General features: G+C 73.6%; 36 protein-coding genes, 2 tRNA genes and 1 riboswitch. Of the genes, 19 read left to right on the top strand and 19 right to left on the bottom strand.

Annotated features, from left to right (window positions below; all coding sequences use genetic code 11):
• Positions 1–656: 656 nt before the first annotated feature.
• Entirely contained in the window at positions 657–2,726 is a 2,070-nt protein-coding gene (locus J5X07_RS11250; protein WP_208479862.1) for an OPT family oligopeptide transporter, read from the bottom strand.
• Positions 2,727–3,065: 339 nt separating this feature from the next.
• Here J5X07_RS11250 and J5X07_RS11245 point away from each other — a divergent pair, with 339 nt between their 5' ends.
• Complete coding sequence (locus J5X07_RS11245; protein WP_280527805.1) at positions 3,066–3,407, top strand: winged helix-turn-helix transcriptional regulator; 342 nt, start codon at positions 3,066–3,068, stop codon at positions 3,405–3,407.
• A gap of 315 nt (positions 3,408–3,722) precedes the next feature.
• Here the strand turns inward: J5X07_RS11245 and J5X07_RS11240 are convergent.
• The 4 genes from J5X07_RS11240 to J5X07_RS11225 all read right to left on the bottom strand — a co-directional run bounded on the left by J5X07_RS11240 (position 3,723) and on the right by J5X07_RS11225 (position 7,782).
• Positions 3,723–3,795, bottom strand: a tRNA-Ala gene (locus J5X07_RS11240).
• A gap of 151 nt (positions 3,796–3,946) precedes the next feature.
• Complete coding sequence (locus tag J5X07_RS11235; RefSeq protein ID WP_208479861.1) at positions 3,947–5,710, bottom strand: hypothetical protein; 1,764 nt, start codon at positions 5,708–5,710, stop codon at positions 3,947–3,949.
• A gap of 146 nt (positions 5,711–5,856) precedes the next feature.
• Positions 5,857–6,561 carry a GNAT family N-acetyltransferase gene (locus J5X07_RS11230; protein WP_341769462.1) on the bottom strand — a complete coding sequence of 235 codons (705 nt, stop codon included), beginning with the start codon at positions 6,559–6,561 and terminating at the stop codon, positions 5,857–5,859.
• Positions 6,562–6,570: 9 nt separating this feature from the next.
• On the bottom strand, positions 6,571–7,782 hold the full coding sequence (locus tag J5X07_RS11225) for a molybdopterin molybdotransferase MoeA (protein ID WP_208479860.1): 1,212 nt from the start codon (positions 7,780–7,782) through the stop codon (positions 6,571–6,573).
• Between the two features lie 169 nt (positions 7,783–7,951).
• Between J5X07_RS11225 and J5X07_RS11220 the strand changes: the two genes are divergently transcribed.
• The 3 genes from J5X07_RS11220 to mscL all read left to right on the top strand — a co-directional run bounded on the left by J5X07_RS11220 (position 7,952) and on the right by mscL (position 10,141).
• The gene (locus tag J5X07_RS11220; RefSeq protein WP_124933886.1) at positions 7,952–8,602 is read left to right on the top strand and encodes a 5-formyltetrahydrofolate cyclo-ligase; all 651 of its coding nucleotides are present in this window, start codon (positions 7,952–7,954) and stop codon (positions 8,600–8,602) included.
• Between the two features lie 304 nt (positions 8,603–8,906).
• Positions 8,907–9,653: an SAF domain-containing protein gene (locus J5X07_RS11215; RefSeq protein WP_243896775.1), complete on the top strand. Its 747-nt coding sequence runs from the start codon at positions 8,907–8,909 to the stop codon at positions 9,651–9,653.
• A gap of 98 nt (positions 9,654–9,751) precedes the next feature.
• Positions 9,752–10,141: a large conductance mechanosensitive channel protein MscL gene (mscL, locus tag J5X07_RS11210; protein ID WP_124933885.1), complete on the top strand. Its 390-nt coding sequence runs from the start codon at positions 9,752–9,754 to the stop codon at positions 10,139–10,141.
• 115 nt (positions 10,142–10,256) lie between these two features.
• Here the strand turns inward: mscL and J5X07_RS11205 are convergent, their stop codons facing one another.
• From J5X07_RS11205 to J5X07_RS13315, 10 genes are all read right to left on the bottom strand, one after another.
• Entirely contained in the window at positions 10,257–10,499 is a 243-nt protein-coding gene (locus J5X07_RS11205) for a hypothetical protein (protein ID WP_208479859.1), read from the bottom strand.
• Positions 10,496–14,851: a DNA helicase gene (locus J5X07_RS11200; RefSeq protein ID WP_208479858.1), complete on the bottom strand. Its 4,356-nt coding sequence runs from the start codon at positions 14,849–14,851 to the stop codon at positions 10,496–10,498. Before J5X07_RS11200 ends, J5X07_RS11205 begins: the two co-directional genes overlap by 4 nt.
• A 192-nt stretch (positions 14,852–15,043) precedes the next feature.
• A tRNA-Arg gene (locus tag J5X07_RS11195) sits at positions 15,044–15,116 on the bottom strand.
• A 147-nt stretch (positions 15,117–15,263) separates the two neighbouring features.
• The gene (locus J5X07_RS11190) at positions 15,264–16,196 is read right to left on the bottom strand and encodes a universal stress protein (RefSeq protein ID WP_124933882.1); all 933 of its coding nucleotides are present in this window, start codon (positions 16,194–16,196) and stop codon (positions 15,264–15,266) included.
• Between the two features lie 288 nt (positions 16,197–16,484).
• Positions 16,485–17,315, bottom strand: a complete 831-nt coding sequence (locus J5X07_RS11185; protein ID WP_124933881.1) for a C40 family peptidase — start codon at positions 17,313–17,315, stop codon at positions 16,485–16,487.
• A 4-nt stretch (positions 17,316–17,319) separates the two neighbouring features.
• Positions 17,320–17,485: riboswitch (cyclic di-AMP (ydaO/yuaA leader) on the bottom strand.
• A 409-nt stretch (positions 17,486–17,894) separates the two neighbouring features.
• Positions 17,895–18,566 carry a metal-dependent transcriptional regulator gene (locus J5X07_RS11180; protein WP_124933880.1) on the bottom strand — a complete coding sequence of 224 codons (672 nt, stop codon included), beginning with the start codon at positions 18,564–18,566 and terminating at the stop codon, positions 17,895–17,897.
• Between the two features lie 145 nt (positions 18,567–18,711).
• The gene (locus tag J5X07_RS11175; protein WP_124933879.1) at positions 18,712–19,992 is read right to left on the bottom strand and encodes an MFS transporter; all 1,281 of its coding nucleotides are present in this window, start codon (positions 19,990–19,992) and stop codon (positions 18,712–18,714) included.
• A 10-nt stretch (positions 19,993–20,002) separates the two neighbouring features.
• On the bottom strand, positions 20,003–21,481 hold the full coding sequence (locus J5X07_RS11170; protein WP_208479857.1) for an NCS2 family permease: 1,479 nt from the start codon (positions 21,479–21,481) through the stop codon (positions 20,003–20,005).
• Between the two features lie 114 nt (positions 21,482–21,595).
• On the bottom strand, positions 21,596–22,897 hold the full coding sequence (locus tag J5X07_RS11165; RefSeq protein ID WP_208479856.1) for a DUF3027 domain-containing protein: 1,302 nt from the start codon (positions 22,895–22,897) through the stop codon (positions 21,596–21,598).
• Between the two features lie 77 nt (positions 22,898–22,974).
• Entirely contained in the window at positions 22,975–25,335 is a 2,361-nt protein-coding gene (locus J5X07_RS13315; protein ID WP_208479855.1) for a helicase-associated domain-containing protein, read from the bottom strand.
• Between the two features lie 205 nt (positions 25,336–25,540).
• Between J5X07_RS13315 and J5X07_RS11155 the strand changes: the two genes are divergently transcribed.
• Together J5X07_RS11155 and J5X07_RS11150 are read left to right on the top strand one after the other, a co-directional pair.
• Complete coding sequence (locus J5X07_RS11155) at positions 25,541–27,226, top strand: DNA repair helicase XPB (RefSeq protein ID WP_208479854.1); 1,686 nt, start codon at positions 25,541–25,543, stop codon at positions 27,224–27,226.
• A gap of 213 nt (positions 27,227–27,439) precedes the next feature.
• Positions 27,440–27,622: a hypothetical protein gene (locus J5X07_RS11150; RefSeq protein WP_124933875.1), complete on the top strand. Its 183-nt coding sequence runs from the start codon at positions 27,440–27,442 to the stop codon at positions 27,620–27,622.
• A 298-nt stretch (positions 27,623–27,920) separates the two neighbouring features.
• On the opposite strand, the gene J5X07_RS11145 is transcribed toward J5X07_RS11150, so the two are convergent.
• Positions 27,921–28,835 carry a type 1 glutamine amidotransferase gene (locus tag J5X07_RS11145; protein WP_243896774.1) on the bottom strand — a complete coding sequence of 305 codons (915 nt, stop codon included), beginning with the start codon at positions 28,833–28,835 and terminating at the stop codon, positions 27,921–27,923.
• Between the two features lie 251 nt (positions 28,836–29,086).
• Between J5X07_RS11145 and J5X07_RS11140 the strand changes: the two genes are divergently transcribed.
• The 7 genes from J5X07_RS11140 (at position 29,087) to J5X07_RS11110 (ending at position 37,480) form a co-directional block, all read left to right on the top strand.
• Positions 29,087–30,475, top strand: a complete 1,389-nt coding sequence (locus J5X07_RS11140) for a hypothetical protein (RefSeq protein ID WP_243896773.1) — start codon at positions 29,087–29,089, stop codon at positions 30,473–30,475.
• Positions 30,476–31,084: 609 nt separating this feature from the next.
• Positions 31,085–31,951 (top strand): PspA/IM30 family protein, encoded by an 867-nt coding sequence (locus J5X07_RS11135; RefSeq protein ID WP_124933873.1) that lies wholly within the window; start codon positions 31,085–31,087, stop codon positions 31,949–31,951.
• A gap of 295 nt (positions 31,952–32,246) precedes the next feature.
• Positions 32,247–32,870: an NYN domain-containing protein gene (locus tag J5X07_RS11130; protein WP_208479852.1), complete on the top strand. Its 624-nt coding sequence runs from the start codon at positions 32,247–32,249 to the stop codon at positions 32,868–32,870.
• A 281-nt stretch (positions 32,871–33,151) separates the two neighbouring features.
• Positions 33,152–33,889, top strand: coding sequence for a response regulator transcription factor (locus tag J5X07_RS11125; protein ID WP_124933871.1), 738 nt, complete (start codon positions 33,152–33,154; stop codon positions 33,887–33,889).
• Complete coding sequence (locus J5X07_RS11120) at positions 33,889–35,535, top strand: sensor histidine kinase (protein ID WP_243896772.1); 1,647 nt, start codon at positions 33,889–33,891, stop codon at positions 35,533–35,535. Before J5X07_RS11125 ends, J5X07_RS11120 begins: the two co-directional genes overlap by 1 nt.
• Before the next feature lie 172 nt (positions 35,536–35,707).
• A complete protein-coding gene (locus tag J5X07_RS11115; RefSeq protein WP_124933869.1) occupies positions 35,708–36,991 on the top strand; it encodes a hypothetical protein in 1,284 nt (427 codons plus the stop codon).
• 189 nt (positions 36,992–37,180) lie between these two features.
• Positions 37,181–37,480: a WXG100 family type VII secretion target gene (locus J5X07_RS11110; RefSeq protein ID WP_124933868.1), complete on the top strand. Its 300-nt coding sequence runs from the start codon at positions 37,181–37,183 to the stop codon at positions 37,478–37,480.
• Positions 37,481–37,601: 121 nt separating this feature from the next.
• Here the strand turns inward: J5X07_RS11110 and groL are convergent, their stop codons facing one another.
• Both groL and J5X07_RS11100 read right to left on the bottom strand, forming a co-directional pair.
• Entirely contained in the window at positions 37,602–39,221 is a 1,620-nt protein-coding gene (groL, locus tag J5X07_RS11105; protein WP_124933867.1) for a chaperonin GroEL, read from the bottom strand.
• 235 nt (positions 39,222–39,456) lie between these two features.
• Positions 39,457–40,077: a LytR C-terminal domain-containing protein gene (locus J5X07_RS11100; protein WP_341769461.1), complete on the bottom strand. Its 621-nt coding sequence runs from the start codon at positions 40,075–40,077 to the stop codon at positions 39,457–39,459.
• A gap of 526 nt (positions 40,078–40,603) precedes the next feature.
• Between J5X07_RS11100 and J5X07_RS11095 the strand changes: the two genes are divergently transcribed.
• Positions 40,604–41,281 carry a uracil-DNA glycosylase gene (locus J5X07_RS11095; RefSeq protein WP_124933865.1) on the top strand — a complete coding sequence of 226 codons (678 nt, stop codon included), beginning with the start codon at positions 40,604–40,606 and terminating at the stop codon, positions 41,279–41,281.
• Positions 41,282–41,347: 66 nt separating this feature from the next.
• On the opposite strand, the gene J5X07_RS11090 is transcribed toward J5X07_RS11095, so the two are convergent.
• A complete protein-coding gene (locus J5X07_RS11090; RefSeq protein WP_208479849.1) occupies positions 41,348–41,812 on the bottom strand; it encodes a transcriptional accessory protein in 465 nt (154 codons plus the stop codon).
• A gap of 210 nt (positions 41,813–42,022) precedes the next feature.
• Here J5X07_RS11090 and ispF point away from each other — a divergent pair, with 210 nt between their 5' ends.
• From ispF to J5X07_RS11065, 5 genes are all read left to right on the top strand, one after another.
• Positions 42,023–42,574, top strand: coding sequence for a 2-C-methyl-D-erythritol 2,4-cyclodiphosphate synthase (gene ispF, locus J5X07_RS11085; protein WP_124933863.1), 552 nt, complete (start codon positions 42,023–42,025; stop codon positions 42,572–42,574).
• A complete protein-coding gene (locus tag J5X07_RS11080; protein WP_179900654.1) occupies positions 42,571–42,978 on the top strand; it encodes a VOC family protein in 408 nt (135 codons plus the stop codon). Before ispF ends, J5X07_RS11080 begins: the two co-directional genes overlap by 4 nt.
• Positions 42,979–43,221: 243 nt before the next feature.
• A complete protein-coding gene (gene cysS / locus J5X07_RS11075; protein WP_341769460.1) occupies positions 43,222–44,808 on the top strand; it encodes a cysteine--tRNA ligase in 1,587 nt (528 codons plus the stop codon).
• 19 nt (positions 44,809–44,827) lie between these two features.
• Positions 44,828–45,832, top strand: coding sequence for a 23S rRNA (guanosine(2251)-2'-O)-methyltransferase RlmB (gene rlmB, locus J5X07_RS11070; RefSeq protein WP_208479847.1), 1,005 nt, complete (start codon positions 44,828–44,830; stop codon positions 45,830–45,832).
• Between the two features lie 179 nt (positions 45,833–46,011).
• Positions 46,012–47,253 (top strand): hypothetical protein, encoded by a 1,242-nt coding sequence (locus J5X07_RS11065; protein ID WP_124933859.1) that lies wholly within the window; start codon positions 46,012–46,014, stop codon positions 47,251–47,253.
• The last annotated feature ends 373 nt before the right edge of the window (positions 47,254–47,626 follow it).

Genomic DNA, 47,626 nt, shown 5'->3' with positions numbered 1-47,626 from the left:
GGGCAGGCAAACCAAAAACAAAACAGACCCAACAACAACCCCACAACAAAAAAGCCGCAGAACCATCATCAAGCCCACATGGCATAAAAAACATGACACACTATCGAGATCTCAAACAACACACCCACCGGACTCCTCGGGAATAATCCCTCAGCCCTCCGAAGGCGACCGGACTAGCATAAGCAGGTCTCAGCCCTGGAATCAAATCAGAATCTCGTGATCCCGATCTCCCGGTCTCGTCCCGCACTCCCGATCGATACCCAGCGGCACTGGATCATCTCGGTCAAGGAGTCCTGTCCGAACTGCTGGAAACCTCGTCGGCCCCCGGCAGCGGAGAGAACTTTAACCTCAAGCCGGGCCCAAGTGTCAAACTGATTCTGAGTGACCTGCAGCACGGGCATCAGAACCGCCCTCCTACGCCCCCTGCCTCCCGCCCGATCCAGTCACCCCGATCCGGTCATCGAGGATGCTCCGGGCGCGTGCCGCCCGGTCGGTGGCGCGCGCCCGGAGCGGGCAGGCCGCGCGGCGAGCGGGGACGCCGCGCGGCCTGCCCGCGGGATCCGCCCGAGCACGAGGGCCCTTCTGGCCGAGCGCCGCGGCGGTCCGCAGGGCCTCGGAGCCGCAGCCGCCTCCGGGGCCTGTGATGGGCGCTCCGCTCAGTGACCGGTGGCGGCGTCGTCGCCCGGAGCCGCTGACGGGCCCGCCGTCACCGGCTCCGCGGCGCCACCACCGGATGCCCGGGCACCCGCTGCGCGGGCCGTGCGGTACAGCGCCCACACCACCGCGATGAACAGGGCGGTTCCCAGCCAGGTCGCGATGCCGGCGAAGCTCTCGGGCACCAGTGCCAGCGGCTCCTCCTCACCGGTGCCGGCAACGATCCCGGCGAAGACGACCCCGAAGAGGCTCTCCCCCACGATGAGGCCGGTAGCCATGAGCGTGCCCAGGCGCTTGACCCTCTCGGGGTTGGCGGAGCGCTCGGCCCAGCGATCGTGGATGAGGCCCAGGAGCGCGCCGACGGGGATGATGAGCGTCACGGCCGCCGGCAGGTACATGCCCATGCCCACGGCCAGCGGGGGGAGGGCCTTGTTCGGCGTCGTGCGCCGCAGGGCCTCGTCGATGACGATGACCACCGCGCCGATCGCGGCGCCCAGCCCCAGCAGGCCCCAGTTGATGGAACCGCCGAACACCCCGGAGACCAGGGAGGAGATGAGGGAGGCCTGGGGTGCTGCGAGGGCCTTGTCCCCCGCGCCGGGAGCCCCGGCGAAGCCGAAGGCGGCCTGCATGAGGTCGAGCACCGGCGGGATGACCGCCGCGCCGAAGAGCACGCCGATGACCAGGGCGACCTGCTGCCTCCAGGGCGTGGCGCCCACCAGCTGGCCGGTCTTGAGATCCTGGAGGTTGTCGTTGGAGATGGTGGCCACCCCGAAGACGATGGCGGTGGTGAACAGCGTGTAGGCGATGAGCGCATCGGTCTGGTCGCCGTCGGCCGCGCCCGCCACCGCGCGGATGAGCAGGGCGGCGGTGATCGCGGCCAGGATGCCCACGCCGGAGATCGGGGAGTTCGAGGCACCGATGAGACCGGCCATGTAGCCGCAGACCGAGGCCACGGCCAGGCCGGTGAGGAAGACGTACAGGACCGCCACGACGACCAGGCCCCAGGCGCTGCCCGTCAGCATGGTGTCCTTGACGAAGAGCCACAGCAGGACCCCGATGGGGAGCATGGCGGCCACGGTGGTGCCCGCCACCACCTTGATGGACAGGTCCTGCTCGGTCAGGGGCACCTCCTCGCCGCTGGCGCGCCGGGCGCTGGAGGCCAGGGATTCGCGGATGCCGCCCACAATGGGGCCGAGGATCTTCAGGAAGGTCCAGATGGCGGCCACGGCGATCGCACCGGCGCCGATGAAGCGCACATCCTGGGCGAAGACGGTGCTGGCCAGCTCGGCCAGGCCCTCCTTGCCCTCCACGCCGGCCGCCTGCCCGCTGGTGCGCAGGGGCAGGAGGATGCCGTAGGAGATCACCAGGCCCACGATCATGGCGATGCCCACCCCGATGCCCACCAGGTGGCCCACGCCGATGAGCGCCAGGGACAGGGAGGTGCCGATCGCCGTCGCCCCGCTGCCGACGCGGAAGACGGCGCTCAGGCTGGTCCCGATCGCCTTGAGAGCGGTCAGCAGCGAGATCCCGGCGGAGGCCAGGGCGCCCCACAGGATGATCCTCAGCCCCTGCTGGGACTCCTGGGTTCCCTCGTGGGTGTCGCCCGCGCGCAGCACCTCGGCTCCGGCCACGCCCTCGGGGTAGGGCAGGTCGGAGTGGGTGACCAGGGCGCGTCGCAGGGGGATGGAGTACATGACGCCGAGGGTGCCGCCCAGCCCGATGATGAAGACCGTGGTCCAGTAGGGGAATCCGGTCCACCAGCCGATGATCACCAGCCCCGGCAGGACGAAGATGATCGCCGACAGGGTGCCGGCCGCCGAGGCGATCGTCTGGACGATGTTGTTCTCCTGGATCGTGTGATCCGCGAAGTGGCGCAGGATGGCCATGGAGATGACGGCCGCCGGGATGGAGGTGGCGAAGGTCAGCCCCACCTTGAGCCCCAGGTAGACGTTGGCGGCGGTGAAGACCAGGGTGATGACACCGCCGATGACGATGCCGCGCAGGGTCAGCTCCTTGACGGCGGCGCCGGTGGACGGCGCCCGGCCCGAGCCGGTGGAGGGTGATGAGGACATCAGACTTACTTTCACATTGAGTCAGATTGATGGGTCATCGGCAGACTAGCACCGCGCCGGCGCGCCCCGTCCACCGCCCCCTCACCCGCGGCTTCACCCCTTCGGACGCGGAATCGCCCTTCCAGACGCGGATTCACCTCTCCGGAAGGGGTGATTCCGCGTCTGGAAGGGCAGAAGTGCGGAGGTCCTCCTGCGTCGAACCGCCCTGGGCGCTACAGCGCGATCGCCTGTCGCGCCGCCTCCAGCCCGGGCGCCGGATCCCGGCCCAGCAGGCCGGCGAGGTCGCCATGATGGTGGGCCAGGGCGGATCCCAGGTGCTCGCCCTCGCCGACGAGGCTGGTGCAGACGCTGCACCGCCTGGAGCGCGATGGGCTGGTGCGGCGCACGGTCTACCCGGCGGTCCCCGCCCAGGTGGACCACCGGCTCACTGCGATGGGCGCCGGCCTCACGCACCTGGTCAAAGCGCTGGCCGACTGGTCGGCGGCCAACCGGGAGTCGATCGCCGAGGCCCGAGCCGCGTTCCCCATCCCCTCACTCCCCAGGGCACGCCATGGGCATGCGCGGGCCGCCCACGACGCCCCTGAGCGCGCCTTGGAGGAGATGCTGCCCTCACCGGGCAGCGGCCCGAGGGCACCCCGCGACCCCCGTGCGAGTGGGCATCGGCGAGGGCCAGGTCCGTGAGGTCGAAGGCCGCGTCCGCGACCCCCGTGCGAGTGGGCATCGGTCACGACGACCCGGGCGGAGAGTCAGGAGCGCCCGGCGCATGGCGAGGCGCTGATGCGCAGATGGGCGTCACTTCGCGACAAAGGCGTCACTGCGCGGAAGAAGCGACACGAAGGTGCGTCCATTCCGCGAAGTGACGCCCGAGTCGCGAAACGACGCCGTTCCTGGAGGCCCCGCGTCCTCCCGCCCACAGGGCTCACGCCTCCTGCCGCGCAAGGCCGTGCCTTCTCAAGGAACAGTGGCCGCCACCTGATGGTGACGGCCACTCGGGAGTGGAGCTAGGGGGATTCGAACCCCCGACCTTCTCATTGCGAACGAGACGCGCTACCAACTGCGCCATAGCCCCAAGTGCTGCCCCATGCTAGCACCGGCCACCGATGAGGAGGCAAATCGGGGATGGTGACGCCGCCCACCGCCGTCAGCCACCGCCCGGCGCCGCGCTTCCCCCGCTGGAGCGAGGACCGCGCCGGCACCACCGCCGCCGGGCGCCCGGAGTCTTACTCGCCGGCGGCGCGGCGGCGCTCCAGGATGGCGTCCAGGTCGATGGGGTGGAAGTCCTGCTCGGTGAAGTCGGGGGCCGTGAAGGTCCGCACCGCCTGAGGGCGGGCGGGCACCGGCGCCGAGGCGCCCTCGTCCACCACGGGGTCGGCGAAGACCCGCTTGGGAGCGCGGGCCGCCAGGGTGTAGGTGGGGGCGGGCACCTTGATCGGACGCCACCCCTGGGGCGGGGTCGCCGTGGCCGGCTCCTTGACCACACTCTTGTCCGGGAAGGCCGCCAGGGCCTCCTTCTTGATGCTCCTGCGCGCGGCCCCACCGCCGGCACCCGCACCACTGGCGGAGCGGCCCGCCTCCTCGGCGGCGCGCTCGCTCGGGCGGGCCCCATCCGAGTGCTGGGCCGCTGCCCCCTCCGTGCGCGTCCTGGCCGCGGCGCGCGCGGCCACCGATTCCGCGGACTCAGCTGACAGGCTCCAACGGCCCTCGCCGGAGGCGGCCGAGGAGGCCTGCCGCGCCGAGCCCTCCGCGGAGGACTCCTCATGACGGCGCCCGGCCGCCGATGCGGAGGAGGCGGCGAGGCGGGACGCCGCGGAGCCCGAGGCGGTGGAGTGCCGGGGCGCCGAGCGCTCGATGGCCGGAGCGCCCTCGCCCGCCTCGTCCTGCTGGCCGTCGGGCACGATCTGGGACCAGGCGGGGCTGACGGCCTCGAAGGAGCCGACGGCGCTGCGGAACTCGCTGTCCCCGCCGCCCGCCGACCCGGGGCTGACCGCCGACTCCGCGGGCTCCACCGGCTGGGGGCCCCTCGCGCTGCCGGCGCGGGCAGCGGCCTCGGCCCGCTCACGCCGCGCCTCGTCGCCGCGACGGCGCCGGTGCTCCTCGCGCTCGGCCTCGTGCCGTTCGACCTCCCGCTGCTCAGCCGCCTGAGCCCGGCCCTCCCGGCGAGCGGGGCGCGCCACCTCCTGCGCGACCGCCTCAGCGGCCTGGGCGGCCTCGGCGCGCGCTGAGGCCCGGGCCCGCTCCCTCTCGGCATTCTCCGCCCGCAGCTCCTGGAGGATCTCCGGCAGGCTGGCGCGCACCGAGGAGACCGCGGCGGAATCGGCACCGGCCGCCGGTTCCGCGCTGGAGGCGCTCTCGGCGGCGCGGGCGCTCTCGCGCGGCGCGCCGTCGGCCCGCGAGGAGGCCACCACGGGCACGGCCGGACGGCGGCCGGTCAGCCCCATGAGCTCGCGCTCCAGCTCGGCGATCCGGCGCCGCTCGCGCTTGTCGGCGGCCGCGGAGGCCATGGCGGCGCGGCGGCCGGCGGTCATGGACGCGCCCAGCAGCACCGTGGGCACGAGCGCCGGCCACCAGGGCAGGGCCGTGAGCAGGCCGAGCACCCATGCGCCCAGGGCGACGCCCAGCAGGACGGAGGCCACGACGGCACGGTGGGAGGCCGCCACCCGGCGGCGCTCCCGGGCCTGGTCATGCGTCTTGCGGACATGGATGAGCTCGCGCTCAACGCGCACGGCGCGCACGTTCCTGACTGCGGGCCTGTTCATCGCCCTCACCTTTGGTCGACGTCGGAAGAGCTCCGCATGCCCACTGCTCTCACAGGTGCCATCGCGCTCGGGCGCGGCCACTCCAGTGGCCAGGACGCGGAGCTCGGCGGAGTAGCGGTCCTGGACATTGGCGCGTCCCGTCATCTCACGACGCCGCACCAGGAAGGGCAGGAGGTACACGGCGAGAATCACGATGAGGGCCGTGAACGCCCAGACCTCGATTCCCACAGACCAACCGTAGGCGCGGCGATCCGCCCCTCAGCGAACTGACACTCCGTGTCGGCTGCGAAATGCCTGGGATTATCGGCGGAATCACGCCGTTTCGAGCCACACTGGCAACGCTTCTCCCTCAAGCCCCAGGTGTCACATCCGTTTCAGCGCGGCCGGCGGATCAGCCCCTCCACGAAGGTCCCACCGCGCGACCGCTCCTCAGCCACCACCGCGAAGGACACATGATCGGCCCAGGCCCCATTGATATGCATGTAGTGGTGGCGCACCCCCTCCTGGCGCAGTCCCAGGCTGCGGCACAGCCTCAGGCTGCGCTCGTTCTCCGGGCGCACATTGATCTCCACGCGGTGCAGCCCCACGCCCGGGCCCAGGAGATGGTCGAGGATCATGGCCACGGCCAGGCGCATGACCCCGCGGCCCTCATGATCGGCCCCCACCCAGTAGCCCACCTGGGCGCTACGCAGCGAGCCCCACTGGATGGGATCCACGCACACCTGCCCGGCGAGCACGCCGTCGACCTCCAGGGCCAGGATCATCGCCTCGCCGCGGCGCGCCCGGCGGTCCTGAGTGCGCACATAGCTGCGGAAGCCGGCGAGTCCCTCCTCCCCTCCGGGCGGGATGGTCGCCTCCCAGGGCCGCAGGCGGGCGTCGTCGGCCAGCCGCAGCGCGCTCCAGCGGGGCTCGTCCCCGACCCGCAGCGGGCGCAGGACCACCGCGCCGGCCCCGCGGGCCAGCCCCCATCGGCCGGCCTCCACGCCCAGGCGCACCGGCCAGGCGAAGCGCATGGGCGTCCCGGCCCTGCGGAGCCGGCCCAGCACCCCGCCGCCCGCGCCCACCGCCACCCCAGGCACAGCCGGGCCTCAGGCGTCCAGGACGAGGCAGTGCAGGGAGTCGCCGGCGACGACCGTGTGCGTCTCCTCCGGCACGACGGCGAGGCCATTGGCCCGGGCCAGGCCGTGCAGGCTGCTCCTGCCGGGCTGGGCGGTCGGCTCGGCCGTGTAGCCCCGCGAGGGGGAGCCGCTGAGCCGGACCGGCACGAACTCGCGCCTGCCCGCCGGGGAGTGCCATCCGGTGGAGATCCGGGCGGGCAGGGAGGAGCGGTGCAGGCTGTCGCGGCCGGCGATCTGGCGCAGCACCGGGCGCACGAAGGTCTCGAAGGCGATCTGGGCGCTCACGGGATCACCGGGGAGGCAGAAGATCGGGGTGCCGTCGATGAGGCCCAGGCCCAGCTGGCGCCCCGGGCTCATGGCCACGGTGTCGAAGCGCACCCCTCCCAGGGGGGCGAGCACCTCCTTGACCGTGTCGCCCTGCCCCGCCGACAGGCCGCCGGTGGTCAGGAGCATGTCGGCCCGCACGAGCTGGTCCTCGATGGTCTCGGCCAGGGCCCGCAGCTCATCGGGCACTGCGGCCACCCGGAAGGCCCGGCCGCCCGCATCGGTGACGGCCGAGGCCAGGGCGTGCCCGTTGGCGTCGAAGACGTCCCCCGCCTCCCTGCCCTGCCCGGGCTCGACCAGCTCGTCCCCGATCGAGATGACGACGACCCGCGGCGCCGGGTGGACCCGCACTCGGTGCAGCCCCAGTCCCGCCAGCAGTGCGATCTGGCGGGCGGAGACACGGGAGCCCCGGGCCAGGACCGTCGTGCCGGCCCGCACGTCCTCCCCGCGGCGGCGCACGTGGTCGCCCGGGCCGACGGCGCGGCTGAGCGCCACCCGGGACTCGCCCCGGTCGGAGTCCTGCCAGGGCACGACGGCGTCGGCCCCCAGAGGCAGGGGGGCGCCGGAGTCGATGAGGATGGCCGCGCCGGGGACCAGCCGCATGGGGCGCATATCGCCGGCGCGGACGGCATCGATGACCTCCAGCACGACCGGGGCGCCCGGGGAGGCCTCCGTGACCTGGGCCGAGCTGACCGCGTAGCCGTCCAGGCCGGCCAGGTCGACGGCGGGCAGGTCGATGGGGGCCACCACGTCCTGGGCGAGCACGCAGCCCACGGCGTCCAGGAGGACCACATCCAGCGGGGGCGCCGCCTGGGCGATCTCAAGGCATGCGGCCAGATGCTCGGCGACGGTTCTCATGGGGCCAGGCTACCGCCAGGGCGGCGCGGCCAGGCGAGCCCCGCCGGGGCGGGAGCCGCCGTGGAGCCGCGACCCGCCGCGCCCGGCAGCGCCTCCGGCAGCGGACCGCCCGCAGGAGCGGCACCGACTCACGATCCCACTGCCGCGGCGGACCTGGGAGACTAGGACCATGACCGACGGCGCCCGCACCCTTCCCGATACCAGCCGGCTGTCAGCCGATGATGCCAAGGAGACGCTGCGCCCCCTCCTGCGCGCCCACCGCCGGTCCCACCATCCCCATCCCGAGCGCGGCCACTCCCGGATCTGCGAGGAGCTGACCGAGCACGCCCTCCAGGCGGTGGACGGCTCACGGTCGGTGGCCGCCTTCGTGTCCACCGGCGCCGAGCCCTGCACGCGCCTCCTGCTCGAGCGCCTCCACGAGCGGGGGGTGCGGGTGCTGCTGCCCGCCCTGGGGCCCCAGCTGGCCCGCTGCTGGTCGCAGTTCCAGGGGGACGAGGACCTGTGCACGCGCGCCCCGGGACGCCCGCCCGAGCCCAGTGGCGAGCCCCTGCCCGCCCGGGCAGTGGCCCAGGCCGATGCCCTCATCGTCCCCGCCCTGGCGGTGGACCGGGGCGGCCGGCGCCTGGGGCAGGGCGGCGGCTGGTACGACCGCATGCTGCCGCTGCGCCGCGACGGCGTGCTGACCTTCGCCCTGCTCCACCCCGATGAGCTGGTCGAGGGGCCCCTGCCCACCGAGGAGCACGACGAGAGGGTCGATGCCGTCATCACCGCCCAGGAGTGGTTCCTCCTGGAGGGATCGCGCTTCGCCGCCGGAGCCTGAGCCCGCGCCGGCGCTCCCGGTGGCGCCACGGCCCCGCGGTCCCACGGCCCCGCGGTCCCGCACCATCATGCGCCGCTCCGCGCTCCACAGGGCGGTGATGCGCAGTCGCCCTCCACAGGGCCGCGGCCCCGCCCGGGCGGCCCGGACCGCGGCGGCGCAGTCTGGGCGCATGACTCCTCTGCGCCGCCTCCGCCGTCCGGGCCCTCCCGGATCCGCATCCCCGGCCCCGGGCCTGTCGACCGCGCCCGCTCCGCCGTCCCGCTCCCCCGCCCCCGGCCGCACCGCCCGGCGAGCGGCCTGCCGGATGCCCCGCCCCTCCCTCCTGCTGTGGCGCTACCGCCATGTCGTGGTGGCCCTGTGCCTGGGCGGCGCGGTCCTCCTGGCGCTCGGCGTGCTGCGCCCGGCCGCGCAGCCGGGTCAGGAGGTCCTGGTCGTGGCCCGCGCCCTCGACGCCGGCCATGTCCTCACCCGGGAGGATGTGGAGCGCCGCAGCCTGCCGCTAGAGGCGCTGCCCTCCGCGGGACTGGCCGGGGAGGAGGTCATCGGCCTGCGCAGCGCCATCGCCCTGGAGCCGGGGACGGTCCTGACCACGTCCATGACCAGCGCCGCCCTCACCAGGGACCTGGACGACCAGGAGCGGGTGGTCCAGGTGCCCGTCGAGGTGGGCGCCCAGCTCGCCCAGCCCGGGGCCCGGGTGGACGTCGTCGGCCGGGCCCCCGCACCCGGGGAGTCCGGGGCCCTGGTCCCCGTGGAGGCCGATGGGGAGGCCGGGACCGGCGCGGAGCAGGCGGCGGGCAGCAGTGGGGCCAAGGCGGGGGAGGGGCCCGGTGCATCACCGCCCACCGGGGCTCCAGGAGCATTCGGTCAGCCCGCGCATCGCGTCCTCAGCAGCGGCGCCCGCGTCATTTCCGTTCAGTCCATCGGGGAGGCCGACCAGTGGACCTCAGGGAGAAAGGTCACACTTGTGACTCTTGCCGTGCCCGCGAGTGACGCTACTCTGGTAGTTGGTGCGGCCACGAATGGTGAGCTCGGTATCGTACTGAGCCCGTGAAGCCGCCGCGGCCGCTCGCACTGAGCGCGTCAGTTCCGTTCCCCCCGATGGCGCATGACAGGGCAGACTCATGCCTGCGCCGCTACGAAAGGATCGCCATGATCAAGGGCTTCAAGGAGTTCATCTCCCAGGGCAATGCTCTGGAGCTCGCCGTCGCCGTCATCATCGGTGCCGCTTTCAAGCCGATCGTCGACGCAATCACCAAGGTCATCCTGGACATCATCGGCCAGGTCATCGGCTCCCCGAACTTCGACTCGGTGGGCCAGTTCAAGATCTTCGCCTCCTCCGAGGAATACATCCAGCCCGGCACCATCATCACCGCCGTGGTCAACTTCTTCCTCGTGGCCATCGCCGTGTACTTCTGCATCGTCATGCCGATGAACAAGCTCAAGGAGCGCCAGAAGAAGGCTGTGGAGGCCGGCCCCGACGCCCCCACCGACGTCGAGCTGCTCGCCGAGATCCGCGACCTGCTCGCCTCCAAGAACTGACAGCGCGCCGGGCCCCGGCCCAGCGCGAGACACCGAGGCCCTCGTGGCGGCACCCCGTGCCCGCCCCGAGGGCCTCGCCCATGCCCTCTCCCGGGGCCCCTGGCCCAGGGCACGGCTACTGCCAGTGGGGAGGCACCTCGGCCAGCAGGCGCGCATCATTGGCCCCCGCCCCGTGCTCCGATCCGCGCTGCGCGGTGCTCAGGGCATCGTTGTCATAGTCGGCCCGCGCCAGGTCCTCGGGCTCCAGCCCCTGCTCGACCCGCTGGCGGTCGCGGCCCGAGAGGGCCACCACGCGCCGGCGCCGGCGCGCAGCACCAGTGGCCCGCGGATCCCGGCGCGCACCGCTGCCGGGGCTCATCGGGCCCGCCGCACGGCGTTGGCCAGCACGGCGTCGATACCGGCGCCGCGGCGCCGCAGCGCCAGGGTGGCGCGAAGCTCCTCGACCTCCTGGGCCTCCTCACGCACCAGGCCATCGGAGCGGATCCAGGCCACGAGCTCATCGAGCTGGTCATCGGAGTAGGCCTGCAGGGGCAGCCCCTGGGCGATCGGGGGGCGCTGCGCGCGCGGGACCGCCTCAGCAGCAGCGGGGGCACCCGCCTCATCGTCGTCCCCGCCGCCCTCGGCAGGGGCGTCCCCCGGCATCCCGGGCCCTTCCGACGGCGGGGCCGCGGGCGCCAGGCGGTCGGCATCCTCCAAGCGCTCGGGCAGCGCCTCGACGCCCTCATCGGCCCTCCCCTCCTGGCGCGCGATGAGCTCCTCGATGACGAGATCCTCCACCGCGGCCGCCTCGGCCTCGGGATCCACGAAGACCCCCACGGAGAAGGCCATGTGGACGCGCCAGCCGCGCCGCTCCAGGCGCTCCACGCGGTGGCGGTCGCGCCGCCGCAGGCTGGGCTCGGCCACGTAGTCGGCGTCGTCGGTCAGCACCGCGACCAGCAGCTCATCGGGGAAGTCGGGGTGGCCGATGGCCAGGGGGATGCGCTCCCCGCCCTCGACGCCGTAGCGGGGCACCACCGACAGGCCCTTGCGCCACAGCCGCTCGGCCAGATCCACCAGGAGGCGGTCGGGCATCCTGCCGGCCGAGGCGGCCGCCTCCGAGGAGTGCTCGGCGCGGGCCAGCACCTCGCGCAGCAGCCGGGCCCCGGGGGCGTGCAGGCGCTCGGGGTCGATGTCGGCGGCGGCCAGGCAGGAGATCACCTCGGTACGGCCCCGGGAGGCGCACAGGGCCTCGACCAGCCCCACCATGCCCGCATGGTCCGCCACGGAGGCGAAGCTGTGAATGGTGCGCCCGTGCGGGGTCTTGGCGTAGCCGACGGTCAGGATGATGTGGTCGCGGTTGAGGGAGCGGGCCTGGGACAGGTCCACCACCATGAAGGGCTCGGAGGCGCTGGGGGAGAAGAACTCCTCCAGGGCGGCCGAGCCCGCGGCGGCCTGGGTGATCGCCGAGCGCACCGCGTCGGCGTGCCGGGCGTTGAGGGCGATGACCCCCAGGGACTCCTCGGGATGGGTCAGCGCCCGGTCGATGACCAGGTCCACCACCCGATCGACCTCCTCCGAGACCGTCTCGACGGCGGTCTGGCCGGGGGCGGGCATGCCCCGCCCATCGACGACCTCCAGGCTGAGCCGGCCCACCCCGGGAGGGGCCGGGACGGCCTCGACCACGCCCTCATAGCCGTGCTGGGACAGGAAGGCGGCGATGCCGGCGTCCAGGGCGTTGCGGGAGGTCGGCAGGGTCACCGTGGGCAGCAGCGGCCCGAGCTCGGCGGCCAGGCCGCTCTGGCCGCGGCGCGGGTCGCCCACCACCAGGACCTGCTCGGCGCGCACGAGGGCGGGCAGCACCTGGGCCACGGGCATGTGCGCACTGGCATCCAGCACCGCCAGGTCCACCAGTGCCAGGGGGTCGAAGACCTGGGGCACCAGGGTGGGCGGGACGATCCACACCGGCTTGGCCACCAGGGCCATGGGGTGGGCGGCGATGATGTCCCGCAGCGGCACCCCATCGCCCCGGGCCAGGGCGATGTACAGGGCGCGGGCGTCCTCCTTGTCCTGGTCCACCGCCAGGCGCACGCGGCGCGCGTAGGCCTGCGCCACCGGCCCGGGCAGGGACTGGGACTGGGCGGCGTCCAGCTCGCGCAGGGCCGCGGCCAGGCGGGTCAGGGCGCGCGCATCCAGTCCGCCCATCGCCGGGTTGTCGCGCATGGTCCGGGCCAGCACCGAGGACCACCAGCAGTAGGTGAGCTCGTCGTCGATCCGCTCCTCGGGCACGTCGCGGGCGGCCATGTCGGCCACGAAGTCCCCCAGGCCCAGCTCGTCGAGCTCGGTGCGCAGGCGGTTGACCTCGGGCAGCTTCTGGGCGGTGAGGTCATCACTGGCCAGGCTGCGCAGGCGCTCCATCACCTCATCCATCGGCTGGTCCGCCAGGGGCTCCTCCCGGCCGCTGCGGCTGAGGAGCGGCTGGATGGCCTCGATGGCGCTGCGGGCCCGCGCAGCGGTGCGCGCCATCTCGTCAAGGCCCTGGGGCAGGCGGGGCCAGCCGCCCTCGGGATCGTGCCGGCGCCAGACCTCACGGCAGTGCTGGACCGCCACGAGCTCCTCGTGCAGGTCCTCGACCACCCGCCCCGGGCGCACCAGGTCCTTGGCCTGACGGGTGAAGCGACGGCGGCTGGAGCCGTCCATGTACACCCCGCGGGCCTCGCGCCACCGCTTGGAGGCCGTGGCCACGACCATGTCGGCGGCCGAGCGCTCGAAGACCTCGGGCAGGAAGACGTCGAGGGACTCGCGCACGCCGTCGAGCATCTCCAGCTGCTCCAGCCACTGGGACACGGTGGTGGCCCGGGTCAGGCCCGTGGAGGCGTGGGTGGCCTCCACCTGCTCGATCATCGCCGGCAGCAGGTCGTGGCCCAGGGCGCGCATATGCCCCAGGGCGTCGGTGGCCTCGTCCATATCGGTGACCGCGATCCCGTTCCACGCGCTGGAGGCCACCTCGGGGGTGAAGATCCCCAGGGCGTGGCCGCGGTGGAGCAGCCCCCTGGCCCGGTCCAGTCCCGCCTCATCCAGCCGCTCCAGCCGCCCCGGGGCCACCCGGGCCTTGGTCGTGGCGTGCGAGCGGCGACTGGTGAGGTCGGCCAGGGTCTGGAGGGCCTCGTAGGCCGACACGCCCCACGGCTCGCGCCTCTCATGCAGGGCTGAGACGTACCTGCCCAGGTGGGAGCGCACCTGCTCCAGGCGCTCGCGCATCTCCACGATGCCCACGACGTCGAGCTCGGGGGGCTGGGCCCCCATGGCCTCCCGGATGGCCTCCGAGGCGTGCTGGCGCCAGGCCGCATCCTCGGTCAGGTCCAGGACCAGGGAGCCCAGGCCCGCCTCGCGCAGCGCCGCGGCCACCGCGTGCCCGTCGGCACTCGTGGCCGGCACGTGCAGCACGGTGCGCCCCGAGGCGGCGGCGTCGGCGAAGATGGCGGCCAGCGTCGCGGCGACGTCGGAGCCGGGCGGCGCGTCGATGAGCAGGCTCGCCCCCGTGCCCACGGCCTCGATGGCCGCCAGCTGGGCGGGGTCCAGATCCCCGATGCCCCGCTCGGCCTCCGTGGGCCGGTCGAAGGGGTCGGCCGCGGGCAGGGCGACATCCAGGGCGGTGCGGGCGCCCTCATCACCGGCCAGGGCCGCCACGAGGGCTGAGGTGCGGCAGCGCTCGATGACGGCGTCGAAGTCCTCGACGAGGGCCTGGCCGGGGTGGACGAAGGCTCCCACGACGAGCCGCTCGTGGATCTCGAAGCCGGGGAGGTACTGGCGGCCCAGGGCTCCGATGCGGGCCAGGGCGGCGCGGGGGGTGAAGCCCTCCGCGGACAGGGAGGCCCGGGCGATGCCCTCGACATCGCTGCGGCACTGGTACTGGCGCAGGGCGCGGGTCAGGACGGGGTTGACCTCGATGGTGGGGTCCAGGGTGAGGGTGGCGTCGGCCGTGGCACTGGCCAGCCGCACGGGCCGCAGCAGCACCGGGGCGTTGACGGTGCGCACCCGCGGGCCGGAGTCCTCGGGCATGTGGAAGCCGGCGGCGGCCATGGCCGCCTGCGCAGCGTGCTCGGCGGCGATGCGCTCGACGTCGGGGATCTGGGCCGTGGGGGCGGTGTCCGGGCTGGAGTCGGTCTCGGGGCCCTCCCCCGAGGCGCTCCCGTGCTCCTCGTCCGCGACCGTCTCATTCCAGCTCGCCACCCCGATCGCCAGGTAGACGGGGGCCACCCCGAAGCGCCGGGCGAGCATCTCCGTGCGCGCGGCCACCTCCCGCAGGGACTGGCGGGCCACCCCCAGGGCGCCGCGCTCGCGCACCAGGCTGGACAGCTGGGTGGAGCGGCCGGCGTAGAGCTGGGCCAATCCGGAGGGGTGGGCGGCGGTGAGGTCGACGACGCCCTCGAGGACGGTGATGTCGTCCAGGCTGGCCACGCCCCCGAGGTCCACCAGCTCGCCGCGCCACACCTCCAGGGCGGCGTCGATGCGCTCGCGGCGGGCCTCATCCCGCTCGGTGATGGGGGGCTCGGGGGCGGGCCTGGGCGGCTCCGGCGCAGGGGCCGGCCGGGGCTCGCGCGCCAGGGGCGCCCCGAGGGGCTCGGATGAGGGTGCCGGTGGGCGCGGGGCCGCGGCTGCGCCTCCGTGCTCATTCGTCGCGGTGGCGGCACGGCGCCGCTTGCGGCCGAAGGAGAACAGTGAAGGCGTCATAGCGCACAAGATAACGGGCATGGCGCTCCATGCCGGTAGGACGCGGCGGAGCGGAGGCACTTCTCCTGCGTCTCACAGCCAAGGGGCAGGAGAGCCCCGGGTCCTCGTGGCGGGGCGCCCACTGGATGAGCGCTCCCGCAGGGGATCCACCCGGCCCGGTGGGGACCGCGGGCACCACCGGGCCGGGATCGGCGCCCTCGATTGGATTCGAACCAACGACACCCGCTTTAGGAGAGCGGTGCTCTATCCCCTGAGCTACGAGGGCCTGCGGCAAGCCTACCAGTGCTCCGGGGCAGGGCCGTGCACGGGGGCGGCACGTTGCGGAGGCGGTCGGCACACTGCGCCCCGGGCAGCCCGGCGGTGGGCGGGGCTGCCCGCGAGGCGCACGGCCCGCATCGCGGGTCCCGATCCCCTAGGCGCGGCCCCAGGGGGTGGAGGTCCGCGAGATGGTGTCCTTCTTGGAGCGCGAGGGCACCACCATGACGGGGCAGGAGGCGTGCGAGAGCACGGCCTGGCTCGTGGAGCCCAGGAGCAGGCCGGAGAAGCCCCCGCGACCGCGGGAGCCCACCACGATGAGGTCCACGGCGGTGGAGAACTCGGCCATGAGCTCGGCGGGGTTGCCGTCCAGGGCGTGGCGGCGCACCTCGATCTCCGAGTGGCCCTCCAGGGCCTCGGCCACGGCGTGGTCCAGGCCGGAGCGGACGTCGGCCAGCACCTGATCGCGGTCCACAGCAGCCGGCAGCCAGGCCAGGGCTCCCGCGCCGGAGGCCATGGGGACGGCCGCCACGGCGGTCAGCTCCGCCTCCCAGGCCTCAGCCTCCCGCACCGCCCACTGCAGGGCCTTGCGGGCCGAGGAGGAGCCGTCCACGCCGACGACGATGCGCCGCACCGGGGTGTACTCGGCCCCCTGGGTGCGGTCGGGCACCACCACCGTGGGGCAGTGGCTGTGGGCGGGCAGGGCTGAGGAGACGGTCCCCAGGAGGCGGTCGGTGAACCCGCCCCCGCCCCGGGTGCCCACGACGGAGATGGTGGCCTCATCGGAGAGGTCGACCAGCACGCCCGCGGGGTCTCCGGTCTCCAGCGAGCTGGTGACGGTGACCCCGGAGTCCTGCGCCCGGGCCACGGCCTCATCGACCACGGCCTGAGCCCCGGCCCGGATGGCGGCGTCGTCGAGGGCCGCATAGCCGCCGTCGAGGGAGGCCGCGGTGAAGGAGGGCAGGGAATAGGCGCACAGCACATGGACCCGCCAGCCCTGACGGGCGGCCCGGGCCACGGCCCAGTCCATGGCGGCCAGGGACTCGGGGGACCCATCCACGCCAACGAGGACGACATTGTCTTCAGTCATGGGATCTGCACCTTTCCTAGGGGCTCGGGCTGTCACCTGGGACTATTCTGCCCCCAAACGCCTGTGGTGACCACCACATGAGCGGGTGGCCCCTTCCCCCTCAGTGAAACCCCACCGCCCTGATGATGCGATATCCGCGCAGGTCAGGCCCGAGGCTCCCACGCAGCCTCACGGTCGCAGCACCCGGCCGGGCACTGGTGGGGGCGAGCGCCGGCCAGCATGCGCGGGCACGCGAGAAGGGGCGGGCACTCATGTGCCCACCCCTTCTCAGCGAGTGCTGTGCGGAACTCAGCCCACGCGGACGTAGCTGGGAGAGCCCCAGATGGCGCGGTAGACCACACCGGTGGACTCGTTGCCGGCGTCGACCACCATGCCGTCACCGGCGTAGATGCCGACGTGGCCGGGCCACACGACCAGGTCACCGGGCTGGGCCTCCGCGGCGGAGACGTGGTAGCCGGCACCGGCCTGGGCGCTGGAGGTGCGGGGCAGGTTGATGCCGACCTGGGCGTACACGTAGGAGGTGAAGCCGGAGCAGTCGAAGGCGGTCGGGCCGCTGGCGCCCCAGACGTAGGGGGAGCCCACGTACTGCATGGCGATGGCCACCACCGAGGAGTTGGCGGCGGAGGCCGGGGCGGCCGGAGCCGGAGCGGCCTCCTGGACCGGGGCGGCCGGGGCCTGGGCGGGGGTGGCCTCGGTCTCGGTCTCGGCCTGGATGTCGGCCTCGGCAGTGGCCTGGGCGGGAGCGGCCTCGGCGACCGGGGCGGCCTCCTCCTGGACCGGGGCGGCCTCGACGACGGGGGCGACGGCCTGGACCTCGGGAGCCGCCTCAACGATCCACTGGGCGTCCTGGTCGACGGCCACCGCGGCGTTGGTGGTGACGGCCTCGCGGGCGTCGGCGGCGAGCGCACCCACACCGGAGGCCTCGAGGGAGCCGGCGGAGGCGCCGACCTCAGTGGCGGCCCCGGCGGCAGCAGCGCTGGCGCCGGAGGCGATCATGGTCAGTGCGAGACCGGAGGATGCGGCAACGGCGAAACCGCGGCGCGCGGTGGGAGCCAGGTCGTCCAGCGGTGTGAGGGCGCGGGTTGCCTTGCGGTGACGTGCGGTGGTGCGTGTGGACATGAATGCTTTCTCCTGGATGAGCCGACGAGGTGAGCTGTCGGGTTCGGACTGGAGACGCCCGGCCCGCGGATGCGGGCTTCACCCCAAGGCCACTCGAGCGGGTGCGCGGGTGGCCGAGATTGGTTCCCCCGTTCCTGCCACTTGTCTGGTTTCACTGGCCCCGGATCGAGCGGCAGGACTAAGCCCCAATCCGGAACGCTGCCAGAGAGGATGTCCCCGGCAACGCCGAGAACGCTACAGGACGTTCCACCGCGGCGTCACGATCAGATGACACACATCGCTGTGAGGAGTGACACCCTCCTGGAGGAGGAGATCTTGTCCTGGTTTCTCCAGGGGACTTTCGTTCGCTCGGGCCTTGACAGACCGGCCGATCACGCCCCACCGGGCCCCTCCCGCCCGGGCGCGGCGGCACCGCGCGCAGTGCCGAGCGCACCGCCGATCGCCGCAGGGGCGCAGCGCACGAGGGGGCACGACGGCGCCCGGGCAGGGGGCTCGTCCCTGCCCGGGCGCCATCCCGTCCCGCCTCTGGCGCGGCCCCGGCGAAGGGGCTAGGAGAGGCCGGTGAGGAGCACCGGGCCGTCAGCGGCCGAGGAACAGGTGCCTGGCCGCGGCCTCGCCCAGGACCACCGGCTCCCCGGGGGCCGCGACCACCCGGACGCCTCCCGTGCAGGTGCGCAGCTCGACCTCGGCCCCGGCGCGGATCCCCGCCTCCTCCACGACGGCGATGAGGCCGGCGTCGGCCTGGATCGGCTCGCCCACCCGGCGGACCACCGCGCGCACCGGGGCCTGCCCGGCCAGGCGCTCCGCGCTGATCTCGTCCCCTGAGGGCGCGGGGTGCTCCGCTCCCCCGGCGGGGATGCGGTTGCCGAAGGGGTCGGTGGCCACATCCTCGAGGATCGCCGCCAGGCGCTCCTCGACCTGCTCGCTCATCACGTGCTCCCAGCGGCAGGCCTCCTCGTGGACCAGCCTGCGGTCCATCCCGATGACGTCGAGCAGCAGCCTTTCAGCAAGGCGGTGCTTGCGGATCACCTCGGTGGCCCGCTGGCGGCCGGCATCGGTCAGCTTCAGGGAGCGGTCCTCGGCCACCTTGATGAGGCCGTCGCGCTCCATGCGGGCCACCGTCTGGGACACGGTGGGACCGGAGTGGTCGAGGCGCTCGACGATGCGGGCACGCAGCGGGGGAACGCCGTCCTCCTCAAGCTCGTAGACGGTCTTGAGGTACATCTCGGTGGTGTCGATGAGCTCGCTCATGGGGTGGGTCTCCTGCCTGGCCGACATCGGGTTCCGCACGGCGCGCGAGGCGGGGCTCCGGGGCGCCTCGCGGCCGGCCGTGCGACTGCTCACAGGATACGTGCCCGGGGTCGCCCCCGGCGCTGGCGCCCGGGGCGCGCTCGCCTCAGGGGCCCGCGTCCTCCGAGCGCTCCCTGGGCCCGCGCGTGGACAGGTAGGGCCGGGTGGAGGAGTAGTGCACGGAGACCTCCCAGCGCCGCCGGGCCCACAGGCCCGCCCCCAGGGCCATGAGCAGGGCGGCCAGGCCGCCGGCGGCGATGCTCACCCGGGGCCCCCAGGTGTCCGAGATCCAGCCCATGAGCGGGGCGCCGACGGGCGTGGAGCCCAGGAAGCACATCATGTAGATGCTCAGCACCCGCCCGCGCATGGCGGGGTCCGTGGTCATCTGGATGGTCTGGTTGGCACTGGTCAGCAGGGTCAGGACGCACAGTCCCACCGGCACCGTCATGAGGGTGAAGCCGGTGTAGGTGGGCATGAGGGCCAGGGCCAGGGTGCTGACCCCCAGGCCCAGGGAGGCCAGGATGACGGTGCGCACCCGGGGGCTGCGCCGTCGGGCCGCCCACAGCGCCCCGCTGAGTGAGCCGACGGCGAAGACCGAGGAGACCCACCCGTAGGCATCCGACTCCAGGTCGAAGGCGCTGCGGACCATGGCCGCCATGGTGACCTGGAAGTTGAGGGTGATCATGGAGATGACGGCGATGACCACGATGATGAGGACGATGTCGCTGCGGTGGCGGATGTAGGCCAGGCCCTCGCGCAGCTGCCCGGCCGTCCGCGGGGCGCGGGGGACGGCGACCAGGTCGGCCGCCCGCATGCGGGCCAGGGCCAGGGCGGGCAGCAGGAAGGTGGCGGCATTGAAGGCGAAGACCCAGCCCGAGCCGGCCCAGGCGATGACGGCCCCCGCCAGGGCCGGCCCCAGCAGCCGGGCGGCGTTGAAGGAGGCCGAGTTCAGGCCCACGGCGTTGGCCAGGTGATCCGGGGGCACCATGCGGGCCACGAAGATCTGACGGGCAGGGGCGTCGTAAGCGGCGGCCGCACCGGTGAGCAGGGCCGCGAGGTAGACGTGCCACAGCTGCACGTGGCCCAGGAGGACGTCGAGGGCCAGGAGGGCCGAGACCGCTCCCATGGCGCTCTGGGTCCGGATGAGGAAGGTGCGCTGGTCCACCCGGTCGGCCACGAGGCCCGCATGGGCCGACAGCAGCAGCATGGGCAGGAACTGCAGGGCCGTGGTCAGGCCCGTGGCACTGGCCGAGTCGTCGGTCAGGACCCGCAGCACCAGCCAGTCCTGGGCCACGCGCTGCATCCAGGTACCGGTGTTGGCCACCAGGGCCGCGAAGAACCAGATCCGGTAGTTGTGGAAGCGCAGGGAGGCGAAGGTGCTGCTCACGGGGGTGGTCCTAGGCGATCCCCAGGATGTCCTTGATGGGGGCCAGGGTGAAGTAGACGACGAACAGCCCCGCCGTCAGCCACATGAGCGGGTGGACGCCGCGGGCCCTTCCGCGCGCGACCTGGACCACCACGTGGGCGACGAAGCCGGCGCCGATGCCGTTGGTGATGGAGTAGGAGAAGGGCATCATGATGATGGTCATGAAGGCCGGGATGGCCAGCTCCGGCGCCTTCCAGTCGATCTCGGTGACCTGCATCATCATGAGGAAGCCGACGATGACCAGGGCGGGCGTGGCCGCCTCGTAGGGCACCATGGAGACCACCGGGGCCAGGAAGACCGAGAGCAGGAAGAGAGCGCCGGTGACCACGTTGGCCAGGCCGGTGCGCGCCCCCTCGCCCACGCCCGCGGCGGACTCCACGTAGGAGGTGTTGGAGGACACCCCGCCCAGGCCGCCGGCGATGGCCCCCAGGGAGTCCACCACGAGGATCTCGCGGGTCCGGGGCGGGTTGCCCTGCTCATCGAGCAGGTCCCCCTCGGCGCCGATGGCCACCATGGTGCCCATGGTGTCGAAGAAATCGGCGAGCATGAGGGAGAAGACCAGCAGGATCACCGAGACCGTCCCCATCTTCTCCCAGGAGCCCAGCAGGGAGAAGTGGCCCAGGCTCGACAGGTCCGGCATGGCGGCCGGGCTGCCGTCCAGCCCGGGCACGCTCAGGGCCCAGCCGGTGGGATTGAGCTCGCCGAGCCCGGGGTCGTCGTTGTAGGCGCCCAGGTGGAGGAACGACTCGATGACGACGGCCAGCACCGTGGCCGAGATGATGCCGATGAGGATCGCGCCGCGCACCTTGCGGATGTAGAGCACGATGGTCAGGAACAGTCCCAGGAGGAAGACGAGCACCGGCCACCCCTGGAGGGAGCCGCCCAGCCCCAGCTCCAGGGGCGTTCCCCCGGGGCGCACGACCTTGGAGTCCACCAGGCCGATGAGGGCGATGAACAGGCCGATGCCCACGCTGATGGCGGTGCGCAGGTGGGGCGGCACCGCCCGGAAGACCGCCTCGCGGAAGCCGGTGAGCACCAGGATGAGGATGAGGATGCCCTCGATGACGATGAGGCCCATGGCATCGGCGAAGGTCACGTCATTGGTGCCCACGATCGTGTAGGCCACCATGGCGTTGATGCCCAGCCCGGCGGCCATCGCCAGCGGGTAGTTGGCGATGACGCCCATGAGGATCGTCATGAGGCCGGCGATGAGCGCGGTGCCCGCGGCGATCGTGGCCTTGGCGCCATCGAGGTCGCCGGCACCATCGCCGGCCAGGGCGTCGGCCAGGATGAGGGGGTTGAGGACGAGGATGTAGCTCATCGTGAAGAAGGTCACGACGCCGCCGCGGACTTCGCGCCCGATCGTCGAGCCGCGCTCGGTGATGCGGAAGAAGCGGTCCAGCGGTGAGCTGCCCGTCGGGGTGGGAGCAGGGGAGGTCTGTGTACTCACATACCCGGATTCTTCCCGCCTCGGGGCGCCCGGGCAACCGCCGGGTGCGGCGGGCGCCGGGACGGGAGGCCGGCTCGTGGCCGCCAGGGTTACCGACGGCACTGGCGCTGCCGCCTACCGCTGGGGCAGGCTGGCCTCCAGGTCTGCCAGGGTCATCGGCCCCGCGCCGGTGGTGCCGCCCGCTGGTCGCGGGGCGCCGGCCAGATCGGCAACCGCCTCGCGGGCGGAGGCCGCGCGCTGCTCTGGCGCCTCGGCCGGCGCCGGACCGGGATCCTGGACCGACCGGGGCTCGGCGGCGGGCTGCCCGTCCTCGTGCGGCTGCGCCGCCGTCGCCAGTCGCAGGAGGGGCTCGATGCGCGCGCCGCCAGCACCATCGGCCGCCCCCTCCCCAGGCGCCTCAGCCGCGGTCGGCTCAGCCGCAGGCCCCTCCGCGCCCGCGCCAGCGGCGTCCGCCGGGCCCTCCGGGTCCGCCGGGCCCTCCGGGGCGGGGTCGTCGGACGATGCCTCGTGGGCCTCATGGGCCTCGGGAGCCTCAGGGGCCGGCGCGACGTCGTCGGCCCGCCCGGACCGCCCCTCCTGCGGGGAGGCGCCCCGAGGCGGACGGGGCTCCCCGGTGCTGATGGCCTCCACCCGGTGGTCATCGACCCGCGAGGGGGTGATGGGCCACTGGGGGCCCTGATCGGGGACGTCGGTCTCCGAGTGGGCGCCGCAGCCGTGGTCCAGGGAGACCACGGAGCCGTCGTCGGCGGCCCACTCATTGGCGCATACCCCGAAGACCGCCCGCATGGCCCCCGCCATGGGCAGGAAGAAGCCGCAGGTCGAGCAGGTGGCGTGGGCCGCGCGCACGCCCTCGGCCTGAGGGCCGTGGTCACCGGCGTACCAGCGCTGGGCCGCGCGGCTGACCCCCTCGGCGCTGAGCACCCGGGCCCGGCCCAGGTCCAGCTCGTCGAGGGCCACGGCGTCGGCGTCCTGGCCGGTGGCCTCCCAGCCGGGCTCCAGTCGCTCGTCGTGCTCGCGCCGGGGAAGGCGGTCGGAGCGGCCCAGGTCTCCCGGCTCCAGGCGCTCGGCCCAGGGCACCCAGGCGGGGGCGAGCAGTGCCTCGTCCCCGGGGAGCAGGCCCATCTCGCACACGGTGGCGGTGCGGCCGCGAGGCGGGCGGCTCAGTGTCACCGCCCAGTGCCAGCCCCGGTACCCGGGCATGGTGCAGGCGAAGAGGTGGGTGACCAGGCGCGGCTCGTCCAGCGTGGCGGCCAGGTGCTCGCCCACGCCATCGGCCGGCACCTCCTCCAGCGCGGCCCGGGCCAGCTCCACGGCGGCCGGGGAGGTCAGGGTCTTGTCCTTGGCCGCCAGGGCCAGGCTCTGGGCTGACGGGAGGGCCCCCAGGCGCGGGACCGGTTGCGTCGCTGTGTCACTCACGCCCCCAGTGTAGGGGTCGGCCCCACGGCCCCCGCCCACCGGCCGGCGCCCCGGGCCGCTCCTCCGGCCCCCCACCGTCAGGCCGGGGCCTGCCCGGCTGCCCCAGCGGGGTCCTGCGTGACGGAGATGATGCGGTGGACCGCCACCGTCAGCTCCGTCTCGCGCGCCACATCGCGCAGGCGCACGCGGCCCGGCTCGATGGCCAGCACGCGCACCCGGCGCTCCTGGGCGGCGCCGTCGGGGCCCGCCAGGCGCAGCACCAGCGGCTCGCGAGCGGCCTGGGCCTGGCGCAGGACGGCCAGGACGTGGGCCGGGTCTAAGACCTGCTCGGCGGCGCCGGGGCCCCGCAGCGCCTCCCCCTGGCGCATGCGCGCCACCAGGGCGCCCAGGGCCCTGGCCGAGGGGGCCTGGGGGCGGTGGGCGCGCAGACCGGCGTAGTCCTGGCCGGGCCGGGCCGGGGCGGGGGCGCCGCGCCCCGAGGGGGGCCGGGCCAGGCGCAGCAGTGCCCCCTGGGCGTCCTCCATGGCCGGGGCCAGTCCCGCCCGGCGCAGCTCGCGCACCACCTGCCGGGGCGAGGCGGAGGAGACCAGGACGCCGGGGGCGAGGAGCGACAGGCCCAGGGATCTCAGGGCCGGCTCGGCCAGGAGCCCCGCGGCCACGGCCTCGTCCTGCACCCGCAGGACACTGGCGGCGGCCCGCACCCGCACGGCGCCATGCCTGCGGGAGGCGTCCCGCACCAGGGCGGTCAGGGCACTGGGCAGGGGCGAGGGGCTGAAGGCCGTCAGCTCCTCCAGGAGCTCCTCGGCCGTCCAGCCCGCGTCCAGGGCTCCGCGCACCGAGTCGGGGGTGAAGCGCACCCCCAGTGCGCCGCCGCGCGACTCCACCTCACTGGTGAGCGCCAGGAGCCGGGCCAGCGCCGGCTCGGGGCGCCCCGGCACGATCGCCGTGAGATCGGACTGCACGAGCAGCATGGCCACGGGGGCCGGCAGATCGGCCGCGAGCGCCTCCTCCAGCGCGGGGAGCAGCAGGTGGTCCGCTGGGGCGCCGGGCGCCTCCGGGGCCGCGGCACTGGCCGGCTCCGGCACCACGGCGAGCTCTCGGGCCAGGACCCGCCCAGCGGTCGACAGGACGCCCGCCCCCAGGATGCCCAGGGCCCCGGCCTCCTCCATGACGGCGCTGACGGCGCCGGGCGGCATGGTCCGGCGGGGCCGCTCATGGCTCAGGGCCGAGCGCACGAAGCCGGGGGTGGCGGCCCGTCCCGGGGGCAGGGAGCCCAGGAGCACCAGGAGCCGGCGCCGCAGGCGCCGGGCCCAGTCGGCCTCCAGGTCCGCGGCCAGCACCGGGCGCGGGGCGCCCCGGTCGTCCCGGGCACCCACGAGCCAGGGGGTGCGGGCGCTGCCCATCCAGGCGGCTGCCAGCGGCGCCCAGCGCTGCTCGACCCCCTGGGCGCGCCAGTCCTGGGCGAGCCGGGAGGGCTCCCAGTGCGCCCCCGCCTCGTCGAGGCCCAGGAGCCCGGCCGCGGCGGCGGTCTCGATGATGCGGGCGGCCTCGGCGGGCTCGCAGTGGAGGGCCTCGGCGGTGCGGTGCAGGGCCCGCACCCCCACGCCCCCGGTGCGCAGGATGGGGGCGGGCTCACGGTCCCACTCCTGGAGGAGCTCCTCGACCAGGCGGACCGCCTCCTCCGCGTGGAAGGCGGCCTCGGAGGCCGAGGTGGCGGCGTCGACCTGCTCCAGGGAGGCGGGGTCGGGGCGGGTCAGCGCCTCACGGGTGAGGCGCCCGCCGCGCAGGGCCAGGGCCACCTGCCGCGGCAGGAGCAGCCGGGTGCGGCCCTGGGCGTCCGCGCTGCGCTGGAGCCAGCCGCGCTCGATGAGGGGCCCGGCGGCGGGGGCGGCGCCCCCGGGCCGCAGGGTGCCCACCGGCGGCCCCCAGGTGAGGACCTCCAGCAGCTCCACCGAGGCCCGGGGCAGGCCCTGGGGGTCCGACTGCAGCTCTGCCAGGGCGGGGGGCGGGGGGTCGGGGTCCTGCGGGGCCGTGGGGCCCAGGCCGAAGGGGTGCGGCCCGAAGGCCTCGACCAGCCCCGGGACGGGCCTGGTGCCGATGACGAGGGCGAGGTCGGCCACGCGGCGGGCGGCTGCCGCGGCGTCGTCGACGGGCAGACCCAGGGCGGTGGCGATCGCCTGCACGTCCGGGCCCTCGCCGGCCTCCTCCTCAGCCTCCTCGCAGGCCACCAGGGCCTGCGCGACGGCCAGGGTGGGGGCGTCCATGGCGGCCAGGGCCCGCTCGACGCTGGGACGGGCCGCAGCCCGCAGGGCGAGCGCGCTCAGCGAGGCGGGGGGCGGGGTGGCCAGGTCGGGGCGGGCGCCGAGGAGCGCGGCAATGCCATGGTCCGGCAGTGCCGTCAGGTGCGCGGCGAGGTCGCGGGGGGAGACGGGGCTCATCGGCGCCAATCTACGCCGCGATCCGCCCCGCGCCCCCGTGAGCCTGCGCATCGTCGGCCCGGATCCGGCACCTGATCCCGGCCTTCCGCCGATACCCGGCCACCGGCCCCGCTGAGGACGCGCATGGGCGGGCGGCGGCCTCCCGGGCCCGCCACGGTCCGCAGCACTCCGGAACACTCTGGAATACTCTGGAATACTGCCGCGCATGTCCCCGGCTGCCGCTTCCCAGAGTCCTGACGGCCCGCTCATCGTCCAGTCCGACCGGACCATCCTGCTGGATGTCGCCCACCCCGACGCCGCCCGGGCGCGCCGCGAGCTCGCGCCCTTCGCCGAGCTGGAGAGGGCGCCCGAGCACATCCACACCTACCGGATCACGCCCCTGGCGCTGTGGAATGCGCGCGCGGCCGGCCTGGACGCCGAGCGGGTGGTGCATGTGCTCCTGACCCACTCGCGCTTCCCGGTGCCGCACTCGCTGCTGACCGAGGTGGCCGAGACCATGGGCCGCTACGGGCGCCTCCAGCTGCTCACCGACCCGGCGCACGGCCTGGTCCTGCACTCCACCGATGCCGCCGTGCTGGAGGAGGTGCTGCGCTCCAAGCGGACCACGGGGCTGCTGGGCGAGCGGATCGGGCCCGACGACGTCGTGGTCCACCCCTCGGAGCGGGGGCACCTCAAGCAGGTGCTCATCAGGCTGGGCTGGCCCGCGGAGGACCTGGCGGGCTATGTCGATGGCGAGGCCCATCCCATCGAGCTGCGCGACTCCCCGCAGACCTTCGAGCTGCGGGCCTACCAGGAGGAGGCGGTGGAGTCCTTCTGGTCGGGGGGCTCCGGCGTGGTGGTGCTTCCCTGCGGGGCGGGCAAGACCCTGGTGGGGGCGGCCTCGATGGCCCGCTCGGCGACGACGACGCTCATCCTGGTGACCAATGCGGTCTCGGCGCGGCAGTGGAAGGACGAGCTCATGCGCTTCACCACGCTGACCGACGATGAGATCGGCGAGTACTCCGGGGCCCGCAAGGAGGTGCGCCCGGTGACGATCGCGACCTACCAGATCCTCACCACCAGGCGGAAGGGCGCCTATCCGCACCTGGACCTGCTGGACGCCCACGACTGGGGCCTCATCATCTACGACGAGGTGCACCTGCTGCCCGCGCCGGTCTTCCGGATGACGGCGGAGCTCCAGGCGCGCCGCCGCCTGGGGCTGACCGCCACCCTGGTGCGCGAGGACGGGCGCGAGGAGGAGGTCTTCAGCCTCATCGGCCCCAAGCGCTACGACGCCCCCTGGAAGGACCTGGAGAACCAGGGGTGGATCGCCCCGGCGCTGTGCACGGAGGTGCGCCTGACCCTGGATGCCGGGGAGCGGATGTCGTATGCGACGGCCGAGCCGGAGGACCGTTACCGCCTGGCCGCCTGCGCCGCGGGCAAGCCGGCGGTGGTTCAGGCGCTGCTGGCGCGCCACCCGGGCGAATCGGCCCTGGTGATCGGCAGCTATGTGGACCAGCTCGAGGAGCTGGCCGAGCGCCTGGGCGCCCCGGTCATCACCGGCTCGACGACGGTGCGCGAGCGCACGCGCCTCTATGACGCCTTCCGTCAGGGGCGGGTCCCGGTGCTGGTGGTCTCCAAGGTCGCCAACTTCTCCATCGACCTTCCGGGGGCCTCGGTGGCGGTGCAGGTCTCGGGCTCCTTCGGGTCCCGCCAGGAGGAGGCCCAGCGCCTGGGGCGGATCGTGCGCCCCAAGGCCGACGGGCGCCAGGCCCACTTCTACACGGTGGTCTCGCGCGACACGGTGGATCAGGATTTCGCGGCGCACCGCCAGCGCTTCCTGGCCGAGCAGGGCTACGCCTACGAGATCATCGACGCCTCCGAGATCACCGGCGCCCCGGGGGCGGCCTGAGGACGCGGGGAGAACCGGCAGGGCGCTGCGGGGCCGGCCCAGGTCCCGCCCAGGGCGGCTCAGGGCCGCGGAGGGGAGGCCGGAAGCAGCGCGGGGGCCACGGGCTCCTCCCCGAGGAGGAGTGACAGGGCGCGCCCGCTGCGGGAGTATCGGAGTCATCGCGGCCCTTGAGGAGACGGCCGTGGTCAGTCCTCCTGAGCGAAGGAGAGCTCCTTGCACGCAACCCGACTGCACCGGTGGGCCACCGCGGGACTGTGGCTGCTCGGCCTGGTCACGCTCGTGCTGTCCTGCGCGCTGGCGTGGCTGGTCTCCAGCAGCCTGTCGGTGGCCCAGGAGGCGACGACACAGACAGAGATGCCCTCGACCTCAGGGGCCGCCGTCGAGACGGGCTTCTGACATCGCATCATCGCGGGCCCGCACCCAGTGGCTGGGTGCGGGCCCGCGGTGCGCCCCCCCACAGGCGCCGGGCCTCAGGCCCGGCCGGGCCGGGCGTCACAGTGCCTGGGGGCGGCGGTGGCCGCGAGTGGGGGCAGTCGCCGCAACCGGTCTCGGCAGGAGAGGGGCGGGGCGGGGACCTGGGGCGGCGGAGCCTGGCACAGTGGGTGCGGATCAGGCCATGGATCGCGTCTGGCCTGCGCAAACGACCCGCTCCCCAGCGGCGGTTCCATGTGCGGCCCCGCCACCCCAGATGCCTCTAGACTGCCCGGTCCCGCCCTGAGGGGCCATGGCCCGAACTCCCCGGGGCGGACTCCCCATCCCGGGTCGCGCTGTAGGCCCTGGCCTGGCGGGCGAAGGTGCGCGCCAGGCAGCGGCCGAAGGCCTGGATGACGGGATCGGCCCCCAGGGCCGCCCGGCGGGCCCGCTCTCCCGCCTCACGGGCGTGGGCGGGCATGTCGGAGTACTCGATGTGCTCGATGGCCTCGGCCCCGGGCGTGCCCTTGCGGCGCAGTGCGCTGCGGGCGCGCCAGTAGGCCACGCGCTCGGGCGTGGACTCGGGGTGGTGCTGGAGGGCGAGGAGCGTGCCCAGCCGCCAGGCCTGGATGGGGGCCCTGCGGGAGGAGGCCAGGAGGACGGCGCCGTCGGGGAGGCGGGTGACGACGTCGTCGTGGGAGACGATGGCGGGGATGCGGGTGCCGCCCCGGGTGGGGATGCCGGAGCGCACGGCGGCCCGCACGGCCTCGGCGACGGTCTCCGCGGTGAGCGGGTCCTCCAGTGCCGCCGGGGTGAGCTCCAGGTCGACGACGCCGCCCTCCGCCCCGTGCGGGGAGGGCACCGCGGTGGCGCCGCCCAGAGCCTCGGCGGCCACCTGGGCGCCCAGGCAGATGGCGATGGCGGGGACTCGCGCCTGGGCCGCCCGGCGCAGGAGGGCACGCAGGTCGGCCAGCCAGGGGTGGTCGGCATCGTCATGGGCGCTCATGGCCCCGCCCAGCACGATGAGGCCCTCCCCGATGCCCTCCAGGGCGGGAATGGCGTCCCCTTGCCAGGGGCGCACCGTGCGCAGGACGGCGCCCTCGGCGAAGAGCCACTGCCGCAGGCGCCCCAGGGGCGCCCCGGCCTCGGGCTCGATGACGGTGATCAGTGGCCTGCCGGTTGCGCGCTTCTCATTCATCGGCCCCATTGTGGTGGCACCGGGTGCGGGCGCAAGCCGGACAGCCCACCCTTCTTTTCGACAATTTGCATGAGATCGTACTTCTCCAGCGCCGGAAAAGGCCGATCTCATGCAAATTGTCGAAGGTGAGGGGAGCCGGGGAGGGCGGCGCGCGCCTTGGGCGAACCGGCTTGCCCGCGCCATGCCCAGCAGCGACGATGGCCCCAGGAGGCTCCCGCCACGGCGAGCCCCGCAGGAGGAGGAAGGACCCCATGATCTTCTCTCGTTGGATGGGCAGGGACCGCCAGGCGCCCAGCGCCCCCGCGCCCTCCCCGATCGAGCAGCTGCGCACCCGCGCGGGCAACGCCCTGGTCCAGGCCGACAACTCCGTGCGCGCCGCCGACGAGGAGCTGTCCTACGCCCAGGCCCAGTTCGGCCTGTCGGCCACCGACCCCTTCCGCGAGGCGCTGGACCGCGCCCGCGCCCATCTCGCCCGCTCCTTCGAGCTGCGCAAGCTCCTGGATGACGACATCCCCGAGACCCCCGCCCAGCAGCACCAGATGCTCACCGAGATCGAGCAGCGCTGCGAGGCCGCGGTCATGGAGATCCGGGCCCAGGAGGAGGCCTTCAGCCGGCGGCGCGGCATCGAGGCCACCCTGCCCACCTCCATCGCCGAGACCGCGCAGCGGGCAGATGAGACCGAGCAGGCCATCGTCATGGCCGACACACTCCTGGTCACCCTGCACGCCGCCTACCCCGACTCCTCCCTGACCAGCGTCAGCCAGGCACCCGAGCAGGCCCGGCGCCTGCTGGCCGCCGGGCGCACCGCCCTGGACCAGGCGCGCGCCAGCGCCCAGGCCGACCAGAGCGCCACCGCCGTGGAGCAGGTGCGCATCGCCCAGGGCTCCATCGCCCAGGCCGGCACCCTGGCCGCCCAGGTCACCAGCGCCCGCGAGCGCCTCCAGCGGGCCGCCGCCGACCTGGAGGCCGCCATCGCCTCCATCTCCTCGGACCTGGTCGACGCCGAGCGCCTGGCCGATGCCGTGCCCGCGGCCTCCCTGGACCCGCTCGTGGCCGACGCCGAGGCCGCCGTCGCCCAGGGGCGGGCCGCCAGCGGCCCCACCCCCGGCGGTGATCCGCTGGCGGCACTGGACCACCTGGCCCGGGCCGAGGCCGCCATCGATGCGGCCCTGGCGCCCGCCCGCCAGCGCGAGGAGAACGAATCACGGGCGCGCGCCTCCCTGGGCTCGCGCCTGGCACGCCTGAACTCCCAGGTCGAGGCGGTCACCAGCTACATCACCACCCACCGCGGCGCCGTGGGCTCCTCGGCGCGCACCGCCCTGAGCGAGGCCTCCCGGCATGCGGCGGCCGCCACCTCCCTGCAGCGCACCGACACCTCGGCCGCCCTGGCAGAGGTCGCCGCCGGCGAGCCGCTCGTGGCCCAGGCCCAGGCCATCGCGGAGGCCGATGTGCGCGGCTCGGACTCCTGGATCGGGGGCGGCTCCCAGCGGGGGCCCGGCGGCGTCGACGTCGGCTCCCTGGTGCTGGGCGGCCTCATCCTGGGCGGCATGGCCAACAGCGGCCGCGGCTACGGGGGCTGGGGAGGCGGACCGGGCCTCCTGGGAGGGATCGCCGACAACCTCGGCGACCTCTTCGACTAGCCGCACCTCCCCGGGAGGCTGCGACCAGGGCGGTCAATGAGGGCCGGTGCCGCCCATGGCCCGGGTCCACGCGGCTGGATCGCGGTCCTGGTTGGGCCGGGCCGGCTGAGGCGGGCCTGGCGCAGCAGTGACCGGGGCAGTGGGCCGACGCCGGCGGTGGTGGGACGATGTGGGCGTCACTTCGCGACAAAGGCGCCACTTCGCGGAATCGACGCACCTCGTAGGTGTCGCCCGAGTCGCGAAGTGACGCTCCTTCCGCGAAGTGACGCAGGGCGTGCGCCCCGCGCCCCTCCCAGAGCACCACCACCGGCCAGGCCCCACCACCCTCACAGCCCCCACCACCTCCCCCGGCCAGCACTATGGGGCCCGTCGGTCCCGCACCCCTGGCACGCGATCCCCGGGCAGGCCCACCGATCGCCCCTGCCGGCTGGGGGCGGCGCGGCCATCGATGCCTCAGCACCATCGACGACGGCGGCCCGCACGTCCGCCCCCGGAGGAACCCACGGGCAGGAAACCGCGCCGCGATTCTGGGAGCATGGCCCCGGAGCACTGAGCACCGACCAGATCCGTGAGCCGCCGCCGGCGGCCGGGCACAACGAAAGGGACCCCATGGCTGAGAAGCAGTCGATCCTGGGCCGCATCGCCCAGCTCACCCGCGCCAACATCAACGCCCTCCTGGACCGCGCCGAGGACCCGGAGAAGATGCTCAACCAGCTCGTGCGCGACTACACCGCCTCCATCGCCGAGGCCCGCGACGCCGTGGCCCAGACCATCGGCAACCTGCGCCTGGCCGAGAAGGACCACGACGAGGACGTGGCCACGGCCCGCGACTGGGGCAACAAGGCGCTGGCGGCCTCCCGCAAGGCCGACCAGATGCGCGCCGCCGGCGATGGCGCGGGCGCCGACAAGTGGGACTCCCTGGCCAAGATCGCCCTGACCAAGCAGATCACCGCGGAGAACGAGGCCAAGGCCGCCGAGCCCATGATCGCCTCCCAGCGCCAGGTGGTCGACCAGCTCAAGACCGGCCTGCAGCAGATGGAGGTCAAGCTCGGCGAGCTGCAGTCCAGGCGCGACCAGCTCATCGCCCGGCAGAAGACCGCCGAGGCCCAGGTCAAGGTCCAGGGCGCCATCCGCTCGATCAACGTCATGGACCCCACCTCCGAGCTGGCCCGCTACGAGGACCAGGTGCGCCGGGTCGAGGCGCAGGCCGCCGGGCAGATGGAGCTGGCGGGCTCCTCCCTGGAGTCGCAGTTCGCCGAGCTGGAGTCCTCCAGCGCCCAGTTGGAGGCCGAGGCGCGCCTGGCCGCCCTCAAGGCGGGCTCCGACCCCGCCCTCCAGCCCGCTCCCCCGGCCCCCGCGCAGATCACCGACGGCGATGTCAACGCCGCCTTCGACGCCCTCAAGGCCCAGGACCGGGCCAGTGGCCAGGCCCAGCCCCAGGGCTGGCCGCAGGAGGATGACCACTCCTCCTACTGATCGCCCCGCTGTCCTGATCGCCCCGCTGCCGGGCCCGGTCCAGTGCCGGGCCCGGCAGCGCGCATCGGCACCCTCCCGGCCGGATCCGCAGTCCTGCCGACGGCGCCTCCCGCACGGGACATGCCTTTCCGGCAAGTCCGAGCCCGCCTTCACCGGACTTGCAGGATGTTCACAGAAGGAGGAACGCTGCCGCAACCCCGACATCACGTCAACCCGCAGGTCAGCGGCGGTTCGACACGCCTGCGCCCACCCAGCGGCCTCGGCTCGATTCCTGCGCGACGGCTAGCATGAGGCCATGAACATACCGACCTACCTTCTCGTCGACGGCGAGAACATCGACGCCACCCTGGGCATGAGCGTCCTGGGCCGTCGCCCCGAGCCCGAGGAGCGACCCCGCTGGGATCGCGTCCTGTCCTACTGCGATGAGATCGCTGGTATGACCGCGAAGCCGACCCCCGGTCCGATGGCGGGCCAGAGCGGGAGGAATGCGCGGGCCCTGTTCTTCCTCAACGCCACCTCGGGCCACATGCCCATGGGCTTCATCCAGGCGCTGCTGGCCATGGACTACCGGCCCGTGCCCCTGGCCGGCTCGGGCTCCGCCGAGGAGAAGGTCGTCGATATCGGTATCCAGCGGACCTTGGAGGCCCTGGCGCAGAAGGTGGAGTCGGGCGAGCAGGCCCAGATCCTCCTGGGCAGCCACGACGGGGACTACGTGCCCCAGGTCGAGCGGCTCCTGGACGCAGGGGCGCAGGTGGGGATCCTGTGCTTCCGCGAGTTCCTCAACGCCCATCTGACCGCCCTGGAGTCCCGGGGCCTGACCATCCACGACCTGGAGCTCGACGTGCGCGCCTTCACCAGCCCCCTGCCGCGCGTGCGCATCATCCCGCTGGCGGACTTCGACCCGCTGGCCTTCCTCTGAGCCCGGCCGCGGCGCACGCGCCCACCCGGCGCCTGCGCCGCGGGCCGCTCCGGCGGGCGCACCGGGGGCCGCGGCGCGAGCGGACGCTCCCCACCGGAGCCGCATCGCACCGCCAGCGCCCCGGTATTCCTCCGGCCACTGGGCGAAGGACCGCGACCAGGGGAAGTGCAGCGGTGGAGCCGGGAAGACCCCGCCCCCGACCGGACGCCGCTCCGAGCAGCCTCGCTTTTTCCTCAGAAGCCACCCAGTCAACCTCCAGGTAAGGGTTGCATGGTGGTTTCATGGAGCGTTCCCAGCAACCCCGCACCGAAGCTCACCTGCTCGTCGTGGATGACGAACCCAACATCCGCGACCTGCTGGCCTCCTCCCTGCGCTTCGCAGGATTCGAGGTCTCCACCGCAGGTGACGGCAACGGCGCCCTGAAGAGCACCGAGAAGACCTCCCCCGATCTCATCGTCCTGGACGTCATGCTTCCCGACATGGACGGCTTCACCGTGGCCAGGCGCCTGCGCGAGCGCGACGTCTCCACCCCCATCCTCTTCCTGACCGCCCGCGACGACATGGCCGACAAGGTCCAGGGCCTGACCGTCGGCGGGGACGACTACGTCACCAAGCCCTTCGGCCTGGAGGAGGTCATCGCCCGCATCCGCGCCATCCTGCGCCGCACCCACGCCATTGAGAACGAGGACGACGGCGTCGTGCGCGTATCCGACCTGGTGCTGGACGAGGACGCCCACGAGGTCCACCGCGCGGGCGTGGAGGTCGAGCTCTCCCCCACCGAGTTCAAGCTCCTGCGCTACCTCATGCTCAACGCCGGCCGCGTCGTCTCCAAGGCCCAGATCCTCGACCACGTCTGGGAGTACGACTGGAACGGCGACGCCGCCATCGTCGAGTCCTACATCTCCTACCTGCGCAGGAAGATCGACCAGATCGACGGCCGTGACGGCCGGCCCGTGGCGCCCCTCATCCAGACCCGGCGAGGCGTGGGCTACATGCTGCGTGAGCCCAAGGCCGAATGATGGCCCCTGCGCGCAGCAGCGCACGCGCCAGGGTCCCCAAGGGCAAGCAGTACCGACCGACCAAGCGGGGCCGCTGGCATCCGATCATCTCCATCCAGCGGCCCTGGCAGGCGCTGCCGCTGCGCAGCCGCCTGGCCCTCATGACCACTGCCCTGCTCACCGTGGGCCTGCTCATCGTCTCCTTCGTCGTGACCTCGCTGCTCCAGAGCCACCTGTACAACCAGATCGACGAGCAGCTCAAGACCACGGCCGTGGCCTTCGGCGAGCAGGGCGTGGAGCGGATCAAGAACGGCTCGGATTTCAGCGGCATCCTGCCCTCCACCTACTACGTGCAGGCCAACTACGTCTCCGGGGACGACGACGGCACCTGGATCCATCCCGACACCGCCACCGAGTACGGCATCCCCCAGCTGGACGACGAGCTGGACTTCCCCACCGCCGTGGCCAACTCGGGCAACCCCCGCCTCGTCTCGGTGGACTCCGATCAGCCCACCCGCCAGTGGCGCGCCATCATCATGCTCCTCCAGGACGAGACCACCGGCGAGTACGTGGGCGTGGCCGCCATCGCCCTGCCACTGGCCAATATCACCGAGACGGTGGAGCGCACCCGCCTGGTGGTGGCCCTGGCCGATCTGGTCATCGTCCTCCTGGGGGCCATCATCGCCACCTACCTGGTGCACCGCTCCTTCCGCTCCCTGCGCCAGATCGAGAGCGTGGCCGGGCGCATCGCCCGCGGGGACCTCTCCGCCCGCATCCTGGTCACCGAGCCGCCCACCACGGAGGTGGGCTCCTTGCAGCGGGCGCTCAACACCATGCTCTCCCAGAACGAGCACGCCTTCTCCGTCCAGGTCGTGGCCCAGGAGCGCATGACCCGCTTCGTCTCCGACGCCTCGCACGAGCTGCGCACCCCCCTGGCGGCCATCCGCGGCTACGGCGAGCTCTACCGCATGGGCGGGGTGCCCGGCGACCGCGTCAGCGAGGTCATGACGCGCATCGAGACCGAGTCCAACCGCATGGGCCGCCTCGTCGATGATCTCCTCCAGCTCGCGCGCATGGACGAGGGCCGCGAGATGGAGATGGAGCGGGTCAGCCTCACCGAGCTGGCCGCGGGGGCCCTGAGCGACATGACGGTCCTGGCCCCCGATCGGGACTGCTCCCTCATCCCCCTGGATGATGACGATCCCGAGGCCGAGGCCCCCGTCGTCGAGGTCGTGGGCGATCGGGACCGCCTCTCCCAGGTCCTGACCAATCTGCTGGGCAATGTCGTGCGCCACACCCCGGCGGGCACGCCGGTGCAGATCGCGGTGGGAGCCCGGCCGGGCCCGGCACTGCCGCAGGGCCGGGCCGTCCCCGGGGACGGCGCCCAGGGGAGCCCGGGCATGGCCGTCGTCGAGGTGCGCGATCACGGCGGCGGAGTGCCCCCCGAGGAGGCCGAGAAGGTCTTCCAGCGCTTCTACCGCGCCGACTCCTCGCGCAACCGGGAGACCGGCGGCTCGGGCCTGGGCCTGGCCATCGTCATGGGCATCATCGAGCGCCACCGGGGGACGGTGCAGATGCTCCAGACCCCCGGGGGCGGCGCGACGGTGCACATCGAGCTGCCGCTTCCCGAGCAGGAGGAGGCACCGGCCGCAGCGCAGGGCGCCTGAGGCGGAGCGCCGGGTCCCATCCAGGCGCCATGACGGGACCATGGGGAGTCCTCCCCACCGCTCAGAGGCCCACGTGGCCCGACAGACACGGCCGTTTCTTCGACTTCCACTCCCGGGAGTCCTACGATGGCACGCACGCAGCACCACCGAATCCGATCCCGGAGGCCGACAGATGGGCGTCATCGACGCGCCGCAGTGGCTACTGCCCGCCTTCTCACGCTCCGTGAGGGCATTGGGCACCACGGCACCCGCCGAGCAGATCCGCGCGGCCGGGGAGCACCTGGTATCGCTGTGGTCCACACCCGACCGTCGGTTCCACAACCTGCGGCACCTCATCGACATGCTCGCACGCGTCGATGAGCTGGCCGATGAGTCCCACAACCCGGACATCATGCGGGTGGCCACCTGGTACCACGGCTGCATGTTCTCCGCGGAGGCCGAGCAGGTCAATCGCCGCAACGGCGGGGAGGACGAGGCGGCCTCGGCCGCCTTCGCGGCCCAGGACCTGCGCGAGCTGGGGGTGCCCGACAAGGCCGTGGAGCGCGTGTGCTGCCTCATCGTCAACCTCAAGCGCCACACGCTGTCGGTGGATGACATCGATGCCATGGCGCTCATCGACGCCGATCTGGGAACACTGGCGGTCGACCCCCAGACCTACAAGGAGTACCTGCGGCTGCTGCGCGAGGAGTACGCCCATATCCCCCAGGCCGACTACCTGCGGGCCCGCCTGGCCATCACCTCCCGGCTCCTGGGCCGCGACAGGCTCTTCCACTCCCCCCTGGGCCAGCGCTGGGAGCCGCTGGCACGGGAGAACCTGGAGGCCGAGGGGCGGCGCGTCGCCGCCATGCTCGCGGCCCTGCGCCCCGAGGAGGCGGCCGAGTGCGCCCGCACCGAGAGCGGCTCTCCGGCGGAGCCCGGGCCCCAGGAGCAGGCCGTCCCGGTGACGCCCGCCCTGAGCTCCAGCCTCACTGACGAGCCCGACGACGGCGCCGAGCGCCGAGCTCGCGCCCCGCGGAGCCCGGATGCGGCCGGGGAGTACCTCGTCGCCCCAGTACCGGATGCGCCGGCGGCCAAGCCCTCGACGGTCTCACCCAGCAGCATCCCGCCCGCGCCGGCACCGAGCGCCTCCACGCCCCGCACCCCGGCCCGGGGCGTTCCCGCCCCCGCGGAGGGCCCGGAGGCACCCCCAGCCAAGGCCTGCGGCATCGCCGCGCCCCTGTCCCACGCCCCGTCGATGGAGTCCTGCGCCGAGGACCTGGAGCAGCTCCTCGGCTCGCCCCGCCCCGGGCAGGAGCGCTGCGCCAGCCGGCACGACCTGGCCCAGGAGGAGAGCGCCCGGCTCGCCGAGAAGCTGCGGCTCAAGGCCGAGGCCGCCAAGATCGCCCGCGAGGCGCGCACCGGGGAGATCGCCCCCATCACCGAGGAGATCGTCGACGACGGCGCCGACCGGCTCTGAGCCCGCCACCGGGCCGCGCAGAAGCCCGGGCTGCGGGATCACGGGCTGAGCCGGGCTCCCCAGGCGGGTCCCCTGCAGGTGCTGTCCACAGGCCCGCCGCCGAGTTGTGCGGGCCGCTCCCGGCCGGGCCTACCGTGGTGGGAACCGCAGCGCCGGAGGCGCTCGCTCATCGCACAGGGAGGTTCACCCATGGCCACTTTCACCGTCGATACCGTTGCCGTCGCCGACACCGCTGCCCGGGCCCGCACCCGCATCGCCACCATCCAGACCGAGGTGGACGGCATGCACAGCGACATCACCACCCTGCAGTCCTCCTGGACCGGCAGTGCCTCGGATTCCATGGGGGTGTGCGCCTCGGACTGGCGGGTCACCCAGATCCAGGTCCAGGCCAATCTCGATCAGATCAGCCTGGCCCTGGACCAGGCGGCCACCTCCTACGACGACACCGAGACCGCCAATGCCGGGCGATTCGGCGCCGGCATGGCCTGAGAAGGCCTGGGCCCGCCGCAGCACGCGACGGCGGGCCGCCCCCGCAATGGGGAGCGGCCCGCCGTCATGGCGCCTATCGGCCCACGCCGATACCGGCCGGGATGCGGTCCTGATCAGTGGATCAGTACATGCCGCCCATCTCGTCGCCGCCACCGGCCGGGGCGGCCGGGGGCTCGGGCTTGTCGGCCACGACGGCCTCGGTGGTCAGGAACAGCCCGGCGATGGAGCCGGCGTTCTGCAGGGCGGAGCGGGTGACCTTGACCGGGTCGGCGATGCCGGCGGCCAGCAGGTTGACGTACTCGCCGGTCGCGGCGTTGAGGCCCTCACCGGTGGGCAGGTTGCGCACGCGGTCGACCACGACGCCGCCCTCGTAGCCGGCGTTGACGGCGATCTGCTTGAGCGGGGCCTCCACGGCGACCTTGACGATCGCGGCACCGGTGGCCTCGTCACCCTCGAGGGTGAGCCCGTCGAGGGCCTCGGAGGCCTGGATGAGGGCCACGCCACCACCGGCGACGATGCCCTCCTCCACGGCGGCCTTGGCGTTGCGCACGGCGTCCTCGATGCGGTGCTTGCGCTCCTTGAGCTCGACCTCCGTGGCCGCGCCGGACTTCAGGACGGCGACGCCGCCGGCGAGCTTGGCCAGGCGCTCGGAGAGCTTCTCGCGGTCGTAGTCGGAGTCGGAGTTCTCGATCTCCAGGCGGATCTGGGCGGTGCGGGCCTCGATGGCGTCCTTGTCGCCGGCGCCCTCGACCAGGGTGGTGTCGTCCTTGGTGACGACGACCTTGCGGACCTGGCCCAGGTCCTCCAGGGTGGCGTTCTCCAGCTTCAGGCCCACGGTCTCGGAGATGACCGTGCCGCCGGTGAGGATGGCCATGTCCTGGAGCATCGCCTTGCGGCGGTCGCCGAAGCCGGGGGCCTTGACGGCCACGGACTTGAAGGTGCCGCGGATGCGGTTGACCACGAGGGTCGCCAGGGCCTCGGCCTCGACGTCCTCGGCGATGATGGCCAGGGGCTTGCCGGCCTGCATGACCTTCTCCAGCAGCGGCAGGAGATCCTTGACGTTGGAGATCTTGGACTCCACCAGCAGGACGTAGGCGTCCTCCAGGACGGCCTCCTGGCGGTCGGGGTCGGTGACGAAGTAGGGCGAGATGAAGCCCTTGTCGAAGCGCATGCCCTCGGTGACCTCGAGCTCGAGGCCGAAGGTGTTGGACTCCTCGACGGTGACGACGCCCTCGTGGCCGACCTTCTCCAGGGCCTCGGCGATGAACTCGCCGATCTGCTCGTCGGCGGCCGAGATCGAGGCGGTGGCCGCGATCTCGTCCTTGGTCTCCACGTCCTTGGCGTCGGCGAGCAGGCGCTCGACGATGGCGCCCACGGCCTTGTCGATGCCGCGGCGCAGGGCGATCGGGTTGGCGCCGGCGGCCACGTTGCGCAGGCCCTCGCGGACCAGGGCCTGGGCCAGGACGGTGGCGGTGGTGGTGCCGTCACCGGCGACGTCGTCGGTCTTCTTGGCGACCTCCTTGACCAGCTCGGCGCCGATCTTCTCGTAGGGCTCCTCCAGCTCGATCTCCTTGGCGATGGTCACGCCATCGTTGGTGATCGTGGGGGCGCCCCACTTCTTGTCGAGAACGACGTTGCGGCCCTTGGGGCCCAGGGTGACCTTGACGGTGTCGGCGAGGGTGTTCAGGCCGCGCTCCATGCCGCGGCGGGCCTCCTCGTCGAAGGCGATGATCTTGGACATGAGTCTCCTCCACTGAGTGGTGGGTGGCCGGTCCGTGCCCGCGACGGACGGATCGATGCCCTGGCGTTCACGTCACGCCCGGAACCGGTCCTCACGTCCCAGCCGAGGTCTGTTGTCACTCGAAGGCTCCGAGTGCTAACCGCAATGCTGGCACTCTCCGCCCTTGAGTGCAAGACACTCACCGCTGGTGGCGCGTGGAATCCTCCGACGGCGAAGCGCCGGCCCCGCGCCCGCCCTACTCCTGGAAGTCCTCGCGCAGGATGACGACGATCGGGCTGGACTGGGCGCTGTCGGGGTCCTCGACCACATTGCTGATGCCCAGCTGCTCGGCGATCTCCTCGGCAGTCGCCCTCTGCTCGGGCTGGCTGTAGAGGACCGTGGAGGCGGCGGGCTCGGCCTCGCCGTAGATGCCCTGGGGCACCTGCACCGCGCTGAAACCGGCATTGGTGAGCCTGTCCCCGGTGCGCCCGGCCAGGCCGCTGGTCTCCGTGCCGTTGAGGACCGTGACCCCCAGGGTGAGGTCCGCCTGCCCGGAGGTGGCCGAGGGGCTGGCCCCGACGCTGGGCCCGCCCGCGGGCACGCTGGCCTGCCCGCCGGGCTCGGCGCCGTCGCCAGAGCCGCCCCCGGCACCGCCATCGGCGGGCTGGGAGACCGCGGGGTCCGCACTGTCCGAGGAGGTCTGACGATCGAGGAGAGTCACCGCACCCCAGGCCAGGACGGGCACGATGATGATGACCGCCAGCAGGGGCAGCCAGCTGCGCCAGCGCGGGACCTGCGCCCGGTGCACACCAACGGGAACCGGGCCCTCATCCTCGCTGACGTCGAACTCGTCCTCGGGGTAGTTGTAGTCGCTCACGCTCCCAAACATACCGGCCCCCGATGGCTTCACGGGGATTGTTCACCACGGGCGCCGCGGCGCTTCCCAGCACAGGCCGGCGCTGGGCGTGCTCCCTTGAAGGCTGCGACCGGGGCGGGCGGGGTCCTGGCGCCCCTTCCTGGTTCAGGGTGGTCCGGGGTGCGGGCCGGGGTCCTGGGATGAATGGCTTCGGCAACGACCTCGGCGGGCCAGACCCGGCGGGCCACGTCGGGGTCCTGGGCCGGGGAGGTCAGGGGCCGGGGAGGTCAGGGAGCGGAGAGGCTGTGGGCCCGCAGGTTGGGCGTCGCTTCGCGGAAAGCGCGTCACTTCGCGACGTGGACGGTACTTGCAGGTGTCGCTCTTTCCGCGAAGTGACGCCTCTGTCGCGAAGTGACGCCCCATCGCATCGCAGCCCACCGCCGCCCTGGCCCGCTACCTGCCCCACCCCACCACCCTCCCCGTCCACAACCCGCCCCCAGGGAGATGCAGCTAGGCACATCGGCTTCCGGCTCATTAGTCTCATGGGATGACCGCAGCCAAGCCTCTTGCCGAGCTCATCGACCCCTCCTGGGCCCAGGCCCTGGCGCCCGTGGAGCCCACGATCCATCAGATAGGCGAGCGCCTGCGCGCGGAGGTGGCCTCAGGGGCCGGGTACCTGCCCGCGGGCACCGATGTGCTGCGGGCCTTCACCTATCCGATGCAGGAGGTCCGGGTGCTCATCGTGGGCCAGGACCCCTACCCCACGCCGGGCCACCCGATGGGGCTGAGCTTCTCCGTGGCACCCGGGGTCCGGCCCCCGCGGAGCCTGGAGAACATCTTCCGCGAGCTGGTCAGCGACCTGGGCGTGGCCCCGCCGACCTCGGGCGACCTGACCCCCTGGTGCGAGCAGGGGGTGATGCTGCTCAACCGGGTCCTCACCGTGCGCCCCGGGGCGCCCGCATCCCACAAGGGCTGGGGCTGGGAGGCGGTCACCCAGCGGGCCATCGAGGCCCTGGTCGAGCGCGGGGGGCCGCTGGTGGCGATCCTGTGGGGCAGGCCCGCGCAGTCACTGACCCCCATGCTGGGCTCCACGCCGGTCATCGCCTCGCCCCATCCCTCACCGCTGTCGGCCTCGCGGGGCTTCTTCGGATCGCGGCCCTTCTCCCGGGCCAACGAGATCCTGCAGTCGATGGGCGCCGCGCCCGTGGACTGGCGCCTGCCCTGAGGCGCCCCGCCGGCTGGTCGCCTCCGAGCGCAGCCGGGGCGGGTGACCGCCCGGTTCCTCAGGCGATCAGATCTTCAGGGCGTTGATGAGGACCACGGCCAATCCCCCGACGGCCTCGATGAGGCCGAACCATTGGATGGGGATGAAGAACAGGGTGTGGACGTTGCTGTGCGCCCGCACCAGGCCCTGGGCCTCCCGGGCGACCACCTGCTCGATCTGCTGGGCCGCCTCCTCCTGCGAGGCGGGGGCGGGCGCGCCGGGCGCCATCTGGAAGGCCCCGTGGTTGACCCGCTGCCACAGCTCGGCTCGCAGCCGGTCCTGATAGCGCCCCGCCTGCTGCGGCGGGCGCGTCACGTTGAGATAGCGGCCCAGGAAGTAGTTGACCACCCCCGCCGCCATGAAGCCGAGCCCGAGGAGAACCGCCGCCAGTGGCCCACCGGGGTCCATCGACTCCCCGATCCCGGCCATACCCGCGGCGAAGGGAATGGTGACAAGGAACGCCAGGATGCCCCAGCCGCGCCAGATGATCATGGGCCGACCGTACCCCCATGATGCGGAATCCTCCGCTGCAACGACGCGCATTCCTGCCCATTGACAGTTCCCGGACGATCGGGTCGCGCCCCAGCGCCCCGCCATGAGTCCCTGCACCGCCCGCTCCTGCCGGCTCATCGGCGCGCCATCGGCACCGTCATGAGCATGGCCGGCTCGGCCCCTCGGCGGCCGCTGCGGCACACTGGGGCCATGCCCATCGACTCCCGGCCCCCGGCCCCTGCTGTGCTCATCCCCCGTACCGGCATCGGCACCGATGTCCACGCCTTCGCGCCCGCGGGCCCCACCGCCCCTCTCCATCTGGCCTGCCTGGAGTGGCCCGGGGAGCCGGCCCTGGAGGGCCACTCCGACGGCGACGTCGTCGCCCACGCCTGCTGCGATGCGCTGCTCTCGGCGGCGGGGCTGGGCGACCTGGGGAGCAACTTCGGGACCTCCGAGCCGCAGTGGAAGGGGGCCGCGGGCGCCACGCTGCTGGCGGAGAGCGCTCGGCGCGTGCGGGCCGCGGGCTTCGAGATCGGCAATGTGGCCGTCCAGTTCGTGGGGGCCCGCCCCCGGGTGGGCCCGCGCAGCCAGGAGGCCGCGGAAGCCCTGTCCCAGGCGGCCGGCGCACCGGTCTCCTTCACCGCCACCACCACCGACCACCTGGGGTTCCTGGGCCGCCAGGAGGGCCTGGCCGCCATCGCCACCGCCCTGGTGATCCCCCGGCCGGCTGCGGACCGCGCCGACCATGCCGAACCAGCATGAGCGCGATGCATCACGTGGAGCTGTGGGTGGGCGACCTGCCCCTGGCTCGTGAGCAGTGGGGCTGGCTGCTGGAGGCACTGGGGTGGAGGCGGGCGCAGGACTGGCCTGAGGGCAGCCTATGGCGGGCCGGCTCCGGCCCCTACCTGGTCCTGACCACCCCGCCGCTGACCGCCGCCCAGCCGCACGACCGCCACCGTCCCGGACTCAACCACCTGGCGCTGAGCGCCGTCGATCAGCCGACGGTGGACCGTCTCGCGCAGCAGTGCACCGATCACGGCTGGCGCCCGCTGTACGCCGAGCGCTACCCCTTCGCCGGCGGCCCCGACCACTACGCCGCGTACATGGAGGACTCACAGGGCTTCAAGGTCGAGGTGGTCGCCGCTGACAGCCCCCACCTCCCCTGACTCCCCTGAGCTGCACATCTTCAGCCGCCCCCGGCGCCTCCCCGCCCCCACGCTCCGCGGAATGGCGCCATCGGCGCCACCGGCCCTCCACTGAAGATGTGCAACGGGGAGCGGGCTGCACATCTTCACGGCGCGGCTCCCGGCCCGCCCGCTGGGCCTGAGGCGCGAATCGGCGGAATACCGCGGCGGACCGGGGCGCGCCCGGGAGGCGGGGCCCGTGAAGATGTGCAGTATGTTTGTCGGGTGACAGACCTCCAGCCGACCGCGCCCTCCCTGCGCCTCTACGACTCCGCGGCGCGCGCCGTGGTGCCGCTGGCGCCCACCGTCACGCCCGGGGTCGTGTCCATCTACCTGTGCGGCGCCACCGTCCAGGGCAGTCCTCATATCGGGCACATGCGCTCGGCCATCGCCTTCGACGTGCTGCGCCGCTGGCTGGAGCGCCAGGGGCAGTCCGTCGTGCTCATCCGCAACGTCACCGACATCGACGACAAGATCCTCGCCAAGTCCGCGGCCGCCACACCCCCGGTGCCCTGGTGGGCCTGGGCCCAGCGCCACGAGCGGGAATTCGACGCCGCCTACCGGGCCCTGGGCGTGGAGGCCCCCACCTACGAGCCTCGCGCCACCGGCCACATCCCCGAGATGATCGACCTCATCCAGCGCCTCCTGGACGAGGGCCACGCCTACATCGGCGAGGCCGGCAACGTCTACTTCTCCGTGGCCTCCCTGCCCGACTACGGCAGCCTCACCAACCAGCGCGTGGAGGACCTGGCCACCACCGAGGACGAGTCCCAGCTGGACGACGAGGTCGAGGCCGACAAGCGCGATCCGCGGGACTTCGCCCTGTGGAAGACCGCCAAGCCCACCGAGCCCCAGGATGCCGCCTGGCAGGCCCCCTGGGGGCGGGGCCGGCCCGGCTGGCACCTGGAGTGCTCGGCGATGTCCCGGCGCTACCTGGGCGAGGAGTTCGATATCCACGGCGGGGGCATCGACCTGCGCTTCCCCCACCACGAGAACGAGCAGGCCCAGTCCCACGGGGCCGGGTGGGGATTCGCCCGCCACTGGGTGCACAACGCCTGGGTGACGATCAAGGGCGCCAAGATGAGCAAGTCCCTGGGCAACTCCCTGACGGTGGCCAGCCTCCTGGAGCGCCACGAGGGAGTCGTCCTGCGCCTGGCCCTGGGGACCGTCCACCACCGCTCCACCGTGGAGTTCTCCGAGGAGGCCCTGGCCGAGGCCGCCGCCCTGTGGGCGCGCCTGTCCGGCACCGTCCTGCGCGCCCACGAGCTCGCGCAGGGCGGTGCGGGCGGGGCCCTCAGCCCCGTCGACGTCCCCGCCGAGGAGCTGCGGGCACGGGAGCTGCCGGCCGAGTTCACCGCCGCCATGGACGAGGACCTCAACCTCGCCGGGGCGATGACGGTGGTCCACGCCACCCTCAAGGCCCTCAATGTGGCCCTGGCCGCCGCCGAGGCCGACGGCCCCGCGGCCACCGGGGCGCCTGCCCCCCAGGGTGCGGCCCGCGCGGCAACCGGCGGGAGCAGTGGGGAGGCCATCACCGACCTGGCCCTGGACCTGCGCGCCCAGCTCGACGTCCTGGGCCTGGACCCGCTGGCCGGGCCCTGGCGCGCCCGGGTGCTCGACGGCGCCGGCTCCTCCCAGAGCAGCGCCGCCATGGAGACCCTCGGCCGTCTCATCCAGCACGACCTCGACGAGCGCGCCCGGGCCCGCGCCGACAAGGACTGGGCCCGCGCCGACGCCCTGCGCGAGAAGCTGGCCGAGGCGGGAGTCGTGGTGCAGGACTCCCCCACCGGCGCGCGCTGGCACCTGGCCTGAGACACGAAGGAGAACGAGGATGCCCGGCAACGAGCAGTACCCCGGGGCCAAGCGCCGGCCCGGTTCCAAGAAGGGCGCCACGAAGGGCTCGGGCGGGCAGCGCCGCCGCGGCCTGGAGGGCAAGGGGCCCACGCCCCGGGCGGAGAACCGGGTGGGCCATCCCAAGGCCAGGGCCAAGGCCCGCGCGGAGGCCCGCGCCGCCCAGCCCAACCACGCCAAGCAGCTGGAGCGGATCCGGCGCCGCTACGAGGTCGGCGCGGACCATGAGATCCTGTGCGGGCGCAACGCCGTGGCCGAGGCCGCCTACGCGGGGGTCCCCATCTCACGGGTGTTCATGGCCGTCTCCGCGGAGTCCGATGAGCGCCTGGGCGCCGTCGTGCGCCGCGCCGCCCTGCTGGGAGCCCCGGTGCTGGAGGCCACCAGGCTCGACCTGGAGGCGCTCACCCAGGGGGCCGTCCACCAGGGCGTGGCCATCGAGGTGCCCGCCTACGACTACGCCGAGGCCATCGATCTGCTGGAGCGGGCCCGCGCCCAGGGCCGCACCCCCCTGCTCATCGCCCTGGACCAGGTCACCGACCCCCACAACCTGGGCGCTATCCTGCGCAGCGCCGGGGCCTTCGGCGCCGACGGCGTCATCATCCCCGAGCGCCGCAGCGCGGGGGTCAACGCCACCGTCTGGAAGGTCTCGGCCGGTGCGGCCGCCCGTGTGCGCGTGGCCCGCGAGACCAACCTCGTGCGCACCCTGGGCCGGCTGAAGAAGGAGGGCTGCTTCGTCGTGGGGCTCGACGGGCGCGGCGAGACGCCCATCGAGGGGCTCACCGTGGCCGACGCGCCCCTGGTGCTGGTCACCGGCGCGGAGGGGGCGGGGCTGTCCCGCCTGGTGCGGGAGTCCTGCGACATGCTGGCCAGCGTGCCCATCGCCGCCACGGTGGAGTCCCTCAATGCCGCGGTGGCCACGGGCATCAGCCTCTACGAGGTCGCCCGCCTACGCCGCCGGGCCCAGGAGGGGACCGAGCGGGCCTGAGCCCCCAGGCCCGCTCCCGCCCGCCCCTTGACCGCCCCATGAGGGGCGGGCCCCGCGCCCCCGCGAGCAGCCCGCCGGGCCCCGGCCCGCACCTCTCCCCATGCCTTCCCGCCCCGTCCCCACAGACACCGGCGCCCATTGCTGACACAATGGGCGCCAGCCGAACACAGGAGGTCCCCATGGCCCAGGACGCTTCCCAGCGCTGGAACCGCACCGACGGCGTGCTCATCGCCCCCGGCACCACGCCGGAGGAGGTCGCGGCCGCCTTCGCCGAGCGCGGCGTCGTCGTGCGCCTGGAGTGGTTCCCGACCACCGCCCACCTGCTGAGCCTGACCCTCATGACCGACGTCGAGGGCCGGGTGGCGGTCACCCCGCCCTCGCGCGGGGGCGCCGTGGCCGGGCCCGGGGTCAGTGAACTGGTGGAGTCCCTGGCCCGCCAGTTCAGCGCCGATGTGGCGATCGGCCCCGCCATGTTCAACGCCCTGCCCAAGGACGCCGAGCTGCCCGCAGTCACCGCCCACGGGTCGGCCAGCGCCCGCACCGTGGTGGTCTCCCCCATGAGCGCCTACATGGTGCCGCTCCAGGCCACCCTCCTGGAGCGGCCCCTGGCGGTGGCCTCCGCGCCGGGCTTGGGGCGGCGCATCGTCATGTACTCCGGGGAGGGGACGGATCTGGGAACCTTCGGCTGGGACGAGGAGTCCCTGCCCGCCCTGGTGCTGTCCTCCAACGCCGAGGACCTGTCCATCCGGGCCGTGTCCACGGGCGACCCCGATGACGATGCGGTCTTCTCCTGGGGCATGAGCTCCCTGCACGTGTGGGGCGGGGTCGGCGAGCCGGGGCCGGCACTCAGGGCCCTGGGAGACGAGTTCCTCTCTGATCTGACCGACGCCTCGGCCATCGTCGAGGCGGTTCCCGGTGCCGATCTGGAGGCCGCGACCGAGGCCATCGCCCGACCCGGGGCCGAGGGCTTCGCCGCCATGATCACCGCCCTGGGCCTGCCCGAGTGGGTGCTCGGCGTGCTCACCGGCCGCCTGGCCCCGGTGGAGGTGCCCGGCGTCGTCGTCCACGAGCCGCGGGGGCTGTCCAATGCGGTGGGGCGCAGCGTGGGCCTTCTCCTGTCCGATCCCTCCACGCCCGGCTCATCGGTCTGGCAGTCCTATGTGCGCACCGTCACCGACATGCCCTGGGCGGTGCGCGCCGGGACCCTGGTGGAGGCGGGCCTGGGGGGAGCGCTGGTGGGCGCGGCGGTGCGCCGCCGCCGGAGCACCGGGGCGCTGCCCGGGGGGCTGACCGCTGCCGGGATCCTGCTCATGGTCGACGCCGTCACCGAGATCTCCCTGGCCTCCTGGACCCGTCACCGCGAGCTGCGGCGCCGCGCCGATGAGGAGATGGCCCTGGTGGCCGAGGAACTGGGGGCCTGAGAGCAGGGTCAGTCGCCTCCTGCTGGGTCACCCGCGTTTGGCCTGCCGATACCCGCGCATATGGCCCAGCGGGATGCGGGTGAGCCGGCGACACCGCCGACGGAGCCGGCGCCTCTCCGGGGGCGCCGGGGCCCGTCCAGGGTGCCGCTGCACATCTTCAAGCCCTGATCCACTGATCAGTCCCACCTCTTCCGCAGAATCCCGCGCATCGTCCACCCCAGAGCGGGCTGAAGATGTGCAACCGGAGGTCAAGTCTCTTGGTGTGGTGTTCTTTGTGTTAGGTGGTGATGGTCATCAGGGGGTGGTTGTCGGGGGTGGTGTGGGTCAGGGTGTGGGTTAGTTGCTGGAGTGAGGTCTGGGATAGGTAGCGGCG

The sequence above is a fragment of the Actinomyces bowdenii genome, assembly GCF_017592395.1.
GTDB classification, from domain to species: Bacteria; Actinomycetota; Actinomycetes; order Actinomycetales; family Actinomycetaceae; genus Actinomyces; species Actinomyces bowdenii.
This window is presented reverse-complemented; position numbering and strand designations above follow the sequence as displayed.

What these genes read in the sequence shown, in the direction of transcription:
- J5X07_RS11215 (WP_243896775.1), top strand. Translation starts at nt 8,907, where the DNA reads ATGCCCCGCCCCTCCCTCCTGCTGTGGCGCTACCGCCATGTCGTGGTG.
- J5X07_RS11115 (WP_124933869.1), top strand. Translation starts at nt 35,708, where the DNA reads ATGGGCGTCATCGACGCGCCGCAGTGGCTACTGCCCGCCTTCTCACGC.
- J5X07_RS11130 (WP_208479852.1), top strand. Translation starts at nt 32,247, where the DNA reads ATGAACATACCGACCTACCTTCTCGTCGACGGCGAGAACATCGACGCC.
- J5X07_RS11120 (WP_243896772.1), top strand. Translation starts at nt 33,889, where the DNA reads ATGGCCCCTGCGCGCAGCAGCGCACGCGCCAGGGTCCCCAAGGGCAAG.
- J5X07_RS11110 (WP_124933868.1), top strand. Translation starts at nt 37,181, where the DNA reads ATGGCCACTTTCACCGTCGATACCGTTGCCGTCGCCGACACCGCTGCC.
- J5X07_RS11125 (WP_124933871.1), top strand. Translation starts at nt 33,152, where the DNA reads ATGGAGCGTTCCCAGCAACCCCGCACCGAAGCTCACCTGCTCGTCGTG.
- J5X07_RS11065 (WP_124933859.1), top strand. Translation starts at nt 46,012, where the DNA reads ATGGCCCAGGACGCTTCCCAGCGCTGGAACCGCACCGACGGCGTGCTC.
- J5X07_RS11250 (WP_208479862.1), bottom strand. Translation starts at nt 2,726, where the DNA reads ATGTCCTCATCACCCTCCACCGGCTCGGGCCGGGCGCCGTCCACCGGC.
- J5X07_RS11225 (WP_208479860.1), bottom strand. Translation starts at nt 7,782, where the DNA reads ATGAGAACCGTCGCCGAGCATCTGGCCGCATGCCTTGAGATCGCCCAG.
- groL (WP_124933867.1), bottom strand. Translation starts at nt 39,221, where the DNA reads ATGTCCAAGATCATCGCCTTCGACGAGGAGGCCCGCCGCGGCATGGAG.
- J5X07_RS11090 (WP_208479849.1), bottom strand. Translation starts at nt 41,812, where the DNA reads ATGATCATCTGGCGCGGCTGGGGCATCCTGGCGTTCCTTGTCACCATT.
- ispF (WP_124933863.1), top strand. Translation starts at nt 42,023, where the DNA reads ATGCCCATCGACTCCCGGCCCCCGGCCCCTGCTGTGCTCATCCCCCGT.
- J5X07_RS11155 (WP_208479854.1), top strand. Translation starts at nt 25,541, where the DNA reads ATGTCCCCGGCTGCCGCTTCCCAGAGTCCTGACGGCCCGCTCATCGTC.
- J5X07_RS11220 (WP_124933886.1), top strand. Translation starts at nt 7,952, where the DNA reads ATGACCGACGGCGCCCGCACCCTTCCCGATACCAGCCGGCTGTCAGCC.
- rlmB (WP_208479847.1), top strand. Translation starts at nt 44,828, where the DNA reads ATGCCCGGCAACGAGCAGTACCCCGGGGCCAAGCGCCGGCCCGGTTCC.
- J5X07_RS11180 (WP_124933880.1), bottom strand. Translation starts at nt 18,566, where the DNA reads ATGAGCGAGCTCATCGACACCACCGAGATGTACCTCAAGACCGTCTAC.
- J5X07_RS11200 (WP_208479858.1), bottom strand. Translation starts at nt 14,851, where the DNA reads ATGACGCCTTCACTGTTCTCCTTCGGCCGCAAGCGGCGCCGTGCCGCC.
- J5X07_RS11080 (WP_179900654.1), top strand. Translation starts at nt 42,571, where the DNA reads ATGAGCGCGATGCATCACGTGGAGCTGTGGGTGGGCGACCTGCCCCTG.
- J5X07_RS11205 (WP_208479859.1), bottom strand. Translation starts at nt 10,499, where the DNA reads ATGAGCCCCGGCAGCGGTGCGCGCCGGGATCCGCGGGCCACTGGTGCT.
- J5X07_RS11140 (WP_243896773.1), top strand. Translation starts at nt 29,087, where the DNA reads ATGATCTTCTCTCGTTGGATGGGCAGGGACCGCCAGGCGCCCAGCGCC.
- J5X07_RS11185 (WP_124933881.1), bottom strand. Translation starts at nt 17,315, where the DNA reads ATGTCCACACGCACCACCGCACGTCACCGCAAGGCAACCCGCGCCCTC.
- J5X07_RS13315 (WP_208479855.1), bottom strand. Translation starts at nt 25,335, where the DNA reads ATGAGCCCCGTCTCCCCCCGCGACCTCGCCGCGCACCTGACGGCACTG.
- mscL (WP_124933885.1), top strand. Translation starts at nt 9,752, where the DNA reads ATGATCAAGGGCTTCAAGGAGTTCATCTCCCAGGGCAATGCTCTGGAG.
- J5X07_RS11190 (WP_124933882.1), bottom strand. Translation starts at nt 16,196, where the DNA reads ATGACTGAAGACAATGTCGTCCTCGTTGGCGTGGATGGGTCCCCCGAG.
- J5X07_RS11095 (WP_124933865.1), top strand. Translation starts at nt 40,604, where the DNA reads ATGACCGCAGCCAAGCCTCTTGCCGAGCTCATCGACCCCTCCTGGGCC.
- J5X07_RS11145 (WP_243896774.1), bottom strand. Translation starts at nt 28,835, where the DNA reads ATGAATGAGAAGCGCGCAACCGGCAGGCCACTGATCACCGTCATCGAG.
- J5X07_RS11135 (WP_124933873.1), top strand. Translation starts at nt 31,085, where the DNA reads ATGGCTGAGAAGCAGTCGATCCTGGGCCGCATCGCCCAGCTCACCCGC.